Below are 46164 nucleotides of genomic sequence, written 5' to 3'. Positions count from 1 at the left end.
CCATGTCGTCATCGTCGGCGGCGGCACCGCCGGCTGGATGGCCGCCGCCGCCGCTGCCCGCTTCCTCGACGATGGACAGCGCCGCATCACCCTGGTCGAATCGGATGCGATCGGCACGGTCGGTGTCGGCGAAGCGACGATCCCGCCGATCATCGGCTTCAACCGCCTGCTCGGTATCGATGAAGGCCGATTCCTGTCCGCCACCGGCGGCAGCTACAAGCTGGGTATCGAATTCGTCGGCTGGGACACCGGCGAGGATCGGTATTTCCACCCCTTCGGCCATCACGGGCGCGATTTCGACGGGCTGAACTTCCACCAGGCCTGGCTGAAGCTGCGCGACCGCGACGGCATCGGCCCGATCGACGATTACGCGATGGCCGCCGCCGCGGCGCACGCGGGCACCTTCGCACCGCCCGTCGCCGACCCGCGCTCACCCCTGTCGGGGCTGGCCTATGCCTATCATTTCGATGCCGGCCGCTACGCCGCCTTTCTGCGCGCGCAGGCGGAGGCCGGCGGCGTCACCCGGATCGAGGGGCGGATCGAGCGCGTCGAGCGCGATCCCGCCAACGGCCATGTCGCCGCGGTGGTGCTGGGGGACGGCCGCCGCGTCGCCGGCGACCTGTTCATCGACTGCTCCGGCTTTCGCAGCCTGCTGCTCGGCCAGGCGATGGGGGTGCCCTTTGTCGACTGGTCGCACTGGCTGCCCTGCGACCGGGCGCTGGCCGTGCCGACGCGCCGGACCGATCCGGTGCTGCCCTATACCCGCGCCACCGCAAGGCCCGCGGGCTGGCAATGGCGCATCCCGCTGCAACACCGCACCGGCAACGGCCATGTCTATGCCAGCGCCTTCATGGACGATGCCGAGGCCGAGCGCCTGCTGCTCGCCAATCTCGATGCCGAGCCGACCGACACCCCACGCCGCCTGTCGTTCAGGGCCGGCCGCTATCAGCGCATGTGGGAAGGCAATGTCGTGGCGCTGGGCCTGGCCGGCGGCTTCCTGGAGCCGCTGGAATCGACCAGCATCCACCTGATCCAGAACGGCATATCGAAGCTGTTCGCGCTGTTTCCCGACAAGCGTTTCACCGCGATCGAGCGCGATCGCTATAATCGCTTCATGACCGACGCCTATGACGGCATCCGCGATTTCATCATCCTGCACTATCACGCCACCCGCCGCGACGACACGCCCTTCTGGCGCCACGTCCGCACCATGACGATCCCCGACACACTGGCCGAGAAGATCGCGCTGTTCCGCGAAAAGGGCCGCATCTTCCGCTATGACGACGAATTGTTCGCGGTCCCCAGCTGGGTCGCGGTGATGATCGGGCAGAACATCATGCCCGATGGCTATGACCCGATCGTCGATGCGCTGGACGAGGACCGGGTAGCCGATGCGCTGCGCCAGATGCGCCGCGCCAATGCCACGCTCGCCCGCACGCTGCCCCCGCACGCCGCGGTGCTGGCCAGGGTCGGGCAGGCGGCAGGCTAGAATCAAAACCGGCGGCGACGGCCAGGGAGGGGTGCCGTCGCCGCCGGGTCCTGCGCGGCATGGGAGGATACCGCCGGAACGGGCCCGCCCCTCGCGTCCAAGGGAGGGAAACGCGGGCAGGCCCGATGGGAAAAGATCAGGCGAGCGTCAGGCCGACATCGACATTGCCGCGCGTCGCGTTGCTGTACGGGCAGATCTGGTGCGCGGTGTCGACCAGCGTTTGCGCCACATCGGGCGCGACGCCGGGCAGCGCCACGGTCAGGTCGGCGGTGATGCCGAACCCGCCGGCTGCGCGCGGACCGATGCCGACCGTGGCCGATACCTGCGTATCCGCGGGCACCGCGACCTTCAGCTGATGACCGGCCGCCTTCAGCGCGCCGATGAAACAGGCCGCATAGCCAGCCGCGAACAGTTGCTCGGGGTTCGTACCCTCGCCGCCCGCACCGCCCAATTCCCTGGGGGTGGACAGCTTCACGTCGAAATTGCCGTCATCGACACGGGCATGACCATCGCGCCCGCCGGTGGCGGTAGCTGCGGTGCGGTACTTTACATCGACCGACATGCTATTCTCCTTATCGGAATAATATTTATCGCGATACCTATGTAGGAGGTCATACCGGGCTTGTCCAGCGGAATGTTTATCGCGATATCGAAATCGTACACGCGAAAGGATGATTGCCATGGCCGCCCCCGCGCCGCTCGACAGCCAGTTGTGCTTCTCGCTTTATGCCACGTCGATGGCGATCAACCGGGCGTACAAGCCGCTGCTCGACGCGCTGGGGATCACCTATCCGCAATATCTGGTGCTGCACGCGCTGTGGGAGGAGGATGGCCGCAGCGTCGGCGCGATCGCGTCGCGCCTCGCGCTGGAGTCGAGCACGGTGACCCCGCTGGTCAAGCGGCTGGAGGCATCGGGACTGGTCAAGCGGACCCGCAATCCCCTTGACGAGCGTCAGGTTCAGGTCGCCCTGACCCAGGCCGGGTGGGACTTGCGCGACCGCTGCGGCTGTCTGGCGGAAAAGCTGATCGCGCAGTCGGGGATGTCGCTGGAGGAGTTGGGCACGCTCAACGAACGCGTGCAGCACCTGCGCGATGCGCTCGCCTCCGGTGGGGAGGCTACCCGCTAAGGTCCGGTCGCGATATCCGGCAACCGGCTGCGCTGCGTGGAGGGCATCATTGCCCCGCGCAGCGCCGACTCCATCGTCCGTGGTCCGGGTGGTACCGGGTTCGGCACGCCGCTTTCCAGCCGGTCATGCGCGCTGTGCAGTTCCGCCAGCGCCAGATGACGGGCGCGCGCGACGGCACAGCGTGCCTGCCGGGCCAGGGCCCGCTCCTGTGCGGCACGCCGTGCGTGATAGCTGACCGGCGCATGATCCGGCCGCCCGCGCCGCATCGGCAGCAGGCGGGTGATCCAGCGCAACCAGACGGGATGGCGGGAAACGGCCGGGGCACCGGATGGAGAAGCCGCCCCGGCCGTCACGATGTCAGAACCCGAGCGGGCAGGCCTGCCCTGCATCGGTGACAGGATGGCCGGCGGCACGCGTGGGAAGCGGGACCATCGCTCCATATGATGCGGCCATCGGATCGGGGGGGGCGTATCCGGTGCCGGCCATCCTGTCCTCCTCCGTCCGGCGAGGGGTGGGGAGAGTGCCGGACAGGGCCATGGTCGCCTGCCGAATCCTAACGCGGCGTTCCCGTGCAATCGGCACGAAATACGACATTTGCGTGGGGGGCGATGTAATAGCCGGCCGCCCCACGCCATCGCCGCACCGCGTTTCACGCAATTTACGACAACCCCGTTCCGGTGGCGAATAGATCGGCATCGGGACTTAAAACACTGGAATGTTTAAATAGTTCTACGCATGACAGGAAACGGGGACTGGTTGATCGGAAAGGGAGCCGATGATCCTGGCAAGGAATGGGGCGGCGCCGCCCGCGGTAACCGCGGGCGAGTTGGTACGGCAATTCGGCACATGGCAGGCGCGCGCCGCCGCCGGCCCGGTATTCATCACCCATCACGGTCGCCCGCGGCTGGTCATGCTGTCGCTCGCCGCGTTCGAGGCGCTGGCGGCGCCCAGCGATGCCGATGCCGATCCCGGCGCGGTGCCGCCCGTGTCGCATGTGCTGGAGCATCTGGAACAGGGTTTTCTGGCGCTGGACGGCGCGATGCGGGTGCGCGCGATCAACGCCGCCGCCTGCGCCTTCCTGATGGTCTCGGCAGAGGCGGTGCGCGGCCGGGCGCTGCCCTCGATCTGGCCGGGGATAGAGGATCGGCCCGGCTATGCCGCGCTGGCCCGCGCCGTGGCATCGGGCGCCACCACCTGCCTGGAACTGCCCTCCTTCGCGCGGGAGGGGCGCTGGCTGCGGCTGCGGGCCATGCCGTTTGCCGGCGGGTCCGCCTGCCTGTTCGATGACATCACCGACCAGCTCGCCACCGAGCGTCATGAAGACGCGCGCAGCGCGACGCTGGCCGCGCTGGCCGCGCACGGCGAGGTCGGTCGCGCGCTGCTGTCGATGCGCGGCACCTTGGCGGAGGTCGATGCGGGGTTCGCACGGCTGGCGGGCTTCGCCCCGGACAAGCTGCACGGCGTCCGGCTGACCGACATCCTGCCGCTGTCGTTGCGCCGTGCCACCGCCGATCAGGTGGAGGCGGTGCTGACCGGCACACCGCCGCCGGCCTTCGCGACCCGCTTCCTGACGCGCGCGGGTACGGAAAGGCCCGTCCGCCTGGCCTTTGCCCCGGTGCGCGCGCACGGCGCCATCACCGGCGCGGTGGCAATCGCCACCGCGATCGAGCAACCCATTGATCTGTAACGTAGATCAACGAGATTTTCCCGAGAATTGCGGCAACGATCCCCATCCTGTCCCGTTGGTCCGGTACGCCTGTTTGTGGCTGACGGAGTGGATGCATGACCCAATCGGACGAACCGCGCGAAGGGCGCCACACGCTGGCGATCGGCATGGCGGCCGGGATCGCGATCGGCATCGCCGCGAACCTCGCCCGCAAGGCCGCGGTTCAGGCGCCCACCCTGCTCGCGGGTGAATGGGACAAGGCGCTCGCCGCCGAACATGCCGCGGCACTCGCCCTGTTCGACGCGCTGGAACGCAGCGATGCGAGCGACACGAGGCGTCGCACCGTGCTGCTCGCGCAGTTGAAGCACGCGATCGGTAAACATGCCTTGCAGGAGGAGAACGCCGTCTACGCGATGATGCGCGACCGGGGCATGCCCGAGGCGGCGGATCATCTGAATCACGAACATGGCTATGTGAAGCAATATTTCTTCGATCTGGGCGAGATGGCCAAGGACGATCCCGCCTGGCTGCCCAAGTTGCGCGAATTTCGCACGATGATCGAACAGCATATGCGCGAGGAGGAGGACGATCTGTTCCCGCGCCTGCGCGCCGAACTCTCCGAGGCCCAGAACGCCCATCTGACCCGCCAGATGAACAAGGAAGGGCTGAAACTTGCCTGATCCCCATCTCGACGACCGGGTCCACGCCGCCGACGCCCGCGCCGAGCGTCGCGAACGTCGGGAGGCCCCGATCATCCGCCGCTTCGCCGTCATCATCGCCGTCGTGTTCGTCCTCGGCATCCTCACCTATGCCGGCATGATCTTCAGCCATGCCCGGCAAAAGGAACGCAGCGACGCCAACGCAACCCAGGTCGCCACCCCGCGCGATCCCATGCCCGACCGATAGCTGCGCCCGAGCGGTAAACACTCCCTCCGTTCGTGCTGAGCGAAGCCGAAGCACAGCCGCCATCGCCTGACCTTCGGCTTCGCTGAGGCCGGAGAGTGTGGGTTGAGCCTACCCCGCCAGCATCCCTTGCACCCGCTCCGCCAGCACGTTCATCGCAAACGGCTTGGTGATCATCGCCATCCCCGGCTCCATGAAGCCGGACGCGGCGGCGGCGGTTTCGGCATAGCCGGTCATGAACAGCACCTTCAGCGCGGGGCGCATCGCCCGTGCCTCCATCGCCACCTGACGCCCGTCGCGATCGGGCAGGCCCATGTCGGTGACCAGCAGGTCGATCCGCGCATGGCTTCTCAGCAGCGCCAAGCCGCTTGCGCCGTCGCCCGCCGCCAGCGTGCGGTATCCCAGCTCCTGCAGTTCCTCTAGGATCAGCGCGCGCACCACCGCCTCGTCCTCGACCACCAGCACCACCTCGCCCCGGCCGCTGCGCGGCACCGGTGCCGCCGCCGGCGCCTCGCTCGCCTCGTCCATCGGCCCGTCATGGCGCGGCAGGTACAGCCGCACGCTCGTTCCCTCACCCGGCGCGCTTTCGATCGTCGCGGTGCCCTCGGACTGTTTGGCAAAGCCGTAGATCATCGACAGGCCCAGCCCGGTGCCGCGCCCGATCGGCTTGGTGGTGAAAAACGGTTCGAACGCGCGCGCGATCGTGTCGGTATCCATGCCGGTGCCGGTATCGCCCACCCGGATGCACACGAACGCGCCGTTGTCGCGGGTCACGTTGCCCGTCTCGATGGTCAGGCGGCCGCCACCCTCCATCGCATCGCGCGCGTTGATCGCCAGGTTCAGGATCGCGCTTTCCAACTGGTTGGGATCGCACCGGGTCGGCCACAGATCGGCGTCCAGATGCAGGTCCAGCGCGATCCGCTCGCCGATCGTGCGGCGCAACAGGTCCTCGATCGATCCGATCAGCCGGTTGACCTCCACCGGCTTCGGATCGAGCGGCTGGCGGCGCGAAAAGGCGAGCAGCCGGTGGGTCAGCGACGCCGCCCGGTTCGCCGCGGTCGCCGCCGCCGTCACGAAACGGTCCAGTTCCTCGGTCCGCCCCTGCGCCACCCGCCGCTCGACGATCTCCAGATTGCCGGTGATCCCTTGCAGCAGGTTGTTGAAGTCATGCGCGATGCCGCCGGTCAGCTGGCCCACCGCCTCCATCTTCTGGCTTTGCCGCAACTGCGCCTCGGCGGTGGCCAGTGCCGCGGCGGCCTCGTTCTCGGCGGTCACGTCATGGCCGAAACCGTAAAAGGTCCCCCCCTCCGGTACCGTCGTCCAGCGGATCAGCCGTCGCTCGCCCGACTTGGCGATCAGGGTCGTGCGGTAATCGTGCAGCGCCTGCCCCGCGGACAGGATGCGCACCCGCTCGCGCCACGATCCTTCGTCATCCTCCATGAAATCGGTGCTGCGCCGCCCGACCGATTCGGCATGGGTCCAGCCCAGCGTCGCGGTCCAGGACGGATTGACGTTGGTGATAATGCCCGCGGCATCGGTCACCACCTTCAGCACCGGCGACAGCGTCCAGATCCGCTCGCGGTCGCGTGCCAGCCGCCTTTCTTCGGTGATGTCGCGCCCCACCGCATGGATGCGCCCGGACGACGGCACCGCGGTCCAGGCAAGCAGGCGGTAATCGCCCGCCTTGGTCCGGTACCGGTTCTCGAACGCCAGCGTCGTCACCCCGTCGCTCAGCGTGGACAGTTCGGCCGCGGTGCTGGGAAGATCGTCCGGGTGGAGAAAGGTTTCCAGCGGCTGGCCCACCAGTTCCGTTTCCGCCCAGCCCAGCATCCGCGTCGCGCTGGGATTTACCGCGGTGATGATCCCCTCGAAGGTGCAGACCAGCAGCAGGTCCTGCGAGATCGCCCACAACCGGTCGCGGTCGTCCTGCAACCGGCGGCCCGCCAGCACGCGCTCGGTCGTCTCGATCACCACCGCGACCACGCCGATCGGCCGGCCGTCATCGTCCAGCGCCGGGGAATATTCCAGGTCGGTCCACAAGGCGCGCGGCGTGCCGTCGCGCACCAGCGTCAGTTCCTGGTCCTGGTACGACAGCGTGCCGCCGCCATGATACACCACCTGCATCACATGCGCGTTGAAGTCCGCGACCTCGTGCCAGCCCTCCAGCACGTTGGTGCCGAGCAGTGCCGGATGGCGGTCGCCCGCGAACCCGCGATAGGCGTCGTTGTAGATCATCACGCCGGTCGGACCCCACAGGGTGACGATCGGCACCGGCGAGCGCAAGACAAAGGCCAGCACCGTGCGCATCGCCACCGGCCAGCTCGCGATCGCGCCGACCGGCGTGGTCTCCCACGCAAAGGCGCCGATCCGCTCCCCCATTTCGCCGCCCCCGATCAGGAACGCCGCTTCCTTGCTGCCTGCCACCACCGTCACATTGTTCGCCCATGCAGCCCGCGCTGTTTCAAGCGCATAACGCCGTTGCATCGTCAAGGCTGCGTGGCCGTCGCGCTATCCCGCCGGTGCCGACGCCGGCGTCGGCGTCGCGGCCGGGGCGGGTGCCTCCGCCGCAGCAGGAGCGGGCGGCGTCGCCGCGGGGGGCACCCCGATCTCCACCTCCACCCGCCGGTTGCGGGCGCGCCCCTCGGGATCGTCGCTGCCGTCCAGCTTGGCATTCGGGGCGATCGGCCGCGCCTCGCCCAGCGCGATCACGGTGATCCGCTCGCGCGGCACCCCCTGCTCGACCAGATAGTCGCGCACCACCTCCGCCCGCCGGCGGGCGGTGCGCAGATTGTCCTTGTCCGACCCTTGCGAGTCGGAATGGCCGCGCAGCACGATCGGGCCGCCCCGCGTCCGCGCCTCCTGCGCCAGCGCATCCAGCGCCGCGCGCGCCGCATCGTCCAGCGCGGCACTGCGTGGGAAGCCGATCGTGCGCGACAGCGGTTCGGGCGTCGCTTCGGGCTCGGGCGCCTCGGCCACCTCGGCATGGACCGCCGGGCGGATGATCGACTTCACCTCGCCCTCGGGCGTCGGGCTCGGCACGGGAAGCGGGGGGGTGAGCGTGTCGGCGGCGTTGACTGGCGCGACGGTGTTCGACGGCGCGCCGCCCTCGCACCCCGCCAGCGACAGGCCCAGCAGGACGCACAATCCCAGCGGATGGCGCAACATGGTCATACCCCTCCCCTTTGCGAACGATGATCCGGTCATGCGACAGCCTCCACCTCGGCACCAGCCCCGTCGCGGCGCGGCTGCGGCGGCGCGTAGGACACGATCACGTCGCCGGCCACCGGCATCGGTCGGGTCGCATGGGTGAAGAAGCGCAACTGCCCGCCGGGGCGCAGCACCAGCAGCAGGTCCGCCTCGGCCGGCAGGGCGGCGCGCGCCGCGGCAAAGTCGAACTGTTCGCTGATCCGCGTCTTGCGGAAGGTCCAGCCGGCGGCCGCCCGCGCCTCGATCTCGTCGATGCCGACCCCCGACGCGAACAGCGACCGCCCGCGCAGCGCTTCGGACAGGCCACGATCGTCGGGCGCGCTGTCGCCCCCGCCGCCACCGAGCTGATACACCGCGTCGCGCCCGATCTCGGGGGCGAACTCGCTGCACACCAGGGCGTTATACGCCTCGTTCGGGGTCGCCGCCGCCAGCGCCTGGAAGCGGCCCATGTCCAGATGCTCTTCGCTCGTCTCCGCCAGGATCTCGCCGTGAAAGGTCGACAGCCCATGCTGGCGCGCGCCCGTCAGCGCACGCCAGTTCGCGTCGCTGATCGTCACCGCCACCTCCAGTTGCTGCAGGTGGCGCGCCAGCGCCAGGCTCCACGGCGTCGCCCCCACGATCAGCAGCCCGCGCTGCCCGGTCGCGGTCACGCCCAGCCGCCGCGCGACCCAGCGGATGCTGAAGCCGTGCGCGACGATCGTCGCCACCACCACGCCGAACGACAGCGTGACCAGGATGCCGCCGTCGCCATAGCCCAGCGCCCCGAGTCTCAGTGCGAACAGCCCCGACATCGCCACCGCGACGATGCCGCGCGGCGCGATCCACGCGATCAGGATGCGCTCGCGCCACGGCACCTTGGAAAAGGCCAAGCTGACCAGCACCGTCGCCGGCCGCACCAGGAAGAGCAGCGCGATCAGGAACGCCAGGAACCGCCATTCGAACCGCCGTGCCACGTCCAGGTCCAGCGAGGCGGACAGCAGGACGAACACGCCCGAGATCAACAGGACGGTCACATTCTCCTTGAACGGATGCACGTCGCGCAGGCTGCTCAGCTTCATGTTGGCCAGCGCCACGCCCATCACCGTCACCGCGACCAGCCCGGTCTCGTGCTGGATCAGGTTGGACAGCACAAAGGTGACGATCACCGCGACGAACAGCACCGGCGCCTTCAGATGCTCGGGCACATGGCCGCGCGGAAACGCCCATTTGATCGCCCAGGCCATGGCAAAGCCGATCACCCCTGCGACGATCGCGGCGAACAGGATCGATGCGGTGACGCCTGCCAGCGACGCGCCGTCGCCCGACCGGCGCAGATATTCATAGGTGATGACCGCGAACAGCGCGCCAAAGGGGTCGTTGACGATCGCTTCCCATTTCAGGATCGCGCGCGGCCGCGCCGCGATGTTGCTCTGGCGCAGCAGCGGCAGCACCACCGTCGGCCCGGTGACGACCAGGATGCCGGCAAACAGGATCGCCACCGGCCACACCAGCCCGGCGATATAGTAACAGGCCAGCGTCCCCAGCACCCAGCCGACCGGCATGCCGATCAGGCCCAGCCGCATCACCGCGCCCTCGGTCTTGCGCAATTCTCGGAAATTCAGGCTCAATCCGCCTTCGAACAGGATCACCGCGACCGCGATCGACACGGCGGGCTCCAGCAGCGGGCCGAACACCTCGGCGGGGCGGACAAGGCCGGTCACCGGTCCGGCGATGATGCCGGCCGCCAGCATCAGGGCGATGCCGGGCCAGCCCGTCCGCCATGCGAGCCACTGGGCACCGACGCCAAGGGCGCCGATCAGCGCGATGGCCAAAGCGTAATTGTGCATGGGGAGCCGAACAGCACAGCCATCCGGCCACCGCAACCCGCAGCGGCCAAAAAAGCGGGTGCCCGGCCGGGGTCCGGGCCGGGCACCCAGGAGGGGTCGGGATCAGAAGCTGCCGCGGATGCCAAAGGTGATGGTGGTGCCGTTGAAGAAGGAATTGTCCCGCCGCGAAAGGCCGTTGCCCTTCTCCTGATCGGGATTTTCGTAATAAAGGTAGAGGTTCTCGTTGGTGATGTTCAGCGCATCGATGCGCAGCTCGAACTGCTTGTTGATCTGGTAGCTGACCGTTCCGTCCAGAAAGCCTTGCGGCGCGGTATAGACGATCTGGTCGTTGCCGTTGTTGATCGAGCTGTTGCCGGCGCGTGCACGGTAATTATACGACCCGCGAATCGCGAACGGCCCCTTCTCGTAGAAGGCGGTGGCGCTGTACGAATAATCCGGCACCGTCGAAATGCCGACGGCCGTGCCCTGGCTGGTGACGAAGTCGTTGCCATCGCGCCAGACCTTGGTGAAGCTGCCCAGCACGCCCAGCCCGTCGAACGGCGCCGGCAGGAAGGTCAGGCTCTGCTGGTACGACAGTTCGATCCCGCTCAGGTCCAGCGTGCCCTGGTTCTGCACCGTGGTCACGTTGAACGGTTGGTCGGGCAGGATCGTGCCCGTGTCGCTGCCCGTCAGCGAACGGCGGTCGAACAGGTCCTGCGACAGTTGCAGCGAACTGAACGGCACACCGAAGATCGTCACTGCCTGCGGCGTCCCCTTCAGGCTTTTCTTGAACGCACCGATCCCCAGGATGGCGCCCGGCTGGAAATACCATTCGGCGCTGATATCGTAGTTGGTGGAGGTCTGCGGCCGGAGTTCGGGGTTGCCCACCGTCACATCGGGGTTGAAGCGGTTGGGGATGGCGATCCCGCTGGCAATGTCGACCAGCGCCGCGCGCGTGATCGTCTTGCCGGCGGAGGCGCGCACCAGCACCTTGGGCGTGATGTCCCATGCCAGGCTGAGCGAGGGCAGCCAGTTGCTGTACCCGCCCTCCCGCTCGCGCGGGACGAAGTTGCCGCCGCCCGCCGGGACATAGTTGTTGATGATGATGTCGGTGTCGGCATAGCGGATGCCGACATTGCCGCGCAGATCGCCGCCGCCCAGCGGCAGCTTCATGTTCGCCTCGAAGAAGGCCGCCTTCACGATCTCCTCGGCGCGAAATGCCGAATTGAGCTGCACGGGCGATGCGGCGTTGGCGCCGTTCGCATCCAGATACCCGTTGACGAAATCGCGCGTAAAGGTCGCGAAGCTCGATGGATAGCCCGGATTGCCGCCGTTGCGCAGAGGCCCGAACGGAAGGAACGGCACCATGTTGCCGATCACGTCGATCGACGCGAACGTGCCGCCACCCGGCAGGGTACGCGTGCGACCGATCGCGGTGCCGTCGCGACGCTCCACCTCCTTCACGCTCGAAACGTAGCTGCCGCCCAGCAATGCCGACCATTCCGCCCCGGCGAACTCGCCCGCGTCCCAGGTCGCCACCACGCGCCCGCTGCGCTGCTTGTCCACCTCGCGCGCCGATCCGAAGCCCAGGCTGGGGTCGGTGAAGTTGCGCGGGTTGGTGAAATCGAGGGGCGAGCTGATCGTCGGATAGCTGACATTGCCCGTCGGGTCGAAGGTCGTCCGGATGCTGTAGATGTTGGTGACGATGCGATTACCGGTCGAGAAAGCGACACTCTCGTTCAGATTGCCTTGCGCGGTCAGCTTCAGCGTGTCGGTCGCGTCCCAGGCGGCCCGCGCGATACCGTATTTGAACTCGGTCTTGGCGTCGCGGTAGAAGCTTTCGGTCAGGATCGAACTGTTGTCGAACGTGCCGTAAAGGTTGTTGTACTGGTCGATCTTGACGTCGACCGGGATCAGGCCCGAATTGGTGCCGCGCCCAGGCAGGCTGGTCGTGCCGGGGACGGTGCGGCTGTTGCGCACCGGCACGCCGAAGGTGAATTCGTCGTTCACGTCGGTGATGCGCGAATAGATGCCATCCAGGCTCGCCTCGAACCGGTCGCTTTTATACTGGAGCGACGCGACGCCGCCCAAGCGCTTGCGTTCGTTGCTGGACGCGAACACGCGGTAGAAGCGCGGCAGGAAGGCGCCCGCGACCTGCTGGCGCGTCAGGCTGCCAAAATTGGCGGCCGGATTGTCCAGATCCAGCGCGAAGGGAAAGGTGCCGGTCGTGTTCGGCGGCGGCGCGGGGGTCAGGAAACCGGGCGCCGCCAGCGTTGTAGAATTATACCCGCCCGTCGACTGGAAGCCCGAACGCTCGTTCACGTTCTGCGCGAACGCCACGCCGATCAATGCGCCGAAATTGCCCCAGGTGTCGCTGATCAGCAGCGAGCCGCGCGGCCGGAACTCGTCCGACTGGGTGTTGTAGTTCTGCGCCAGATTGTAGCGGATCGTGCGCCCCTTGTTGTCGAAGGGACGCGGCGTCTGCAGATCCACATTGCCCGAAATGCCGCCCTCTTCCAGATTGGCGAGCGGGCTCTTGTAGATGTCGACCCGGCCGAACAGTTCGGAGGGGAACACGTCGAAGTTGAACGACCGCCCCGAATTACCGATACCGCCGGTCGAGGTGGTGCGCACCGGCGCACCGTTGATCGTCGTCACCGAGAAATTGGAACCAAGGCCGCGGATACTGATGTTCTGGCCCTCGTTGGACGCGCCGTCGCGTGACAGGAACACGCCCGGAATACGCTGCAACGATTCCGCGACATTCGCCTCGGGAAATTTGCCGATATCCTCCGCCACGATCGAGTCGCGTACGCCGATCGCCTCACGCTTCAGTTCCAGCCCTTCGGCCAGGCTGCGGCGGAAACCGGTGACGACGATAGCGGCATCCTCGGTGCCGGTGGCTGCTGCATCCTGCTGACCTGCGGCCTCCTGCGGCACGCTCTCTCGCGTGGTCACATCCTGGGCGGCGGCGTCCGAGGTGTCGGACGATGGCGACGCGGTCTGCGCGGCCGGCGGTGGATTGGTCTGTGCCGCCGCCGGCGATCCCGCCAGCAACAGGGCCATCGCGCCCGAAGACGCACCGATCAGCATCGCTGTTCTCACCTCACCCCTCCTCTTGTCACGGTATTCCGCTGTTGATGCGGTTTATCATACAAGTTTTGGGAGTCGTCAATCATCGCTCGGACAAAATCCGCCAACGTCACATCATGCGGCCAGAGTATCGTCAAGAAGCGCCCTCAATAGGTATGATGACGCCGCCCCGTCCGCCTTCATCGGGCATGCGCCGCCGCCGAAACGGCGCCTGCATTTGCGATCCCGCCGCCCCGCCGCTAGGCGGCAGCGCATGCATCGCCGCTGGCCCGCCATCATCGCGCTCTGGCTGCTCGGCGTCCTGGCCGCCGCGCAGCTCGCCAAATTCTCCACCATCGCGCCCGTCCTGCGCGCCCGCTTTGCACTGTCGCTGCCCGCCACCGGGCTCTTGATCTCGCTGCTGGAGGTCGGCGGCGGCCTGCTCGGCTTCGTCGCAGGGCTGGCGCTCGGCCGCATCGGCTATCGCCGCGCGCTGGTCACCGGGCTCGCCACGCTGGCGGGATGCAGCCTGGTCGAGGCGCTGGCCACCACCCCCGCCCCGCTGTTCGTCGCGCGCGGGGTGGAGGGGATCGGCTATCTTCTCGTCGTCATCGCCGCGCCCACCGCGATCGCCGCCATCGCAAGCGACCGCGACCGCCCCCGCGCGCTGGCCCTGTGGAGCAGCTTCGTGCCCGTCGGCGTCGCGGTCGGCGGCGCGGTGACGGGGATGGGGACGCAAGTTCTCGACGCCACCGGTCTGCTGCTGCTCTGGGCGGCGCTGCTGGCGCTGGCGGTCATACCGGCGCTGCGCCTGCCGCTCGGCACCGCCGCGTCCCGCGGGCTCGCGTTGCCGGCGCCGGCGGCGTGGATCGCCACCTTCGGCTTCGGCCTCTACACGCTGTTCCTGTGCGCGCTGACCATGTTGCTGCCCACCTTCCTGACCGAGATGCGCGGTGCCTCGCTCGCCACCGCCGGGCTCGTCGCCGCCTTTGCCTCGCTTGCCGCGCTTCCCGGATCGGCGATCGCGATGGCGCTGATGCGGCGCGGTGCGCTCAGGTCCAGCGCGATGATGCGCATCGTCGCGCCCGCACTTGCCGTCACCGCGCTGCTCGCGCCGCTGGTCTTTGCCGATATCGGCGGCTGGGGCATGGCGGCGCTCGTCGCGGTGGCGGTGGTGGGCGCCAGCGGCCTCGTCTCCCCGCTCGTCTTTGCGCGCCTGCCGATCCTGGCGCGCGCCGCCGCGGCCGACGATCCGCGCATCGCCACCGCCAACGGCCTGCTGACCCAGTTCGGCGCGGGCGGCGCGCTGATCGGCCCGCCGCTCGGCGGCCTGGTCGTCGGGCTATGGGGCTGGCCGGGGCTCGGCATCGCCATCGCCATGCTGTCGCTCGCCATGCTGGCGACGATCGCCCTGGCTGAGCGCATCGGTGCCCGTCCCGCGCTTTAGCCGCCTCACGCAAATCTTGGCTGTCGCGGCTGTCGCCATGCACTACATTGCCGCGATGAAGATCCGCTTCTCCTTCGGGGCACAGGTGTTCGTCGGCATGGCCGCCGGCCTGCTGCTCGGCCTTCTCGCGCGCCAGTCGAACCTCACCGGCCTGGCCGAGGCGCTTCGCATCGTCGGGGAAAGCTTTGTCCAGCTGCTCAAGGTGCTGGTCGTGCCGCTGGTCTTTACCGCGATCGTCGCGTCAATCGCGGCGCTGCGCAATCTCAACAATGCCGCGCGGCTCGTCGCCTCCACCTTTATCTGGTTCGCCATCACCGCGCTGATCGCGGTCACCATCGGCCTTGCCCTCGGCACCATCCTCGAACCCGGCCTCCATGCCGGCGTCGCCCCCGCCACCGCCACCCGCCCCGACACCGCCGGCTCCTGGCTCGATTTCCTGCGCGGCCTGATTCCCGCCAATATTCTGGGTCTGTCCGCCGCCACCAAGGTGCCCGACACCGGCGGCTTCGCGACCGCCCTGTCCTTCAACATCCTCCAGATCATCGTCATGGCCGTCGCCATCGGCGTCGCCGCGGTGCGGGTGGGCGAGGCGGGCAACGCCTTTCTGTCCTTCAACGCCTCCGCGCTGGCCATCTTCCGCCGCATCCTCACCTGGGTGATCCGCCTCACCCCGATCGGCTCGGGCGCGCTGCTCGGCAACGCCATCGTCCGCTATGGCTGGCAATCGCTGTCGGCGCTGGGCAGCTTCGCGTTTGCCGTCTATCTCGGCCTCGCCCTCGTCCTGTTCGTCGTCTACCCCCTCCTCCTCCTCGCCAACGGCCTCTCCCCCCGCCGCTTCTTCGCCGCCGCCTGGCCCGCCATCCAGCTCGGCTTCGTCTCGCGCTCCTCGATCGCCACCCTCCCCGTCACCGAGGATGCCGTCGAACGCCGCCTCGGCGTGCCCCGCGCCTATTCGGCCTTTGCCGTGCCCTTTGCCGCGACCACCAAGATGGACGGATGCGCCGCGATCTACCCGGCAATCTCCGCGCTGTTCGTCGCGCAATATTACGGCCTTGCCCTCCATGCGACCGATTACCTGCTGATCGTCGCGGTCTCCGTGCTCGGCTCGGCCGCGACCGCGGGGCTGACCGGCGCGGTGGTGATGCTGACGCTGACGCTCTCCACCCTCGGCCTGCCGCTGGAGGGAGCCGGCCTCCTGCTCGCCATCGACCCGATCCTCGACATGGGCCGCACCGCGATCAACGTCGCGGGGCAGGCGCTGGTCCCGACGCTGGTCGCCAAACGCGCCGGCCTGCTGGCGGACGCGCCCACGCAGGACGTCTTGCCCGAGGCCGCCCCCGCGGCGTAAAAGGCGCATGAGCTTGCCAGCGGTGCGTTGCCAAGGTAATACACGCGAGTGGCCGACCGCCGGAACCCCAAGTCATGCGCCCCGATCCCTTCAATCCCAACGATCCTTTCCGGGGCGAGCGTCCGCCACCCGATCGCCCGTTCGAACCGATCGGCGACGCCAGCCCTTATTATGACGAGAATGACGAACGCTGGTCCTTCGGCCCGGTGGACGAGCCCGCGCGTCGCCGCCCCGCCTGGGGCAAGTGGCTGGTGCGCGGGCTCGGCGCCGGCATCGTCCTGCTCGTCGTCGCGATCATCTGGCTGGCGGTCACCGCGCCCCTTTCGCGCTCGCTGCAACCGCCCACCCCGCCCTCGATCACGCTGACCGACGATGATGGCCAGCCGATCGCCCGGCGCGGCGCGATCATCGGCAAGCCCGTCGATGCCGCCACCCTGCCCCCGCATGTGCGCGAGGCGTTCATGGCGATCGAGGACCGGCGCTTCTATTCGCACTGGGGCATCGACCCGCGCGGCATCCTGCGCGCGCTGGTCCACAATCTCGGCTCGGGCGGCGTGCGCGAGGGCGGCAGCACGATCACGCAGCAGCTCGCCAAGAACGCCTTCCTCGATTCCGACCGCACCGCCGGACGCAAGATCCGCGAGGCGATGATCGCCTTCTGGCTGGAGGCGTGGCTGACCAAGGACGAGATCCTGTCGCGCTATCTGTCCAACGTCTATTTCGGCGACAATGTCTACGGCATCGACGCGGCGGCGAAGCATTATTTCGGCCGCACGCCAAAGACGCTCAACATCGGTCAGGCCGCCATGCTCGCCGGGCTGGTCAAGGCGCCCTCGCGCCTCGCCCCCACCAGCAACCTTGCCGGCGCGCGCAAGCGGCAGGCGGTGGTCGTCGCCGCGATGGAGGATGCCGGCTTCCTCACCAAGGCGGAGGCCGATGCCGTCCGCCCGCAACGCGTGCTGGCGCAGCGCCCCGAAACCCTGCCCAGCGGCACCTATTTTGCCGACTGGGTGCTGCCCGAAGCGCGCGATCAGGCCGGCGAGATCAAGACCGAGGCGACCGTCAGGACCACGCTCGACCGCCGCCTCCAGCGCCTGGCCGAGCGCACCGTGCGCCGCGCCGGGCTGCGTCAGGCGCAGGTCGCGCTGGTCGCGATGCGCCCCGATGGCCGCGTCGTCGCGATGGTCGGCGGCAAGGATTACGCCAAGAGCCCGTTCAACCGCGCCACCCAGGCGCGGCGCCAGCCCGGCTCCGCGTTCAAGCTGTTCGTCTATCTCGCCGCGCTCCGCTCCGGCCTGACCCCGGATTCGACCGTCGAGGATCGCCCCGTCGACATCGCCGGGTGGAAGCCGCGCAACAGCGACGGCCGCTATCTCGGCGACATCACGCTGCGTCAGGCGTTCGCGCGGTCGTCCAACGTCGCGGCGGCACGCCTGACGCAACAGGTCGGCGTCCGCGCGGTCATCAAGGCGGCCCGCGATCTCGGCATCTCCACCCCGATCGCCAACGAGGCGACGATCGGCCTCGGCACCTCCACCGTCTCGCTCCTCGAACTCACCGCCGCCTATGCCGCGATCGCCAACGAAAGCTATCCGGTCCAACCCCGCGGCCTCGCCGATGTCCGCGACAAGAGCTGGTACCAGTCGCTGACCGATCGCCCGCAGGGTTTCTCCGCCAGCGTGCATGACGGCATGCTCGACCTGCTCGGCTCCTCGATCCGCAGCGGCACGGGGCGCGAGGCGCTGCTGACCGTCGACGCATATGGCAAGACCGGCACGACGCAGGATGCGCGCGACGCGCTGTTCGTCGGCTTCGCGCGCGATCTGGTGGTCGGCGTCTGGGTCGGCAACGACGACAACACCCCCAATCCCGGCCTGTCCGGCGGCGGCGTGCCGGCGCGGATCTGGCGCGACTTCATGCAATCCGCGCTCGACATCGCCCCCGTCCCCGCCCCGGTCGTGGAAGAGGCCGTCGACGAGAATGTCATCGACGCCAATGTGATGGAAAGCGGCGACCCGGTCGGCGATCTGATCCAGGGCATGGGCGTCGACATGCGGCTGGGCGAGGACGGCTCGCTGATCGTCGGCCCCGCCCGCGGCCGCCGCGACGAGGAACGCGGCCCACCCCCCGAAGACCGCCGCCCCCGCGACGGACCGGAGGAACCGGACGAGGATTTCTAGAGATCGGCATCCGGTAAGCCCTCTCCCCTCCGGGGAGCATCAGGTAAACAGCGCCCCGCGCTGTTTAGTCCATGCCGGGGGCATGGACGACCTGATGCTGGAGGGGACCCGCGGCTTTAGCCGTGGGGAGGGTGAGGGGCCGCGAAGCAGCGCAGCACTGCTGGTCTACCCCTCACCCTCCCATCGCTTCACGACGGACCCCTCCAGCATCAGGAAGGGAGAGGGGAACCGCGCTGACCCCGATGTATGCCAAAACGGACTTTGACCCTGTCACGGGCAAAATCGCATATTGCCCCCGCTGCCGGCCAAACCGACCGGTGCTAAGCCGCCGTGACGGGCGCCGCGTACGCAGCGGAGGCGCCACCGCGCTGTCGGGCGACGATGTCGCCACCGTCGCCCGGGCGCATGCAGTATCCACCTGCAGCATCTACAAGGTCCGCGCCGCGGCGGTCGATCTCAACCGGGGAGACGGACCGGGCCGATGATCGCGCTGCTCCACCCGCTTCTCTATACCGGCGTCGCGCTGTGGCTGCTCACCGATCTGGGCAGCCGGCTGTGCCGGGGCATATTCTCGCGGTCGAGCCTCAAGGATGCGGCCGGCGCTGAAACGGTTGATCGTCGTCGCACCCTGACGCATCGCGGACAGCCGTTGACGCCCCCTCGCCTCGCGCCCAAGGCGCTGCGCATGCGCTTCTTTTCCGACAACGCCGCCCGCATCCATCCCAAGATTCTCGATGCGATCGTCGCCGCCGACACGCTGGACACCGCCTATGACGGCGATCGCTGGTCGCAAGGCTTGGACGCACGGCTTTCCGCGCTGTTCGATACCACGGTGGAGGTGTTGTGGGTGCCCACCGGCACCGCCGCCAACTGCCTCGCGCTGGCCAGCCTCTGCCCGCCTTATGGCGGTGTCGTCTGCCACCGCGATGCGCATATCCAGAATGACGAGGGCGGCGCCCCCGAATTCTATACCCACGGCGCCAAGCTGATGCTGGCGGATGGCGAGGGTGCCAAGCTGACGCCGGCCACCATCGCCCATCTGCTGGATGCGATCCCGGCCCATGTCCACAGCGTCCAGCCGCACGCCATCTCGATCACCAACGCCACCGAATATGGCCGCGTCTATGCACCCGAAGAGGTTGCCGCGATCGGCGAACTTGCCCGGAACCGCAACCTCGCGCTCCACATGGACGGTGCCCGTTTCGCCAATGCGGTCGCCGGCACCGGCGCGCACCCTGCCGACCTGACCTGGCGCGCGGGCGTCGATGCGCTGTCCTTCGGCTTCGTCAAGAATGGCGGGATGAGCGCGGAGGCCTTGGTCTTCTTCACCCCCGGCCATGCCGATGCCGCGCGCCGCCGCCGCAAGCGGGCCGGGCTGCTCTTTTCCAAGGGCCGCTATCTCGCCGCGCAGATCCTGGCGATGGTCGAGGACGATCTGTGGATCGCCAACGGCGCTGCCGCCAACGCGCATGCCGCGCGCCTCGCCGCTGCCGCCGGCGACCGGCTGGTCCATCCGGTCGAGGCCAACGAGGTCTTCCTGCGCATGACCCCGGACGAGGCCGCGGCGCTCCGTGCGCAAGGCTTCGACTTCTACGACTGGGCGGCGGGCGAGATCCGCCTCGTCACCGCCTGGGACAGCGACGAGGACGCCGTCGCCCGCCTCGCCGACGCGATTGCCCTTCTGTGAGCGAATTCGACCACCGCCCGCAATCGACCAAGGCGGCGATCCTCGTCCCCTTTGCGATCGTCACGCTGATCTGGGGATCGACCTGGCTGGTCATCCGCGATCAACTGGGTGTGGTGCCGCCCTCCTGGTCGGTCAGCTACCGCTTCCTCGTCGCCGGGCTCGCCATGGCCGCCTATGCGAAGTTTCGCGGCGAAAGCTTCCGGTTGGGCGCCGGCGGGCTGCTGTTCGCGCTCGCCATCGGCGTGTTCCAGTTCGTGATGAACTTCAACTTCGTCTACCGGGCCGAACAGTTCATCACCTCCGGCCTCGTCGCCGTCGTCTTCGCGATGCTGCTCGTCCCCAACGCCCTGTTCGCGCGCGTCTTCCTCGGACAGCGCCTCGGCGGACAGCTCATCGCCGGCTCCGCCGTCGCCATGGCCGGCGCCGCCCTCCTCTTCGTGCACGAGGCGCGCGTCGATCCCGCCGGCCCCGCCAACGCCCTTGCCGGCATCGGCTTCACCGCCCTCGCCATCCTCGCCGCCTCCACCGCCAACGTCATGCAGGCGACCCGCACCGCGAAACGCTATCCGATGCACAGCGTCCTTGCCGTGGCGATGCTCTCGGGCGCCGGCATGGATGCCCTGCTCGCCTATGCGCTGGCCGGGCCACCCAGCTTCGAGTGGCGCGCCGGCTATGTCGCCGGCATCGTCTATCTCGGCCTCGCCGCCTCCGCGCTCGCCTTTCCGCTCTATTACCGCGTGCTGCGCGTCATCGGCCCGGCCAAGGCGGCCTATTCCAGCGTCATCGTCCCCGTCATCGCGATGCTGCTGTCGACGCTGTTCGAGGGCTATCGCTGGTCGCCGCTCGCCGCCGCCGGGGCCGCCGTCACCGGGCTGGGGCTGGTCATCGCACTCAGCGCGCGCAGGCCCAACCGGTAATCGGGAAAGCGCAAGGTCCAGCCCAGCACCCGCTTCGCCTTGCCGTTCGCCACCCGCCGGTTCTCCGCATAGAAACCACGCGCCATCGGCGACAGGCTGTCCAGGGATACGACCGGCGGCGGCGGCAGGCCGATCAGCGCCGCGGCGAACGCCACCACATCGTCCTGCGGGCATGGGACATCGTCGGCCAGGTTGTACGCCCCGGCCGGCGCATCGAACCCGGCGATCACGCCCGCCACGATATCGTCGGCATGCACCCGGCTGAACACCTGGGTGGCCAGCCCGATGCGGTGCGCCCGCCCCGCGCGCACCCGGTCGATCGGCGAGCGGCCCGGCCCATAGATGCCGGGCAGGCGGAATACCCGCGCACCCCGCGCCAGCCACGCCGCATCCGCCTGCGCGCGCGCCACCCGCCGCCCGCCGCCGGTCGGTGCGCTCTCATCGACCCACGCGCCCCCGGCATCGCCATAGACGCCGGTGGAGGACAGATAGCCCAGCCAGCCGCGCCCCAGCCACGCACCGTACCGGTCCAGCACCGGATCGCGTTCGTCCGCCGGCGGCACCGAGGACAGCACATGCGTCGCCGACGCCAGCGCCGCGATCACCGCCGCATCATCGTCGAAGCGGATCGTGCCGTCCCGCCCGTCGCGCGTCGTGCCCGTCACCTGCCAGCCGGCACGGGTCAGCCGCGCCGCCAGTGCCGACGCGACATAGCCCATGCCGAAGACCAGAAGCCGGCTCACCCGATGCGCCTTACTTCGCCGCCATCGGCCCCTTGTAGAGCGTGCCGAAATAGTCGCCCTTGTTCCACACCGGCCGCGCATCGCCATCGGCGATCTCGCGCGCGATGGCATAGTTCACGCCCACGAAGCGCGGCCCCTGGCTCCAGTCGATCGGCAGGCTCAAATCGTCGGACGGCTGGTGATAGTTGTTCGACATGAACGTCTTCACCGCCGCGGCGCCCGGCCCCTTCTGGCCCGGCCACAGGAAGACCGAAGGGATGCCCTTCTGGACGAAGCGGAAATGGTCGGAGCGCACGAAGATGCCTTCCTCCGGCATCGGATCGGGCGACAGCGGCAGGCCGAGCGCCCCCACCGCCTTGCGCACGATCGGCCCCAGCGTCGAGCGCTCGGCACCGAACACGATCATGTCCTCGAACGTGTAGGTCAGGATCGGCATGTCCAGGTTCACGTCCGCCACGATCGACGCCAGGGGCACGGTCGGGTTGTTCGCGAAATAGTCGGAACCGACCAGCCCCTTCTCCTCCGCGGTCACCGCCAGGAACATCACGCTGCGCCGCGGCGGCTTGCCGCTTTCCTTGAAGCGCTTGGCTTCCTCGATCAGGCTGGCGATGCCGATCGCATTGTCCAGCGCGCCATTGTTGATCCGGTCGCCGTCGCCGCCCTCGTTGACGCCGATATGGTCCAGATGCGCGGACAGCACGACCACCTGGTCCTTCAGCTTGGGATCGCTGCCCGGAATCATGCCGATGACGTTGCTGCTCGGCATCGGCGTCGCGCTGGTCTTCAGCGCGACGGTCAGCGTGCCCCTGGCCGCCACCGGCCGGTAGCGCGGGGTTTCTGCCGCCGCCGCCTTCACCACCGCATCCCAGTCCTTGCCGAACAGCTTGGCCGCGCCCGCCGCGCTCAGCGTTCCCAGGATCGGCGTGCCCGGCGTCGGATTATGGACGGTGCCGTCGGCATTGGCCCAGCCCACGCGCGGCCGGTCATAGCCGGCCGCCATCACCTGGAACGACCGCTGCCGCCCCACCGCGCTCGGCATGACGAGCTGGATCGCGCCCACCGCCCCGCGCGCGGCGGCCAGTGCCGCCTTGTTCGCCGCGCTGCCGAAAAAGGCGCGTTCCTCGCCGCCCAGCCCGGCGGGCGTGCCGGGGACGAACGCCACGATCTTGCCGCGCACATCGACGCCCTTGAAGTCGTTCTGGCCATATTGCGGCGCATCGATGCCATAGCCGACGAAAACGACCGGCGCCGACAGGCTGGTTTCCGCATGCCCCGGCACCGGCGACGGCGCATAATCCTCGCCAAAGGTCAGCGTCACCGGCTGCCCTCCGCGCGCCGTCCAGACGAAGCTTCCCTGATCGGCCGCCTTGTAGCTGACCAGCGGCACCTTTTGCAGATAGCCGCCGGCATCGCCCGCCGGCTTCAGCCCGGCCGCATAGAATTGCGATGCGACATATTGCGCCGCGATGTCATATTCGGGGCTTCCCGCCTCGCGCCCCTTCATCGCGTCGGAGGCCAGGAACATCACATGCGCGCGCATGGCCGCCTGATCGGCCGGCAGTTCGGGGATGGCGGGCGTGGTTTGGGCGGAAGCGGCGGCGGACAGGGCAAGCAGCGAAACGAGCGCGACACGACGGAACATGCAGGGTCCTTCGGAACAGACTGTTGCACGCACCTAAAGCACATCGCACCCGATCGAAACAGCACTCAAAGCGGCTTTCCCGCCTGCGCGCGTGCCAGTTCCACCGGATCATGCGTGCACGTCACCGTCACCACGTCCGCCTGCTCGATCGACAACGCGCGCAGCCGCGCCTGATTGTCCATCCGGCTGCGCGCATCCACCTCCATCAGCCGCTGATAGGCGCGCAGACCCGGCGTGCACCGCCGCCGCGCCTCGCGCATCTCCCCGCGATAGAAATAGGCATCCCCTGCGTGCAGCAGCCAGCGGCCACCCGGCTGCGCCACCGCCACCCCCGCATGTCCCCAGGTATGTCCGGGCAGCGGCACCATCAGTATCTCGGGCGGCAGGCCCTTCAGGTCGCGCACCGCCTCGAAGCCGAACCAGCCGTCTCCCTGCGGACCGTATAGCTGCCAGTCGCGCACGCCGTCGATCTGGCTCGGCCGCCACCGCGCCTGCGCCACGACGCCCGCGCGCGGTCCCGTCGCATCGCTATATTCGCGCGCCATCACATGCACCGCGGCATTCGGAAAATCCTCCAGCCCGCCGGCATGGTCGAAATCCAGGTGCGTCACCACGATGTGCCGCACATCCTGCGCCCGGTATCCCAGCGCCTCGACCTGCCGGATCGCCGTTTCCCGCTCGCGCAGCCGGATGTTCAGCATCGCCCGCCACGTCCGCGTGATCCGCGGCGAGGGCGAGGCATGCGGCCGCGCCACGTCGCGCAAACCATAGCCGGTATCGACCAGCACCAGCCCATGCGCATCCGTCTCGATCAACAGGCAATGGCAGACCAGATGCCCGAGCACGCCGTGGCTGCACCCGTCGAACAAGGCGCCGCCCACCGGGCAATCGGTGCCGCAGTTCAGATGATGGATCCGCATCCGCTACTCCTTCCGCCCGCCAACGTGCAGCGCCCGGTGAGGGTCCGGTCAAACCACCCGACACCAACCTGAATCATGATGATTTTCAATTATTTACCCTCGCCCCTCCGGGGAGAGGGAAGGGGCCCGCTGCCTTCAGGCAGTGGGAAGGGTGAGGGGCAGACCAGCAGTGCAACGCTGCTTGACACCCCCTCACCCTCCCGTCGCTTGCGCAACGGGCCCCTCCAGCATCAGGGGAGAGGACTCGGTTTCAGCGCTGTCCTACAAACCCCGAATCCGCTACCATCCACGCCATGCGCACCCGGCCCCAGACCCGGCCTCTCCCCCCAGCGCACGATTGCAAAAACGGTAAGTGGACACAGGAGGGGGGGTGTAGTGTCCACTTCCAGCCGCCCCGGCCGGCCATGTCGCCGAAAATGCCCCGAATCACCCCACTGACGCCGCCGCCGCTTGCCCCTATATTGCGGCCCATGGACATGCAGCACAGCGCCGCCACCCCGTCGGTCATCCACCGCGCGGATTACCGCCCGCCCGCCTGGCGCGTGCCCGAACTGGCGCTGGATTTCGATCTCGACCCGGCCGCCACGCGCGTCCGCGCCACGCTGTCGGTGGAACGCGGCGGCGCGCATGGCGAACCGCTGCGCCTGGATGGCGAGGGGCTGACCCCGCTGGCGGTCCGGGTCGACGGCGTCGCGGTCAACGACTGGTGGATGGAGGGCGAGCGGCTCATCGTGCCGCTTGCCGGCGACGCGCACCGCGTCGAGACGGAGGTGGAGATCGCGCCCGATCGCAACACCCAGTTGATGGGCCTCTACGCGTCCGGCGGCAATCTGTGCACCCAGTGCGAGGCGGAGGGGTTTCGCCGCATCACCTTTTTCCCCGATCGCCCCGACGTCCTCACCGTCTACCGGGTGCGGATGACCGCGGACGCCCGGCGCTTTCCCGTCCTGCTGTCGAACGGCGATCCCGTCGGCCGGGGCGAGCTGCAGGACGGCCGCCACTGGGCCGAATGGCACGATCCCTTTCCCAAGCCGTCCTATCTGTTCGCGCTGGTCGCGGGCGATCTGGCGGTCAATCGCGGCACCTTCACCACCCGTTCGGGTCGCGTGGTGCAACTCGGCATCTGGGTTCGCGCCGCCGACCTGCCCAAGACCGATCATGCGCTCCATGCGCTCAAACTGTCGATGGCGTGGGACGAGCGCGTCTATGGCCGCGAATATGATCTCGACGTGTTCAACATCGTCGCGGTCGACGATTTCAACTTCGGCGCGATGGAGAACAAGGGGCTGAACATCTTCAACAGTCGCTACATCCTCGCCGATCCCGATACCGCGACCGATTACGACTATGACGCGATCGCCGCCGTCGTCGCGCACGAATATTTCCACAACTGGTCGGGCAACCGCATCACCTGCCGCGACTGGTTCCAATTGTCGCTGAAGGAAGGTTTCACCGTCTATCGCGACCAGGGCTTCTCCGCCGATCAGGGCTCGCCCGCGGTCAAGCGGATCGAGGATGTGCGCGGGCTTCGCGCCAGCCAGTTTCCGGAGGATTCGGGGCCCCTCGCCCATCCGGTCCGCCCCGAGGCCTATCTGGAAATCTCGAACTTCTACACCGCCACCATCTACAACAAGGGCGCCGAGCTGATCCGGATGATGGCGACCATCCTGGGGCCCCAGTCCTTCCGCGCCGCGACCGACCTGTATTTCGACCGCTTCGACGGCACGGCTGCCACCTGCGAGGATTTCGTGGCCTGCATGGAGGAAGCGGGCGGCATCGACCTGTCGCAATTCCGCCTGTGGTACAGCCAGGCCGGCACCCCGCGCGTCTCCGCCAGCCTTGAGCATCAGGCCGGCGGCGGCCGCGCCACGCTGCGCCTTGCCCAGCATGTGCCCCCCACCCCCGGCCAGCCGGTCAAGCAATCCATGGTGCTGCCGCTGCGCCTGCGCCTGTTCGGCGCGCAAACCGGCCAGCCGCTGACCGACGAACAGCTCGTCCTGCTCGACCAGCCCAGCAAGACCATCGTCTTCGAAACCGTGGCCGAGCGGCCGGTGCTGTCGATCAACCGCGGCTTCTCCGCCCCGGTGGTGGTGGAAAGCGACCGCTCGCCCGCCGACCTCGCCTTCCTGTCCGCGCATGACGACGACCCCTTCGCCCGGTACGAGGCGATGCAGCAACTGATGCTCGACACCCTCGTCGCCGGCGCACTCGGCGATGCGGCCGATCATCAGGGCGTGGTCGATGCGGTCGCGCGCACCCTCGACGGCCCCGATCTCGACTGGGCGTTCCTGGCGGAGGCGGTGCTGATCCCCTCCGAAAGCTTTGTCGGCGACCAGTTGGCGGTGGTCGACCCACAAGGGATCCACGCTGCGCGCGAGGCGCTTCGCCGGGCCCTCGGCACCGCGCTCGCCGATCGCTGGCGTGCGCTCTATGACCAGACCGGACAGGGCGCCTACACCTATTCGCCGGAGGCCAAGGGCAAGCGCCGACTGCGCGGCGTCGCGCTCGGCTATATCGCCGCCAGCGGCGCCCCCGACGCCGCCGACCTCGCCTTCCGCCAGTTCGAGGCGGCCGACAACATGACCGACCGGCAAAGCGCGCTCAGCACGCTGGTCAATCTCGGGGGTCCGGCGTGCCAGGCGGCCCTCGACCGCTTCTATACGCGCTATGCCGGCAACGCGCTCGTGCTCGACAAATGGTTCCAGACGCAGGCGCTGTCCTCGCGCGACGATACCGGCGCGGTGGTCGCGGCGCTTGCCCGGCATCCGGACTTCACCCTCGCCAATCCCAACCGCGCCCGCGCGCTGATCGGCGCGTTCGGCGTCAACCAGCGTGCCTTCAACGCCGCCGACGGCTCGGGCTATCGCTTCCTCGCCGACCAGCTGATCGCCCTCGACCGCCTCAATCCGCAGACCGCCGCCAAGCTGCTCCCTCCGCTCGGCCGCTGGCGCCGCTTCGACGCCGCCCGCGCCGCCCTCATGCGCGCCGAGCTGCAACGCATCGTCGCGGTCCCCGGCCTGTCCCGCGACCTGTACGAGCAGGCCAGCAAGTCATTGGAATAAAATAGGAAACTCCGTTCGCCCTGAGCGAAGTCGAAGGGCAAGCACAACGCCGTCGGCTTCCCTCGCTCAGAACAGACGCCCGCCATCGGGCACCGGCTCGCTCGGGCGCGCCAGCACCACCTTGCCGTCCGCGTCCGGAAAGCCCAGCGTCAGCACCTCGGACATCATCGGCCCGATCTGCCGCGGCGGGAAGTTCACCACCGCCGCCACCTGGGTACCGACCAGGCTATCCACCGGATGATGCTCGGTGATCTGCGCGGACGACCGCTTGATCCCGATGGCGGGGCCGAAGTCGATGGTCAGCTTGATCGCCGGCTTGCGCGCCTCGGGAAACGGCTCCGCGGCGACGACCGTCCCCACCCGGATATCGACCTTCAGGAAGTCGTCGAACCCGATGGTCTCCGCGGCTGCCGCCGCTGGATCATGCGATACGTGCATCAGAAATCCACATTGTCATAATGGGCCGGCGGCCCGATCAACTCCATCCGCTCGGACAGCAGCGGACGGAAGGAGGGCCGGCTCTTCAGCCCGCGATACCAGCGCGCGGTCTGCTCATGCCCCTTCCAGTCGATCCCGCCCAGATAGTCCGCCACCGAAATCTGCGCCGCCGCCGCCAGATCGGCCAGGCTCAGCGTCGCGCCCCCCAGCCAGTTGCGATGGTCGAGCAGATAGTCGGTATAATCGAGATGCCCGACCGCGGCCTTCATCGCCTCGCGCAGCGCCCGGCCATCGGGGCTGCCCACCTTGGCGACGCGCTTCACCATCCGCTCGTGCAGCAGCGGCCCGGTCACGTCGCGATAGAAATGCGTGTCGAACCACGTCACCAGCCGGCGGATCTCGGCGCGGTTGACCGCGGTGCCGTTGATCATCGCGGCCTTTTCGACCGTTTCCTCGAAATACTCGCAGATTGCCATCGAATCGATCAGCAACATGCCGCGCTGGTTGTCGACCATCACCGGCGTCTGGCCGGCAGGGTTCATGTCCAGGAATTCATCCCGCCGCAGCCAGGGCGATTCGCGCACCAGCTCGTATCCCACGCCCTTCTCGCCCAGCAGGAGGCGCACCTTGCGCGAGAAGGGACACAGGGGAAATTGGAAGAGCTGCCACATGGCCCTCACCTAAGCGCCAGTGGCAGCCCTCGCCAAGCCTATTCCGCGGCTTCCAGTGCCACGCTGTCGTCGAGCGGATGGGCCAGCCGGGTCAGCATCTCCTTGGGCACCACCTGCCAGAACTTGCCCGCGACCCGGTCCCAGTCATCCAGCAGCCCCTTGGACCAGCGGCTGTCGGTCGCCTTGGCATGCTGTTCCACCAGATCGCGCAGCACGCCCTCCCAGTGTTCGGATGCCAGGCGCTGCCACACGATGTTCTCCGGATTGGCCCGCGCCGCAAAGCGGTCCTCGGCGTCGTAGATGAACGCCATGCCGCCGGTCATGCCCGCACCGAAGTTCGCGCCGACCGCGCCCAGCACCACCGCGATGCCGTTGGTCATGTATTCGCAGCCATTCGCGCCGCAGCCCTCGACCACCACGGTCGCGCCGGAATTGCGCACCGCAAAGCGCTCGCCCGCCTGCCCCGCCGCGAACAGCCGGCCGGAGGTCGCGCCGTACAGCACGGTGTTGCCGATGATCGTGTTGTCCTGGCTGGCGAGCGGCGACGATACCGCCGGCCGCACGATGATCGTGCCCCCGGACAGGCCCTTGCCGACATAGTCGTTGGCGTCGCCGAATACCTCCAGCGTGATGCCCTTGCACAGGAACGCGCCCAGCGACTGGCCCGCGCTCCCGCGCAGCCGGATCGTGACGTGCCCGTCCGCCAGCTTGCTCATGCCGAAGGTGCGGGTGATCTCGCTCGACAGGCGCGTGCCCACCGCCCGGTGCGTATTGCGCACCGAATAGGTCAGCTGCATCTTCTCGCCACGACTGAACACCGCGGACGCATCCTTGATGATCTGCGCGTCCAGGCTGTCCGGCACGTCGTTGCGGAAGGTGTTGAGCGAGAAGCGGCGTTCCGCATCGGTCGCATCGACCTTGGCGAGGATCGGGTTCAGGTCCAGATCGTCCAGATGCTCCGCACCGCGGCTCACCTGCCGCAGGAACTCGGTGCGCCCGATCACCTCGTCCAGGCTCCTGCAGCCCAGCCGTGCTAGGATATCGCGCACCTCTTCGGCGATGAAGGTCATCAGGTTGATGACCTTTTCCGGCGTGCCGGTGAACTTGGCGCGCAGCCGCTCGTCCTGCACGCATACGCCCACCGGGCAGGTGTTCGAATGGCACTGGCGCACCATGATGCATCCCATCGCCACGAGGCTCAGCGTGCCGATGCCGAACTCCTCGGCACCCAGGATCGCCGCGATCACGATGTCGCGCCCGGTCTTGAGGCCACCATCCGCCCGCAAACGGATGCGCCCGCGCAGCCCGTTCAGCGTCAGCGTCTGGTTGACCTCCGACAGGCCCATTTCCCACGGCGTGCCGGCGTATTTGATCGACGTCTGCGGAGACGCACCCGTGCCCCCGACATGGCCGGATACCAGGATGACGTCGGCATGCGCCTTCGCCACGCCCGCCGCGACCGTGCCGATACCGGCGGAGGACACCAGCTTCACGCAGACCCGCGCCCGCGGGTTGATCTGCTTGCAATCATAGATGAGCTGCGCGAGATCCTCGATCGAATAGATGTCGTGGTGCGGCGGCGGCGAGATCAGCGTCACGCCCGGCGTCGCATGGCGCAACTTGGCGATGAACTCGGTCACCTTGAAGCCGGGCAGCTGCCCGCCCTCGCCGGGCTTGGCACCCTGCGCGACCTTGATCTCAATCTCCTCGCACGCGTTCAGATATTCGGCGGTGACGCCGAACCGCCCGGACGCGATCTGCTTGATCGTCGAATTGGCGTTGTCGCCATTGTCATAGGGCGTGTAGCGGCTCTTGTCCTCGCCGCCCTCGCCCGACACCGCCTTGGCACCGATGCGGTTCATCGCGATCGCCAGCGTCTCGTGCGCCTCCGGGCTCAGCGCGCCCAGCGACATGCCCGGCGTCACGAAGCGCTTGCGGATCTCGGTGATCGCCTCGACCTGATCGACCGGCACCCCTTCACCGGGGAAGTTGAACTGCAACAGATCGCGCAGGTAGACGGGCGGCAGATCCGCCACCCCGCGCGAAAATTGCAGATAGGTCGAATAGCTGTCGGTGCCGACCGCGGTCTGGAGCAGGTGCATCAGTTGCGCGGAATAGGCGTGCGTCTCGCCCGAATGACGCTGGCGATAGAAGCCGCCGATCGGCAGCGTCGCCACCGCGGCATCCCACGCCGCCTCGTGCCGCACCAGCGCGCTGTAATGCAGCGACGCATAGCCCTCGCCCGAGATCTTGGCGGGCATGCCGGGGAACAGGTCGTTGACCAGCGCGCGGGACAGCCCAACCGCCTCGAAATTGTACCCGCCGCGATAGCTGGAGATCACCGCGATCCCCATCTTCGACATGATCTTGAGCAGGCCTTCCTCGATCGCGGTGCGGTGCCGCGTCAGGCAGTCCTCGATCGACAGGTCGCCGAACAGGCCGCGGCCATGGCGATCGACGATCGCGGCCTCGGCCAGATAGGCGTTCACCGTCGTCGCGCCGACCCCGATCAGCACCGCATAATAATGCGTGTCCAGGCATTCGGCCGAGCGCACGTTGATCGATGCATAGGAGCGCAGGCCCCGGCGAACGAGATGCGTGTGCACCGCCGCCGCCGCCAGCACACCCGCGATCGCGACACGGTCTTCCGACACATGCTCGTCGGTCAGGAACAGTTCGGACCGGCCCTCGCGCACCGCCTGCTCGGCCTGGTTGCGGATGCGCTGGATCGCGGCACGCAGTTTTTCGGGGCCACCATCGGCCTCGAACGTGCAGTCGATCTCGGCGGCCGAGCGTCCGAAATGCGCGCGCAGCCGCTGCCAGTCGGCACCGGTCAGCACCGGGCTGTCCAGCACCAGCACGCGCTCGCGCTGGTCGCGCACGTCCAGGATGTTGGCAAGGTTCCCGAACCGCGTCTTCAGCGACATGACGTAGCGTTCGCGAAGCGGGTCGATCGGCGGGTTCGTCACCTGGCTGAAATTCTGCCGGAAGAACTGGCTGATCAGGCGCGGCTTGTCGGAAATGACCGCCAGCGGCGTGTCGTCGCCCATCGATCCGATGGCTTCCTTGCCACCCTCGACCATGGGCGACAGGATCAGCTCCATATCCTCCAGCGTCTGGCCGGCCGCCACCTGGCGGCGCGCCAGATCGGCCCGGCCGTAGCGCATCAGCGCATCCTCCCCGGCCGCCGGCAGGTCGTCCACCGTCAGGAACTCGCCGATCATCGCGGCATAATCCTGCTCGCCCGCGATCCGGTCCTTGATCGCGCGGTCGTGGAACAGCTTGCCCTCGGCCAGGTCGACCGCGATCATCTGCCCCGGCCCCAGCCGCCCCTTGGCGACAACCGTCGCCTCGGGCACCACGACCATGCCGCTTTCCGATCCGACGATCAGCAGCCCGTCGGCGGTCTGCGTATAGCGCAGGGGGCGCAGCGCGTTGCGGTCCATGCCGGCCACCGCCCAGCGGCCATCCGTCATGGCGAGCGCCGCCGGGCCGTCCCACGGCTCCATCACGCTCGCCAGATACTGGTACATCGCGGCGTGATCGCCGGGCACGTCGGCATCCGCCTGCCACGCTTCCGGCACCAGCATCAGCTTGGCCGTCGGCGCGTCACGCCCCGACCGGCAGATCGTCTCGAACACCGCGTCCAGCGCGGCGGTGTCGCTGGCGCCTGCCGGAATCACCGGCTTGATGTCCTCCGAATTGTCGCCGAACGCGATCGAGGCCATCCGGATCTCGTGGCTGAGCATCCAGTTCTTGTTGCCGCGGATCGTGTTCACCTCGCCGTTATGGGCGAGACAACGGAACGGCTGCGCCAGCCACCACTGCGGAAAGGTGTTGGTCGAATAACGCTGGTGGAAGATCGCGACGCGGCTTTCGAACCGCTGGTCGGTCAGGTCGGGATAGAAGACCGACAGGCTTTCCGCCAGGAACAGGCCCTTGTAGATGATCGACCGGCACGACAGCGAACAGATGTAGAAGCCGCTGATCTGCGCGGCGATCACCCGCTTCTCGATGCGCCGGCGGACGAGATACAGGTTCTTTTCGAACTCGGCGGCGTCCACCTCGTCGGGCATCGGCCCGGCGATCATGATCTGCTCGATCTCGGGGCGCGTCGCCTGCGCCTTCATGCCGATGACGGACACGTCGACCGGCACCTGGCGCCAGCCATAGATGGTGTAGCCCGCCTCGATGATCGCCGATTCGACGATCGTCCGGCACGTCTCCTGCGCGCCCAGATCGGTGCGCGGCAGGAAGATCATGCCCACCGCCAGCCGGTTCGGCCGCACCTTGTGCCCCGATGCCGCCACCGCGTCGTCGAAGAAACGGATCGGCAGGTCCAGATGGATGCCGGCACCGTCGCCGGTCTTGCCGTCCGCATCCACCGCGCCGCGGTGCCACACCGCCTTCAGCGCATCGACCGCCGACTGCACCACGCGGCGCGACGCGCGCCCGTCGGTCGCCGCGACCAGGCCGACGCCGCAGGCATCGCCTTCGAACTCGGGCCGGTACATGCCATGTTCGGCAAGATAGGTGCGCTGGTCGGTCATCACTTCTTGTCCTGCTGGATCTTCGCCATGTCCTTGGCGAACGCTGCCACGTCCTGCTGAACCCGTTCCATCGACCGGGCCATCATCTGCCGCTGCCATGCCGCCACGTCCGGATCGCTCATCAGGGTGGACGCTTCGCGCATATAGACCTGCCCCGTCGGCGTTTCGAAGAACGTGCGAAGGTCACCGAGCTGTGCGACGGTGAAGCGCCGGGCATAGGCGCGGCTCATCGCCTCCACCATGCTGGGCAGGTCCGCCTCCAACATCGCCATCGTCTTCTCGTTCTGGCGCGTCATGAAGGTGTCGAACGTGGCACGGGCGCGCTGATCGCGACCGATCGCGTCCGCAAAGACGGGCGCCTGCATCATGCCCTGCCGGATATTGGTCAGCATCGGGTCGAGCATCGACCGGATCATCGCGGCGCGCGTGGCGGGGGGCATGATCAGGTCGATCACCTGCCGCGCCGCGGCCAGTCGCGCTGGCTCGATCGGCGCGGCGGCGGTCGCCGGCGGGGTCGCCTGTTGTGCGAGCGCCGCGGCTGGCATCGCCAGCGTCAGCGCCGCGCCATATGCGATGCGCCTCACGCCGCTTGCCTTTCGTTCTTGGCCTTGTTCTTCAGCCACTTGTGCATCGCGCTCGCCACGTCGCGGCCGTCGCGGATCGCCCACACCACCAGGCTGGCCCCGCGCACGATGTCGCCGGCGGCGAACACGCCGTCCAGGCTGGTCATCAGCGTACGGCCGTCGACCAGCACGGTGCCCCAGCGGCTGACGCCCAGTTCGGGCGCGCCGAACAGGCCGGGCAGGTCCTCGGCGTCGAAGCCGAGCGCCTTGATGACCATGTCCGCCTCCAGCGCGAACTCGCCGCCCGGATCGACCTCGGGCGAGCGCCGGCCGCTGGCATCCGCCGCCCCCAGCCGCATCCGGTTGGCGCGCACGGCATGCACCGCCTCGCCGCCCTCGAAGCCGAGCGGCGCGGACAGCCAGACGAACTCGGCGCCTTCCTCCTCGGCATTGGCGACTTCACGCTGGCTGCCCGGCATGTTCGCACGGTCGCGGCGGTACAGGCACTTCACGCTCTTGGCGCCCTGGCGGATGGCGGTGCGCACGCAGTCCATCGCGGTGTCGCCGCCGCCGATCACCACCACATTCTTGCCCGCCGCATCCAGCCGGCCGTCCTCGAACGCCTCGACCGTGTCGCCAAAGCCCTTGCGGTTCGATGCGGTCAGGTAATCCAGCGCGGCGATCACGCCCTCGGAGGCGGCACCGTCCACATCGACGTTGCGCGCCTTGTATACCCCCGTCGCGATCAGGATCGCGTCGTGACGCTGGCGAAGCTCGTCCAGCCTGGCATCCTCGCCGACCGAAAAGCCCTCGTGAAACACGATGCCGCCCGCCTTCAGCCGCTCGACGCGGCGCATCACCACGGGCTTCTCCAGCTTGAACCCCGGAATGCCATAGGTCAGCAGCCCGCCGGCCCGGTCGTGCCGGTCGTACACATGCACGTCATAGCCGTAACCGCGCAGATATTCCGCTGCGCTCAACCCGGCCGGCCCCGCGCCGATCACGCCCACGGAAAGTCCGCGGGCCGGCCCCGGTACCAGCGGCTCGACCCAGCCCTCTTCCCAGGCGGTGTCCGTGATGAACTTCTCGACCGACCCGATCGTGACCGCGCCGTGGCCGGAGAATTCGATCACGCAATTCCCCTCGCACAGCCGGTCCTGCGGACAGATGCGCCCGCAGATTTCCGGCATGGTCGAGGTCGCGTTGGAAAGCTCATAGGCTTCGCGCAGCCGCCCCTCGGCGGTCAGGCGCAGCCAGTCGGGGATGTGATTGTGCAGCGGACAATGCACCGAGCAATAGGGCACGCCGCACTGCGAACAGCGCCCTGCCTGATCTTCGGCGGCCGCAACGGCATAGCGCCCTGCGATCTCCTGAAAATCTTCCGCACGATGGGTCGCGTCCCGCTTGGCTGGATAAGCCTGCTCGCGTCCCACGAACTTCAACATAGATTCGTTCGCCATACCCGCCTCCGAAGACGCGGATATTGCGCACACGCCGCATTGTCACTCGCAAAACAGCATTTGGGACAGCATTGCTGTCTATAATAGATGCGAGAAGCGGCTCAGTTGCGGGTCGCTCGCAACTGAGCCGCCAATATTAGGTCCGGTTTGAACCTTACCGCATCGACAGGGCGATCAGGGCCACCGCACCCGCCGCGATTCGGTACCAGGCAAAGGGGGCGAAGCCGTGCTTGGTCACCACCGCCAGGAATGCCTTCACCACCGCCAGCGCGACCACGAAGGACACCACGAAACCGACCGCGATCAGTTGCAGGTCGCCGCTGGTGATCGCGTCGTGATGCTTGGCCATCTGCAGAACGGTGGCACCGGTCAGCGTCGGCAGCGCCAGGAAGAAGCTGAACTCGGCCGCCGTCTGCCGCTCGATGCCCAGCGCCATCGCGCCCATGATCGTCGCGCCCGAACGGCTGACGCCCGGGATCATCGCGATGCACTGGACAAGGCCGATGCTGGCCGACTGGCCCACCGACACCGCCGCGATCCCGCCGGACTGTTTGGGTCGCGCCAGCCGCTCGATGACGAGGATGCCGATGCCGCCGACGATCAGCGCCCAGGCGACCACCGTGGCATTCTCCAGCAGCGTCTCGATCTGGTCGTTGAACGCCAGTCCCAGCGCCACCGCCGGCACGAAGGCGATCAACAGGTTGCGCACAAAGGCGATCGACTCGCGCGACCCGCGCATCAGCCCCTGCAACACCGCCCAGAAGGTACGCCAGTACAGCACCACGATCGCCAGGATCGCCCCCGGCTGAATCGCGATGTTGAACACCGCCCAGCGCTGCGGATCATAGCCGAGCAGTTCGGTGGCCAGCACGAGGTGGCCGGTTGAGGATACGGGCAGGAATTCGGTCACCCCCTCGACGATGCCGAGGAGGATGGCGATGAGGAATTCGGACAAAAGCGTGTCTCCCGGGGGGATATGGGTCAGGCGGCGATCGTCTTCAGGCGCCGGCCGAAGCGGCCCTGACGACGGAAGCGTACCAGCCATTCGGGGGCGACCGCCTCCAGCGGACGGGGCGCGATGCCGAACGCGGCAAAGCCTTCGGCGCCATCGCTCACCACATTGTCGGTCTGCAGCATGCGCCACTGGTCGCGCGTGATCGGGCTGCCGGGCAGGCTGGCGAGCATCGAGCCCACGCTGTCCGGCAGTTCCACGATCGATGGCGAGCGGCCCAGCGCCTCGGCGATCCAGCGGATCAGCGCACCCATGCTGATGATGTCGGGCCCGCCCAGTTCATAGATATGTCCGCCATGCGTACCGGGATCGGAGACGGCGGCGACGATCGCCTCGGCCACGTCCGCGACGAACACCGGCTGGAACCGCGTCGGCGCGCGCAGCACCGGCACCACCGGCGCCTTGGCGACCATGCCGGCGAACCGGTTCACGAACTGGTCCTCGCGCCCGAACACGATCGACGGGCGCATGATCGTCGCACCGGGGTAGGCGGCCCGCACCGCGGCCTCTCCCTCGCCCTTGCTGCGCGCATAGCCCGATTCGGCCTGTGGGTTCGCACCGATCGCCGACACCTGCACCAGCGCCTCGACACCCGCGTTGCGCGCCGCCTCCGCCACGATCCGCGCGCCCTCGACATGATAGCGCTGGAAATCGCCCGCCAGCACGCCGACCAGGTTCACCACCGCATCCGCACCCGCCACCGCGCGCGCGATCGTCTCGGGTCGCGAAACGTCGGCGGCGATGAACTGCGTCTGCCCCAGCCCGCCCTGCGGCTTCAGAAAAAAGGCCCCGCGTGGATCGCGCTGCGCGATCCGTACCCGTGCCCCGGCCCTCAACAGAGCCTGCGCGACGTACCGGCCGACAAAGCCTCCACCGCCGATCAGCGTCACCAGCTTGTTCTTCATGCCATTCACCCGCGAAAGAGAAAAAAAGTGCGTGCCGCCCCTTTGCCGTTCACTTCCCCCGTTGACAAGGCATCCAAACCCACCCTAAAGGCGCGGCCCTACCCCGTGCCCAGATGGCGGAATTGGTAGACGCACCAGCTTCAGGTGCTGGCGATCGCAAGGTCGTGGAGGTTCGAGTCCTCTTCTGGGCACCATTTTCCACCCATGGTGGAAATGCAGTTTGCGGCGGATCGGATGATCCGGGTGGCAAACTCTTGGCGTCATGCTTGGTCATGGCTGCATGCAGCAATCGACAATTTGGACAAGGTCGCGACTGATCGCTGTGTGACGCGTGGCGATGTTTGGCGCGTGCGCAAAGTCTGTGCGACGTCATTGCCCCGTAAAAAGCTCATCAGGCGTCGTTACCCCTTTTCGCACCGGGAGGACGCCGAACCGCCCGATCTGCGCGTGAGGCCCCTGAAAAGCGAAAGGGAGCGGCGTCCGGACGACACCACTCCCTTTACCGGCGGCGGAGCTTTCGCCCCGCCGCCACGATACCCGTCAGGACAGCTTACATATCGACGGTCAGGCCGACGAAGATGTAGCGGCCATTGGCCTCGTAGATGCCCGGATAGGTGTTGCCGTTGCCGAACGAGCCGATCGGCGAGGCCGTCGCGCTCAGCACCGGGGGCTCGCGGTCCAGGAGGTTGTTGGCGCCCAGGCGGAAGGTGAAGCCATCCTGCACCCGCGCGGTCAGCGCCAGGTCGAAATAGCTCTGCGAGGGCACGCGAGCGTCCAGCGGGAAGAAGCCAGCGGCCAGATCGCTGTCGCTGCTCGTCCGCTCGAACTCCGTCGCGGACAGATAGCGCCAGCGGCCCGAAATGCCGATGCCGTCCGGCCCGTCCCAGGTCAGGCGGACCTGATGACGCCACTTGGACTGCGGATAACCGCACTGTGCGCCGTACAGGCCGGCGCAGTCGAAGCGCGCACCCGCCTTGTCGCGGGTGAACTCGTCGACATAAGTGCCGGTGAAGTTCGCCGCGAAGCTGCCCGCCGAGGCGGTACGGACGACATAGCCTGCACTGACGTCGATGCCGCGCGTCTTGATCGACCCTGCGTTCAGGTTCGTGTCGACGACATAGCCGGTAGTGCCCTGCCACAACGTACCATTGGCATCACGGTTGATCAGGCCGCAGAACGCCGGATCGGCCGTTTGCACGCACTGGTTCAGGATGGTGTCGGCGCCGATGACGCCGATGATATCCTTCACCTTGATGCTGAAGGCGTCGACCGTCAGGTTGAAGCCGGGCAGGAAGCGCGGCTGCAGGATCACGCCCGCGGTGAACGTGTCCGCCGTTTCCGGACGCAGGTTCGGGTTACCGCCGACCAAGCCGTTATACTGCTCCGACGGATTGTCCTGAATCAGGCCGTACAGATTGGTCGGCACGCCCAGGTTGACGCACTGTTCGCGCGTCGCGGTCGGGTTGGTGCCCGCGCACGGATCGGTGGCACCGTCGATCTGCACCGACTGCGCCCGGAACAGTTCCTGCACGTTGGGCGCACGTACCGCCCGGTTGTAGCCGCCACGGAACGTCAGGTCGCGCACCGGGGCCCAGGTGATCTCACCCTTGTACGAGTGAACGCCGCCCGAGGTGTTGTAGTCCGAATAGCGATAGCCGCCATTCACCGTCAGCTCGTGGAAGAACGGACGATCGCTGACCAGCGGAACCTGAAGTTCGGCGAAGAACTCCTTGACGTTGTACTGACCACCCACCGGCAGCGTGGCGCCACCCTGACCGGCCAGATCGCCGGTTGCGAATGCGGTATCGACTTCCAACTCCAGCGACTCTTCTCGATATTCGCCGCCGAAGTTCAGCGAGATGCCCTCGCTCGCCCACGGCGATGTCACGCCATATTCGGCACCACGCACCGTGACCGAGCCGCTGACGATCTTTTCCTTCGTCTGACCCTGCATGAAGCCGGCGACCTGCACATAGTTCAGTGCTTCGGGGGTAATCGGCGCCGAGCCGAAGATGTTCAGCGGCACGCAGTTCGGGTCGGTGCCGTCGACGACCGAGCGGCAGACCACCTGGCCCAACGTCGCCGAACCGGCGCGCGTGTCGGTGATCGCATCCAGCGCACGCTGGGTGCGTGAGACGCTGAATTCGTTGCGGTAGATCTGGTTGTACTTGGTCGTGCCATACTGGCCGAACACGTCGTAGCTGACGCCCTGGGCAATATCGCCACGTGCGCCCGCGACGAAGCGGTAGGAGGTGTGTGTCTGGTCGCTCTGACGCCCGCCACCTTCGACATTACGACGGCCGATGCGCACATTGGCGATGTTGTAGGTCGTGCCGTCCGGATTGGTGCGAAGGATCGGGGCACCGTTTCCGTCACGTACCAGGTTGGTTGCGCGACAGAAGGTTGCCGCCTGCGCTGCGGACAGCAGCGGGTTGTTGCAGTTCAGCGTCTCGGTGTTGCTGAAATTGCCCGACGGCGCGATCTGCGCGACCGAGCGGTCGTCCATGAACATGAACTCGGCATAGGGCTTGAACCCTTCGCTCACGTCGTAATGCGCGAAGAAGCCGGCGGTGTAGCGCGTGTCCGGGCGCTGGTAATAGTTCAGCGGGTTCGCGTTATACAGCGTCCGGCCGGGGGTCAGCGCGCCGCCACCGTTCAGCGTGTAGAGCTGCTGCAATCCGGTAGCCGTGCCGTTGAACACCGCGTCGCCCAGTGTGAAATTAGCCGGGAACGCCGTGGTCGAACCACCGCAGACATATTCATTGCTGCCCGCCGCGCCGGTGTTCAACCCGCACGACGAATAGTCGCGGCTGCCTTGCGTGATCGCGTCGATCTTGCGGTAGCCGAGATAGCCGACCACATGGCCGCGCCCGTCCTCGGTGCCGCCACCGATCTTCAGGTTGACGTCGAACTGCTTGCCGTCGTTGGTGAAGCCGCTCGGCGCGTCATAGCCGGAGCTGCGCACCAGGTTCTGCAACCGCTGGTTGTTGTTGTTGTGGTTGTAGAAACCATAATTCGCATCGACGCTGACGCCGGTGAAATCGGTGTCCAGCACGAAGTTGACGACGCCGCCGACCGCGTCCGAACCGTAGACCGACGATGCACCGCCGGTCAGCACGTCGACGCGCTTGATCAGGGTCGACGGGATGACGTTCAGGTCGGCGGCCGAGCTGGTCGAGTTGGGGTCGCCCGGCATCAGGCGGCGGCCGTTGACCAGCACCAGCGTGCGCTGATCGCCCAGGTTGCGCAGGTTGGCGGTCGCGGTGCCGTTCGATCCGTTCGACACCGACGAGCTTTGCGATGCGAAGGTCTGCGGCAGGCTGTTCAGCACGTCCTCGACGCGGGTCGCACCCTGCAGGCGGATTTCCTGCGAGTTCACCACGGTGATCGGGCTGGCCGAGGTCAGGTTGGGCGATGCGATGCGCGAGCCCGTCACGACGATGTCGCCGCCGGTATCGGCGTCGGGCGTGTTGGAGGTCGCCGGCGCGATCGGCGCCGTCGTGCCCTCGTTCTGGGTGGCCGGCGTATCGGTCGTCGTCTGCGCCGATGCCGGTGCGATCATCGCGACACCGGTGAACACCGTGGTCACCAGCAGGCAGGTCTTGATGGAAATGGCCTTCATGGAACGTCCCCTTTTCTCCGGCGGCTGTGCCTGCCGAAGGAAACTTCGGACCCCGGGCCGGTTGAGGTCACGGGGTCGCTGGCCGGGGTTTTCACGGCGCTGCAACATAGATGCAACGTCCCATTGAAAGCAGGCCACATATTATTCCAGCGCTGTGGCGGTTAAGCAACAAAACAGTGCGTCTGCGGCATGTTGCGTTTCACTCCCGATTTCGCCAGCAAGAGTGCATGTCAAAGCCCTTCAAGACCCTGCTGTTTCTGCTGCCGCTCACTGCTGCACCGGTACAGGCGATGCCCGTGCAGGCATCGGCGCCGCTGGCGGACCAGTTGAAGCGCTGCCGCACGCTGATCGACACCGCGACGCGCCTCGCCTGCTACGACGCGATGGCGGTACTGCCGGGGCGCAGCCGCGATCCGGCGCCGCGCCGCGTACTGAACGAGGACAAGGAAGGCCCGCTGACCACCACGCTGCGCACCGCCAGCGTCGGCGGCGATGGCCGCTGGATCTTCACGCTGGCGCAAGGGGGACGCTGGCTACAGACCGACGACGCCCCGCTCGGCCGCCGCCCCAACCCCGGCGATGCAGTGGAAGTCCGCGCCGGCGCGCTCGGCAGCTACCGGCTGAAGGTGAAAACCGGCCCCTCGATCAAGGTCCGCCCGCTGGACTGACGCGGATCGGGAAGATGCCGGACCTCACCGCTCCAGCACGCGGAGAGCGCGGCGCATCGTCTTACCCGAAATTGATGACATTTCAGGAACGACTGGAATTGGATGGTTAGCTGACCTTAGGCTTTATAGCCAAGACTTCGAACCTCGCAACCCGCGTCGAACCTATCGCTTTGGCTAGTTCGCGGTCCTGATAGCCCGGCTGGGCGCTCAGCCACTCCACGAAGCCGTCTCGCCCGGTCGCTTCGAGTGGAAAGATGGCCGCAGGGTCTAGGTCATTTGAATACAATAGGAACACGACGTCTGCGCCCCAAGGGCCGCTATCGTCTGTCGCGACTACAACCCGACGCAGGTCGCAAAGGGGCAGCGTTCGTTCAGCGCCCTGACCATCGCGGGTCACGATGTTGCCATCCGAAAAACTGACACTCCAAAGCGTCAGCGGCGAGGTGTTCACGAGCTTTTTGCGCAGCCAGCCAAGCATGATGGTCAAGATACTCCCTCGAAGGCATGTCCGCTATTGGGGCGCTTCCGGCCAAGCCGTTCTTAAACTCGCGAATGTCGCGACGGGATGGAAAGCAACCGTTGGCAGTTGTAAATACACCGGAAAAAAAGGGGGCACCCTATGACCGAGACATTGCAATCCGTGTTCGATGCACTTCGAGAGCGTATGCTGCGAGCGGGCGGCAGCATGGATGTCGCTAAGGGCGAGCCCGGCAACCTGATCCTGAAGACGCCGTGGAATGAACCGGGGAAAAGGGAGCCAGCGTGGTTCGGGGCCGTCCAACTCAAGAAAAACTACGTCTCCTGCCACCTCATGCCTCTCTACGCGCGGCCTGCCATGCGCGATGACGTGTCAGCGGAGCTTCTCAAAAGAATGCAGGGGAAAAGCTGCTTCAACTTCAAGAAGGTCGAGCTGGAGCTCTTTGATGCGCTGGAGCAGCTAACGGCGATATGCGCCTCTGCATATGCAGAGCCGGTGGTGGCCAAGCCTCATTAGGCCGGAGCCATTTGCTCAGTAAACGTTCGCAACTGGGCGGAGCCGGCGGACCGGCCATGACCCGCGCCCCTCGCGCGCTAAACCGCCCTCACCCGCCCACCGGCCCCGCGACCAGCAGCGGGTCCAGCTTGCGCCCGCGCCATTGCAGGCCCCAGTGCAGATGCGGCCCCGTCGCCCGCCCCGTCGCGCCCGACAGGCCGATCGGCTGGCCGCGCCGCACCGTGTCGCCGACCGCCACGTCGATCCGCGACAAATGGAGCAGCGCGCTGTTCAGCCCCATGCCGTGGTCGATCATCAACAGATGCCCTTCCAGCGTGAAGGGGCTGTCCGCCGCCGCCAGGATCACCACCCCGTCGGCGGGCGCCACCACCGGCGTGCCGGTCGGCACCGCGACATCGGCGCCGGAATGATAGCCGCCGGGCTTGCCCTGATAGACGCGCTGCGCCCCGAACCAGCCCGATTGCCGCCCCGTCGCCGGCCAGCGCATCGCCTGCTGCCATCCTTGCGCATCGCTGGTCCGCGCCCGCGCCGCGACGATCTGCGCCAGTTCGGCGGGCCGGGCCGCGGCGAACTCGGCATCGGTCTTGCCCGCGCGATAGGGTGCGTCGACCCGCTCGATCCGCCACGCCCGCGGTGCCACCACCAGCGCGCGCTCCACCCGGCGTCCGTCCGCCAGCGTCGCGACCAGCCGCGCCGCCGGTCCCGCATCACGGTCGAACCCGATCACGAAGCGCCCGTCATCGGCAAAGGGCACCGCCTCGCCATCCAGCGTCATCCCGGTGGTGCCGGCGGGCACGCGCCCGAAGACCAGTCCGCCCTGGATCGCGGCTCCCTCCAGCACGATCGCCACAGGGGTGACAGGCTTGACCGGCGGCGGTGGAGGCGGCGCCTGAACCGGCGCGACGGGCCGCACGTCCTCACGCGGCGCAATGCATCCGCCAAGAGCCGCCACCAGCATTCCCGCCGCCAACACCCTCATCGCGGGCGCAGGCTTTCGCTGGCGATCGCCGGGCTCGCATAGGGCTCCTGCGCCGCCACGCTCCAGTAGCGCAGATCCTCCAGCGCGATCCGCGCCCCCGACCGGGCGCATACGACATGGTCGCCCGGCGACAGCACCCGGAAACCATTGGCCATATAGTGCAGGCGCGCGGCCCGATCGGCATTGGACATCAGCATGGAACGGAACACTTCTCGATAAGGATCAGAACAGGTCGGGCTGTTCGGGTACCACCTTGTCATAGGTACGCGGGGGCGCGCGCTCAACCCGCGCGTCCACCGCGCCGTCGCGGAAGCGGAGCGTGATGGCGCCCGCCGCGCGCACCGCCTCCGCCGACGACAGCGTCTCGCCGCCCGGCCGCGCAGTGATCCGCGCATAGCCGCGCTCCAGGATGCGGTCGGGGTTCAGCGACTGCACCAGCCGCCATGTGTTCGCCAGCCGCTCATGCCCGCGCTCCACCTGGCGCAACAGGACGGCGGGGCGCAGCGCCGCGCCAGCCCGGTCCAGCCCGCCGCGCGCCAGCGTCACCCGACGCTCCAGCCCCCGGTCCAGCCGCGCGCCGGCATCGTCCGCGCGCTGGCGCTGCGGCCCCAGCAACTGGTCGCGCTTGGGCAGCAGCCGCGCCATCGCGTCCAGCCGCTCGCGTCCGCGCTCGACATAGCGGCGCGCGCACCGCTCGGTGCGCTGGCGGTGGCTGGCGACGGTCAGGCGCAGGTCGGCCAGCACCGGCACCGCGATCTCGGCGGCTGCGGTCGGCGTCGGCGCACGCAGGTCGGCGGCATGGTCGCACAGGGTCGTGTCGGTCTCATGCCCCACCGCCGAGATGATCGGGATGGTGCAGTCCGCCACCGCGCGCACCACCGCTTCCTCGTTGAACGCCCACAGATCCTCGATCGAACCGCCGCCGCGCGCGACGATCACCAGATCGGGCCGCGGCACAGGGCCGCCCACCGGCATCGCATCGAACCCGCGTACCGCCGCCGCCACCTCGGCCGCCGCGCCCTCGCCCTGCACCTTGACCGGCCAGACGATGACATGCGTGGGGCACCGATCCTCCAGCCGGTGCAGGATGTCGCGGATCACCGCGCCCGTCGGCGAGGTGACCACGCCGATCGTGCGCGGCATGAAGGGCAGCGCTACCTTGCGCCCCCGGTCGAACAGCCCTTCGCCGGCGAGCTTGGCCTTCAGCTTCTCGAACAGCGCCATCAGCGCGCCGGCGCCGGCCAATTCCATCCGCTCGATCACGATCTGGTATTTGGATCGCCCCGGATAGGTGGTCAGCTTGCCGGTGGCGATCACCTCGATGCCGTCCTGCGGCTGGAAGGCGAGCGCGTTCGCCGATCCCTTCCACATCACCCCGTCGATCACCGCCTGATCGTCCTTCAGCGCCAGATAGACATGGCCCGAGGTCGCGCGCTTGTAGCCGGAAATCTCGCCGCGCAGGCGGACATGGCCGAACTCGCCCTCCACCATCCGCTTCAGCTTGAAGCTCAGTTCGCCCACCGACAGCGCGAGCGCGTTGTCGCCGGCCACCGGCTCGGCTACCAGCCGCGGACTTTCGTCAAGGAATAAGGGATCGGGCATGAACGTCCTGCTGCTGGGATCGGGTGGCCGCGAACACGCATTGGCGTGGAAGCTGGCACAATCGCCGGGGTTAGATACGCTCTATGCCGCGCCCGGCAACCCCGGCATCGCCGCGCATGCGACCTGCGTGCCGCTGGCCGCGACGGATCACGCCGCGGTGATCGCCTTTGCGCGTGACCACGCGATCGGGCTCGTCGTGATCGGGCCGGAGGCGCCGCTGGTCGACGGCCTTGCCGATTCGCTGCGTGCCGCCGGCATCCCCGTCTTCGGCCCGTCAAAGGCGGCGGCACAACTCGAAGGGTCCAAGGGCTTCACCAAGGACCTGTGCGCCCGCGCGAACATCCCCACCGCCGGCTATCTGCGGGTATCCAACCTGGAGGCCGCTAGTAGCGCACTCGACACCACCTTCGGCCTGCCCGTGGTCATCAAGGCCGATGGCCTCGCCGCCGGCAAGGGCGTGACCATCGCCTTCACCAAGGACGAGGCGCGCGCCGCCCTCGCCGACCTGTTCAGCGTTTCCGGTGCCGAGGTGGTTATCGAGGAGTTTCTCGACGGCGAGGAAGCCAGCCTGTTCGTCCTCACCGACGGCACCGCGCTCCTGCCCTTCGGCTCCGCGCAGGATCACAAGCGTGTCGGCGACGGCGATACCGGCCCCAACACCGGCGGCATGGGCGCCTACAGCCCGGCGCGCGTGCTGACGCCCGAACTCGAAGCACTGGCGATCGACACGATCGTGCGCCCCACCGTCGACACGCTGCGCGAGGAGGGCACGCCCTTTTCCGGCGTCCTCTATGCCGGGCTGATGCTGACCGCGCAGGGGCCCAAGCTGATCGAATACAACGCCCGCTTCGGCGATCCCGAATGTCAGGTGCTGATGACGCGCCTCGACGGCGATCTGCTTGGCGTGATGCTGGCGGTGGCGCAGGGGCGCCTTGCCGACCATCCCGCCCCCGCCTTCTCGCCCGAGCCCGCGCTGACCGTGGTCATGGCGGCGGCCGGCTATCCCGGCACGCCGAAGTCGGGCGGCGGCATCGACAACCTCGCCGCGGCCGAGGCGACCGGCGCCACCGTCTTCCACGCGGGCACCCGGATGGACGGCGACCGGCTGGTCGCCTCGGGCGGCCGCGTCCTGGCGGTCACCGCGCGCGGCGCCAGTGTCGCCGACGCCCAGGCCGCCGCCTACCGCGCCGTGGATGCGATCACCTTCCCCGACGGCTTCTGCCGCCGCGACATCGGCTGGCGCGAAGTGGAACGCGAACGCGGTTGAAGCTGTAACACGACCGTGACACGATACCCCCGTCAGGGAGGCCGCTCCTTCTCTTCCTCGGGAGAGAAGAAGCGGCAAGGGGGAGAACACCATGCGGTTCACGGCATTCGTCGCGCTCGTCGGCTTGCTCACCACCGGCGCGGCGCCACCGCCGCTGCCCCAGGCCAAGGCGCGCAAGGTTGCGTCGCCGGTCCGCTGCATCGCCCCGGTTCACCACT

36 protein-coding genes and 1 tRNA gene are annotated in these 46164 nt (G+C 68.0%); 16 read left to right on the top strand and 21 right to left on the bottom strand.

All coding sequences use genetic code 11. The annotated features are described in order from the left end of the window. The coding region (locus OXR08_RS11305; RefSeq protein ID WP_267349900.1) for a tryptophan halogenase family protein at positions 1–1489 on the top strand (1489 nt) is incomplete at its 5' end. Positions 1490–1625: 136 nt separating this feature from the next. On the opposite strand, the gene OXR08_RS11300 is transcribed toward OXR08_RS11305, so the two are convergent. Further along, on the bottom strand, positions 1626–2051 hold the full coding sequence (locus OXR08_RS11300; RefSeq protein ID WP_267349898.1) for an organic hydroperoxide resistance protein: 426 nt from the start codon (positions 2049–2051) through the stop codon (positions 1626–1628). A gap of 118 nt (positions 2052–2169) precedes the next feature. Between OXR08_RS11300 and OXR08_RS11295 the strand changes: the two genes are divergently transcribed. Continuing rightward, positions 2170–2616: a MarR family transcriptional regulator gene (locus OXR08_RS11295; RefSeq protein WP_267349896.1), complete on the top strand. Its 447-nt coding sequence runs from the start codon at positions 2170–2172 to the stop codon at positions 2614–2616. Here the strand turns inward: OXR08_RS11295 and OXR08_RS11290 are convergent. Beyond that, entirely contained in the window at positions 2613–2909 is a 297-nt protein-coding gene (locus tag OXR08_RS11290; RefSeq protein WP_267349894.1) for a hypothetical protein, read from the bottom strand. The genes OXR08_RS11295 and OXR08_RS11290 overlap by 4 nt on opposite strands. A gap of 482 nt (positions 2910–3391) precedes the next feature. Between OXR08_RS11290 and OXR08_RS11285 the strand changes: the two genes are divergently transcribed. From OXR08_RS11285 to OXR08_RS11275, 3 genes are all read left to right on the top strand, one after another. Then, a complete protein-coding gene (locus OXR08_RS11285; protein ID WP_267349892.1) occupies positions 3392–4303 on the top strand; it encodes a PAS domain-containing protein in 912 nt (303 codons plus the stop codon). Positions 4304–4398: 95 nt separating this feature from the next. Further along, positions 4399–4962 carry a hemerythrin domain-containing protein gene (locus OXR08_RS11280; protein ID WP_267349890.1) on the top strand — a complete coding sequence of 188 codons (564 nt, stop codon included), beginning with the start codon at positions 4399–4401 and terminating at the stop codon, positions 4960–4962. Continuing rightward, complete coding sequence (locus OXR08_RS11275) at positions 4955–5188, top strand: hypothetical protein (RefSeq protein WP_149681269.1); 234 nt, start codon at positions 4955–4957, stop codon at positions 5186–5188. Before OXR08_RS11280 ends, OXR08_RS11275 begins: the two co-directional genes overlap by 8 nt. A gap of 108 nt (positions 5189–5296) precedes the next feature. Here OXR08_RS11275 and OXR08_RS11270 read toward each other — a convergent pair whose 3' ends face one another. The 4 genes from OXR08_RS11270 to OXR08_RS11255 form a co-directional block, all read right to left on the bottom strand. Continuing rightward, the gene (locus OXR08_RS11270; protein WP_346731902.1) at positions 5297–7618 is read right to left on the bottom strand and encodes a PAS domain S-box protein; all 2322 of its coding nucleotides are present in this window, start codon (positions 7616–7618) and stop codon (positions 5297–5299) included. 75 nt (positions 7619–7693) lie between these two features. Then, entirely contained in the window at positions 7694–8356 is a 663-nt protein-coding gene (locus OXR08_RS11265; RefSeq protein ID WP_267349887.1) for an OmpA family protein, read from the bottom strand. Positions 8357–8385: 29 nt separating this feature from the next. Beyond that, positions 8386–10218: a sodium:proton antiporter gene (locus tag OXR08_RS11260; RefSeq protein ID WP_267349885.1), complete on the bottom strand. Its 1833-nt coding sequence runs from the start codon at positions 10216–10218 to the stop codon at positions 8386–8388. Between the two features lie 102 nt (positions 10219–10320). Further along, positions 10321–13302 carry a TonB-dependent receptor gene (locus tag OXR08_RS11255; RefSeq protein ID WP_267349883.1) on the bottom strand — a complete coding sequence of 994 codons (2982 nt, stop codon included), beginning with the start codon at positions 13300–13302 and terminating at the stop codon, positions 10321–10323. 241 nt (positions 13303–13543) lie between these two features. Here OXR08_RS11255 and OXR08_RS11250 point away from each other — a divergent pair, with 241 nt between their 5' ends. The 6 genes from OXR08_RS11250 (at position 13544) to OXR08_RS11225 (ending at position 20848) form a co-directional block, all read left to right on the top strand. Continuing rightward, entirely contained in the window at positions 13544–14716 is a 1173-nt protein-coding gene (locus OXR08_RS11250) for an MFS transporter (RefSeq protein ID WP_267349881.1), read from the top strand. A gap of 55 nt (positions 14717–14771) precedes the next feature. After that, positions 14772–16064, top strand: a complete 1293-nt coding sequence (locus OXR08_RS11245; protein ID WP_112381811.1) for a dicarboxylate/amino acid:cation symporter — start codon at positions 14772–14774, stop codon at positions 16062–16064. A 74-nt stretch (positions 16065–16138) separates the two neighbouring features. Continuing rightward, entirely contained in the window at positions 16139–18244 is a 2106-nt protein-coding gene (locus OXR08_RS11240; RefSeq protein ID WP_267349879.1) for a PBP1A family penicillin-binding protein, read from the top strand. 317 nt (positions 18245–18561) lie between these two features. Then, positions 18562–18729: a hypothetical protein gene (locus tag OXR08_RS11235; RefSeq protein ID WP_267349877.1), complete on the top strand. Its 168-nt coding sequence runs from the start codon at positions 18562–18564 to the stop codon at positions 18727–18729. 200 nt (positions 18730–18929) lie between these two features. Next, the gene (locus tag OXR08_RS11230; protein WP_267349907.1) at positions 18930–19931 is read left to right on the top strand and encodes a beta-eliminating lyase-related protein; all 1002 of its coding nucleotides are present in this window, start codon (positions 18930–18932) and stop codon (positions 19929–19931) included. Continuing rightward, the gene (locus OXR08_RS11225; protein ID WP_112381609.1) at positions 19928–20848 is read left to right on the top strand and encodes a DMT family transporter; all 921 of its coding nucleotides are present in this window, start codon (positions 19928–19930) and stop codon (positions 20846–20848) included. Before OXR08_RS11230 ends, OXR08_RS11225 begins: the two co-directional genes overlap by 4 nt. On the opposite strand, the gene OXR08_RS11220 is transcribed toward OXR08_RS11225, so the two are convergent. The 3 genes from OXR08_RS11220 to OXR08_RS11210 all read right to left on the bottom strand — a co-directional run bounded on the left by OXR08_RS11220 (position 20758) and on the right by OXR08_RS11210 (position 24153). Continuing rightward, a complete protein-coding gene (locus tag OXR08_RS11220) occupies positions 20758–21567 on the bottom strand; it encodes an NAD(P)-dependent oxidoreductase (protein ID WP_267349905.1) in 810 nt (269 codons plus the stop codon). The genes OXR08_RS11225 and OXR08_RS11220 overlap by 91 nt on opposite strands. Before the next feature lie 34 nt (positions 21568–21601). Beyond that, positions 21602–23233 (bottom strand): M28 family peptidase, encoded by a 1632-nt coding sequence (locus tag OXR08_RS11215; RefSeq protein WP_267349876.1) that lies wholly within the window; start codon positions 23231–23233, stop codon positions 21602–21604. A gap of 65 nt (positions 23234–23298) precedes the next feature. Beyond that, complete coding sequence (locus OXR08_RS11210; RefSeq protein ID WP_267349874.1) at positions 23299–24153, bottom strand: MBL fold metallo-hydrolase; 855 nt, start codon at positions 24151–24153, stop codon at positions 23299–23301. 470 nt (positions 24154–24623) lie between these two features. Between OXR08_RS11210 and pepN the strand changes: the two genes are divergently transcribed. Then, positions 24624–27215: an aminopeptidase N gene (pepN, locus tag OXR08_RS11205; RefSeq protein WP_267349872.1), complete on the top strand. Its 2592-nt coding sequence runs from the start codon at positions 24624–24626 to the stop codon at positions 27213–27215. A gap of 66 nt (positions 27216–27281) precedes the next feature. Here pepN and OXR08_RS11200 read toward each other — a convergent pair whose 3' ends face one another. The 7 genes from OXR08_RS11200 to OXR08_RS11170 form a co-directional block, all read right to left on the bottom strand. Further along, on the bottom strand, positions 27282–27653 hold the full coding sequence (locus tag OXR08_RS11200) for a tRNA-binding protein (RefSeq protein ID WP_267349870.1): 372 nt from the start codon (positions 27651–27653) through the stop codon (positions 27282–27284). Further along, a complete protein-coding gene (locus OXR08_RS11195) occupies positions 27653–28324 on the bottom strand; it encodes a glutathione S-transferase family protein (RefSeq protein WP_112381614.1) in 672 nt (223 codons plus the stop codon). The genes OXR08_RS11200 and OXR08_RS11195 overlap by 1 nt, the downstream gene beginning before the upstream one ends. A gap of 38 nt (positions 28325–28362) precedes the next feature. Beyond that, positions 28363–32874 carry a glutamate synthase large subunit gene (gltB, locus tag OXR08_RS11190; RefSeq protein ID WP_267349868.1) on the bottom strand — a complete coding sequence of 1504 codons (4512 nt, stop codon included), beginning with the start codon at positions 32872–32874 and terminating at the stop codon, positions 28363–28365. Then, positions 32874–33458 carry a DUF2059 domain-containing protein gene (locus OXR08_RS18700; protein ID WP_267349866.1) on the bottom strand — a complete coding sequence of 195 codons (585 nt, stop codon included), beginning with the start codon at positions 33456–33458 and terminating at the stop codon, positions 32874–32876. Before OXR08_RS18700 ends, gltB begins: the two co-directional genes overlap by 1 nt. After that, complete coding sequence (locus OXR08_RS11180; protein WP_267349864.1) at positions 33455–34897, bottom strand: NAD(P)-dependent oxidoreductase; 1443 nt, start codon at positions 34895–34897, stop codon at positions 33455–33457. The genes OXR08_RS18700 and OXR08_RS11180 overlap by 4 nt, the downstream gene beginning before the upstream one ends. Before the next feature lie 154 nt (positions 34898–35051). After that, positions 35052–35852 (bottom strand): undecaprenyl-diphosphate phosphatase, encoded by an 801-nt coding sequence (locus OXR08_RS11175; protein WP_267349862.1) that lies wholly within the window; start codon positions 35850–35852, stop codon positions 35052–35054. A gap of 26 nt (positions 35853–35878) precedes the next feature. Further along, a complete protein-coding gene (locus OXR08_RS11170) occupies positions 35879–36814 on the bottom strand; it encodes a complex I NDUFA9 subunit family protein (RefSeq protein ID WP_267349860.1) in 936 nt (311 codons plus the stop codon). A 107-nt stretch (positions 36815–36921) separates the two neighbouring features. Between OXR08_RS11170 and OXR08_RS11165 the strand changes: the two genes are divergently transcribed. Next, a tRNA-Leu gene (locus OXR08_RS11165) sits at positions 36922–37008 on the top strand. Positions 37009–37364: 356 nt separating this feature from the next. Here OXR08_RS11165 and OXR08_RS11160 read toward each other — a convergent pair. Beyond that, positions 37365–40436 carry a TonB-dependent receptor gene (locus tag OXR08_RS11160; protein ID WP_267349858.1) on the bottom strand — a complete coding sequence of 1024 codons (3072 nt, stop codon included), beginning with the start codon at positions 40434–40436 and terminating at the stop codon, positions 37365–37367. 227 nt (positions 40437–40663) lie between these two features. Between OXR08_RS11160 and OXR08_RS11155 the strand changes: the two genes are divergently transcribed. Beyond that, entirely contained in the window at positions 40664–41104 is a 441-nt protein-coding gene (locus OXR08_RS11155; protein ID WP_267349856.1) for a hypothetical protein, read from the top strand. A gap of 106 nt (positions 41105–41210) precedes the next feature. Here OXR08_RS11155 and OXR08_RS11150 read toward each other — a convergent pair whose 3' ends face one another. Continuing rightward, positions 41211–41582 carry a hypothetical protein gene (locus OXR08_RS11150; RefSeq protein WP_267349903.1) on the bottom strand — a complete coding sequence of 124 codons (372 nt, stop codon included), beginning with the start codon at positions 41580–41582 and terminating at the stop codon, positions 41211–41213. A gap of 141 nt (positions 41583–41723) precedes the next feature. Between OXR08_RS11150 and OXR08_RS11145 the strand changes: the two genes are divergently transcribed. Continuing rightward, positions 41724–42098, top strand: a complete 375-nt coding sequence (locus OXR08_RS11145; RefSeq protein WP_267349854.1) for a hypothetical protein — start codon at positions 41724–41726, stop codon at positions 42096–42098. 88 nt (positions 42099–42186) lie between these two features. Here the strand turns inward: OXR08_RS11145 and OXR08_RS11140 are convergent, their stop codons facing one another. Genes OXR08_RS11140 through xseA form a run of 3 tightly spaced genes read right to left on the bottom strand, consistent with a single transcriptional unit; the run spans position 42187 to position 44679 of the window. After that, the gene (locus OXR08_RS11140; protein WP_267349852.1) at positions 42187–43077 is read right to left on the bottom strand and encodes a M23 family metallopeptidase; all 891 of its coding nucleotides are present in this window, start codon (positions 43075–43077) and stop codon (positions 42187–42189) included. Continuing rightward, complete coding sequence (locus OXR08_RS11135) at positions 43074–43274, bottom strand: DUF2093 domain-containing protein (RefSeq protein WP_112381623.1); 201 nt, start codon at positions 43272–43274, stop codon at positions 43074–43076. The genes OXR08_RS11140 and OXR08_RS11135 overlap by 4 nt, the downstream gene beginning before the upstream one ends. 25 nt (positions 43275–43299) lie before the next feature. Continuing rightward, positions 43300–44679 carry an exodeoxyribonuclease VII large subunit gene (gene xseA / locus OXR08_RS11130; protein WP_112381624.1) on the bottom strand — a complete coding sequence of 460 codons (1380 nt, stop codon included), beginning with the start codon at positions 44677–44679 and terminating at the stop codon, positions 43300–43302. Between xseA and purD the strand changes: the two genes are divergently transcribed. Then, positions 44678–45946 carry a phosphoribosylamine--glycine ligase gene (gene purD / locus OXR08_RS11125; RefSeq protein WP_267349850.1) on the top strand — a complete coding sequence of 423 codons (1269 nt, stop codon included), beginning with the start codon at positions 44678–44680 and terminating at the stop codon, positions 45944–45946. The two genes, xseA and purD, sit on opposite strands and share 2 nt — an antisense overlap. Positions 45947–46164 lie beyond the last annotated feature (218 nt).

The organism is Sphingomonas sp. GM_Shp_2 (assembly GCF_026540875.1).
Lineage (GTDB): Bacteria > Pseudomonadota > Alphaproteobacteria > Sphingomonadales > Sphingomonadaceae > Sphingomonas > Sphingomonas carotinifaciens.
The sequence above is the reverse complement of the archived record's forward strand: the minus strand, read 5'-3'. Positions and strand labels throughout refer to the sequence as shown.

Excerpts from the sequence above, each read along its gene's own strand:
- OXR08_RS11300 (WP_267349898.1), bottom strand. The coding sequence starts at position 2,051 with ATGTCGGTCGATGTAAAGTACCGCACCGCAGCTACCGCCACCGGCGGG.
- OXR08_RS11295 (WP_267349896.1), top strand. The coding sequence starts at position 2,170 with ATGGCCGCCCCCGCGCCGCTCGACAGCCAGTTGTGCTTCTCGCTTTAT.
- OXR08_RS11285 (WP_267349892.1), top strand. The coding sequence starts at position 3,392 with ATGATCCTGGCAAGGAATGGGGCGGCGCCGCCCGCGGTAACCGCGGGC.
- OXR08_RS11280 (WP_267349890.1), top strand. The coding sequence starts at position 4,399 with ATGACCCAATCGGACGAACCGCGCGAAGGGCGCCACACGCTGGCGATC.
- OXR08_RS11265 (WP_267349887.1), bottom strand. The coding sequence starts at position 8,356 with ATGACCATGTTGCGCCATCCGCTGGGATTGTGCGTCCTGCTGGGCCTG.
- OXR08_RS11260 (WP_267349885.1), bottom strand. The coding sequence starts at position 10,218 with ATGCACAATTACGCTTTGGCCATCGCGCTGATCGGCGCCCTTGGCGTC.
- OXR08_RS11250 (WP_267349881.1), top strand. The coding sequence starts at position 13,544 with ATGCATCGCCGCTGGCCCGCCATCATCGCGCTCTGGCTGCTCGGCGTC.
- OXR08_RS11245 (WP_112381811.1), top strand. The coding sequence starts at position 14,772 with ATGAAGATCCGCTTCTCCTTCGGGGCACAGGTGTTCGTCGGCATGGCC.
- OXR08_RS11240 (WP_267349879.1), top strand. The coding sequence starts at position 16,139 with ATGCGCCCCGATCCCTTCAATCCCAACGATCCTTTCCGGGGCGAGCGT.
- OXR08_RS11230 (WP_267349907.1), top strand. The coding sequence starts at position 18,930 with ATGCGCTTCTTTTCCGACAACGCCGCCCGCATCCATCCCAAGATTCTC.
- OXR08_RS11220 (WP_267349905.1), bottom strand. The coding sequence starts at position 21,567 with ATGGGCTATGTCGCGTCGGCACTGGCGGCGCGGCTGACCCGTGCCGGC.
- OXR08_RS11215 (WP_267349876.1), bottom strand. The coding sequence starts at position 23,233 with ATGTTCCGTCGTGTCGCGCTCGTTTCGCTGCTTGCCCTGTCCGCCGCC.
- OXR08_RS11210 (WP_267349874.1), bottom strand. The coding sequence starts at position 24,153 with ATGCGGATCCATCATCTGAACTGCGGCACCGATTGCCCGGTGGGCGGC.
- pepN (WP_267349872.1), top strand. The coding sequence starts at position 24,624 with ATGGACATGCAGCACAGCGCCGCCACCCCGTCGGTCATCCACCGCGCG.
- OXR08_RS11200 (WP_267349870.1), bottom strand. The coding sequence starts at position 27,653 with ATGCACGTATCGCATGATCCAGCGGCGGCAGCCGCGGAGACCATCGGG.
- OXR08_RS11195 (WP_112381614.1), bottom strand. The coding sequence starts at position 28,324 with ATGTGGCAGCTCTTCCAATTTCCCCTGTGTCCCTTCTCGCGCAAGGTG.
- gltB (WP_267349868.1), bottom strand. The coding sequence starts at position 32,874 with ATGACCGACCAGCGCACCTATCTTGCCGAACATGGCATGTACCGGCCC.
- OXR08_RS11180 (WP_267349864.1), bottom strand. The coding sequence starts at position 34,897 with ATGGCGAACGAATCTATGTTGAAGTTCGTGGGACGCGAGCAGGCTTAT.
- OXR08_RS11170 (WP_267349860.1), bottom strand. The coding sequence starts at position 36,814 with ATGAAGAACAAGCTGGTGACGCTGATCGGCGGTGGAGGCTTTGTCGGC.
- OXR08_RS11160 (WP_267349858.1), bottom strand. The coding sequence starts at position 40,436 with ATGAAGGCCATTTCCATCAAGACCTGCCTGCTGGTGACCACGGTGTTC.
- OXR08_RS11155 (WP_267349856.1), top strand. The coding sequence starts at position 40,664 with ATGTCAAAGCCCTTCAAGACCCTGCTGTTTCTGCTGCCGCTCACTGCT.
- OXR08_RS11150 (WP_267349903.1), bottom strand. The coding sequence starts at position 41,582 with ATGCTTGGCTGGCTGCGCAAAAAGCTCGTGAACACCTCGCCGCTGACG.
- OXR08_RS11145 (WP_267349854.1), top strand. The coding sequence starts at position 41,724 with ATGACCGAGACATTGCAATCCGTGTTCGATGCACTTCGAGAGCGTATG.
- OXR08_RS11140 (WP_267349852.1), bottom strand. The coding sequence starts at position 43,077 with ATGAGGGTGTTGGCGGCGGGAATGCTGGTGGCGGCTCTTGGCGGATGC.
- OXR08_RS11135 (WP_112381623.1), bottom strand. The coding sequence starts at position 43,274 with ATGCTGATGTCCAATGCCGATCGGGCCGCGCGCCTGCACTATATGGCC.
- purD (WP_267349850.1), top strand. The coding sequence starts at position 44,678 with ATGAACGTCCTGCTGCTGGGATCGGGTGGCCGCGAACACGCATTGGCG.
- xseA (WP_112381624.1), bottom strand. The coding sequence starts at position 44,679 with ATGCCCGATCCCTTATTCCTTGACGAAAGTCCGCGGCTGGTAGCCGAG.